The sequence below is a fragment of the Microvirga sp. KLBC 81 genome, assembly GCF_003075415.1.
Classification (GTDB): Bacteria; Pseudomonadota; Alphaproteobacteria; order Rhizobiales; family Beijerinckiaceae; genus Microvirga.
Window position 1 is genome coordinate 1 of record NZ_QDAH01000031.1, and the last position, 56,541, is coordinate 56,541.

General features: G+C 60.2%; 55 protein-coding genes, 1 tRNA gene and 3 pseudogenes. 35 read left to right on the forward strand and 24 right to left on the reverse strand.

Translation table 11 applies throughout. The features are described 5' to 3' along the window. Nucleotides 1-78: 78 nt before the first annotated feature. Both DC522_RS18210 and DC522_RS18215 read right to left on the reverse strand, forming a co-directional pair. Nucleotides 79-1,176: pseudogene (locus DC522_RS18210) on the reverse strand (carboxypeptidase M32); the annotation flags it as partial. Between the two features lie 123 nt (nt 1,177-1,299). Beyond that, on the reverse strand, nt 1,300-1,797 hold the full coding sequence (locus tag DC522_RS18215) for a cupin domain-containing protein (RefSeq protein ID WP_116530099.1): 498 nt from the start codon (nt 1,795-1,797) through the stop codon (nt 1,300-1,302). A gap of 535 nt (nt 1,798-2,332) precedes the next feature. Between DC522_RS18215 and DC522_RS18220 the strand changes: the two genes are divergently transcribed. The 4 genes from DC522_RS18220 (at nt 2,333) to DC522_RS18240 (ending at nt 5,709) form a co-directional block, all read left to right on the forward strand. Then, a complete protein-coding gene (locus DC522_RS18220; protein ID WP_116530100.1) occupies nt 2,333-2,815 on the forward strand; it encodes a sigma factor-like helix-turn-helix DNA-binding protein in 483 nt (160 codons plus the stop codon). A 1,006-nt stretch (nt 2,816-3,821) separates the two neighbouring features. Further along, nucleotides 3,822-4,976, forward strand: coding sequence for a plasmid replication protein RepC (gene repC / locus DC522_RS18230; protein ID WP_116530102.1), 1,155 nt, complete (start codon nt 3,822-3,824; stop codon nt 4,974-4,976). An 86-nt stretch (nt 4,977-5,062) separates the two neighbouring features. Beyond that, nucleotides 5,063-5,287, forward strand: a complete 225-nt coding sequence (locus DC522_RS18235) for a hypothetical protein (protein ID WP_116530103.1) — start codon at nt 5,063-5,065, stop codon at nt 5,285-5,287. Nucleotides 5,288-5,457: 170 nt separating this feature from the next. Continuing rightward, nucleotides 5,458-5,709 carry a WGR domain-containing protein gene (locus tag DC522_RS18240; RefSeq protein WP_116530104.1) on the forward strand — a complete coding sequence of 84 codons (252 nt, stop codon included), beginning with the start codon at nt 5,458-5,460 and terminating at the stop codon, nt 5,707-5,709. 114 nt (nt 5,710-5,823) lie between these two features. On the opposite strand, the gene DC522_RS18245 is transcribed toward DC522_RS18240, so the two are convergent. The 3 genes from DC522_RS18245 to DC522_RS18255 form a co-directional block, all read right to left on the reverse strand. Further along, entirely contained in the window at nt 5,824-6,021 is a 198-nt protein-coding gene (locus DC522_RS18245; RefSeq protein WP_116530105.1) for a general stress protein, read from the reverse strand. Nucleotides 6,022-6,321: 300 nt separating this feature from the next. Beyond that, the gene (locus DC522_RS18250; protein WP_116530106.1) at nt 6,322-6,510 is read right to left on the reverse strand and encodes a hypothetical protein; all 189 of its coding nucleotides are present in this window, start codon (nt 6,508-6,510) and stop codon (nt 6,322-6,324) included. A gap of 21 nt (nt 6,511-6,531) precedes the next feature. After that, complete coding sequence (locus tag DC522_RS18255; protein ID WP_133239300.1) at nt 6,532-7,422, reverse strand: hypothetical protein; 891 nt, start codon at nt 7,420-7,422, stop codon at nt 6,532-6,534. Nucleotides 7,423-8,363: 941 nt separating this feature from the next. Here DC522_RS18255 and DC522_RS18260 point away from each other — a divergent pair. Further along, nucleotides 8,364-9,329 (forward strand): IS5 family transposase, encoded by a 966-nt coding sequence (locus tag DC522_RS18260; RefSeq protein ID WP_116530152.1) that lies wholly within the window; start codon nt 8,364-8,366, stop codon nt 9,327-9,329. Nucleotides 9,330-9,983: 654 nt separating this feature from the next. On the opposite strand, the gene DC522_RS18265 is transcribed toward DC522_RS18260, so the two are convergent. Beyond that, nucleotides 9,984-12,140 (reverse strand): hybrid sensor histidine kinase/response regulator, encoded by a 2,157-nt coding sequence (locus DC522_RS18265; RefSeq protein ID WP_116530108.1) that lies wholly within the window; start codon nt 12,138-12,140, stop codon nt 9,984-9,986. A gap of 406 nt (nt 12,141-12,546) precedes the next feature. Further along, nucleotides 12,547-12,963: a CHRD domain-containing protein gene (locus DC522_RS18270; protein WP_116530109.1), complete on the reverse strand. Its 417-nt coding sequence runs from the start codon at nt 12,961-12,963 to the stop codon at nt 12,547-12,549. 428 nt (nt 12,964-13,391) lie between these two features. Here DC522_RS18270 and DC522_RS34930 point away from each other — a divergent pair. Together DC522_RS34930 and DC522_RS18275 are read left to right on the forward strand one after the other, a co-directional pair. Then, a tRNA-Thr gene (locus DC522_RS34930) sits at nt 13,392-13,467 on the forward strand. Nucleotides 13,468-13,900: 433 nt separating this feature from the next. After that, the gene (locus DC522_RS18275; protein ID WP_116530110.1) at nt 13,901-14,236 is read left to right on the forward strand and encodes a hypothetical protein; all 336 of its coding nucleotides are present in this window, start codon (nt 13,901-13,903) and stop codon (nt 14,234-14,236) included. 350 nt (nt 14,237-14,586) lie between these two features. Here the strand turns inward: DC522_RS18275 and DC522_RS18280 are convergent, their stop codons facing one another. From DC522_RS18280 to DC522_RS18295, 4 genes are all read right to left on the reverse strand, one after another. Then, nucleotides 14,587-15,270, reverse strand: a complete 684-nt coding sequence (locus DC522_RS18280) for a hypothetical protein (RefSeq protein ID WP_116530111.1) — start codon at nt 15,268-15,270, stop codon at nt 14,587-14,589. 9 nt (nt 15,271-15,279) lie between these two features. Continuing rightward, complete coding sequence (locus DC522_RS18285; protein ID WP_116530112.1) at nt 15,280-16,002, reverse strand: DUF6602 domain-containing protein; 723 nt, start codon at nt 16,000-16,002, stop codon at nt 15,280-15,282. Further along, a complete protein-coding gene (locus tag DC522_RS18290; RefSeq protein ID WP_116530113.1) occupies nt 15,999-16,763 on the reverse strand; it encodes a nucleotidyltransferase in 765 nt (254 codons plus the stop codon). The genes DC522_RS18285 and DC522_RS18290 overlap by 4 nt, the downstream gene beginning before the upstream one ends. A gap of 140 nt (nt 16,764-16,903) precedes the next feature. Beyond that, nucleotides 16,904-17,140 carry a hypothetical protein gene (locus DC522_RS18295; protein ID WP_116530114.1) on the reverse strand — a complete coding sequence of 79 codons (237 nt, stop codon included), beginning with the start codon at nt 17,138-17,140 and terminating at the stop codon, nt 16,904-16,906. 186 nt (nt 17,141-17,326) lie between these two features. On the opposite strand from DC522_RS18295, the gene DC522_RS18300 reads away from it, so the two are divergent. Together DC522_RS18300 and DC522_RS18305 are read left to right on the forward strand one after the other, a co-directional pair. Further along, on the forward strand, nt 17,327-17,800 hold the full coding sequence (locus DC522_RS18300) for a hypothetical protein (RefSeq protein WP_116530115.1): 474 nt from the start codon (nt 17,327-17,329) through the stop codon (nt 17,798-17,800). 37 nt (nt 17,801-17,837) lie between these two features. Beyond that, nucleotides 17,838-18,464, forward strand: a complete 627-nt coding sequence (locus DC522_RS18305) for a DUF4405 domain-containing protein (RefSeq protein WP_245444283.1) — start codon at nt 17,838-17,840, stop codon at nt 18,462-18,464. Between the two features lie 136 nt (nt 18,465-18,600). Here DC522_RS18305 and DC522_RS18310 read toward each other — a convergent pair whose 3' ends face one another. Then, nucleotides 18,601-19,494 carry a LysR family transcriptional regulator gene (locus DC522_RS18310; RefSeq protein ID WP_116530116.1) on the reverse strand — a complete coding sequence of 298 codons (894 nt, stop codon included), beginning with the start codon at nt 19,492-19,494 and terminating at the stop codon, nt 18,601-18,603. Nucleotides 19,495-19,639: 145 nt separating this feature from the next. Here DC522_RS18310 and DC522_RS34935 point away from each other — a divergent pair, with 145 nt between their 5' ends. Continuing rightward, nucleotides 19,640-19,777, forward strand: a complete 138-nt coding sequence (locus tag DC522_RS34935) for a hypothetical protein (RefSeq protein ID WP_165820203.1) — start codon at nt 19,640-19,642, stop codon at nt 19,775-19,777. A 256-nt stretch (nt 19,778-20,033) separates the two neighbouring features. Here the strand turns inward: DC522_RS34935 and DC522_RS18315 are convergent, their stop codons facing one another. The 5 genes from DC522_RS18315 to DC522_RS18330 form a co-directional block, all read right to left on the reverse strand. Continuing rightward, nucleotides 20,034-21,161, reverse strand: coding sequence for an alpha/beta hydrolase (locus tag DC522_RS18315; protein ID WP_371679929.1), 1,128 nt, complete (start codon nt 21,159-21,161; stop codon nt 20,034-20,036). 666 nt (nt 21,162-21,827) lie between these two features. Then, nucleotides 21,828-22,148, reverse strand: a complete 321-nt coding sequence (locus DC522_RS36020; protein ID WP_371679931.1) for a dihydrofolate reductase family protein — start codon at nt 22,146-22,148, stop codon at nt 21,828-21,830. A gap of 18 nt (nt 22,149-22,166) precedes the next feature. Beyond that, nucleotides 22,167-22,556, reverse strand: coding sequence for a hypothetical protein (locus tag DC522_RS36025; RefSeq protein ID WP_245444285.1), 390 nt, complete (start codon nt 22,554-22,556; stop codon nt 22,167-22,169). Nucleotides 22,557-23,130: 574 nt separating this feature from the next. Next, nucleotides 23,131-23,928, reverse strand: a complete 798-nt coding sequence (locus DC522_RS18325; RefSeq protein WP_116530117.1) for an IclR family transcriptional regulator — start codon at nt 23,926-23,928, stop codon at nt 23,131-23,133. A gap of 324 nt (nt 23,929-24,252) precedes the next feature. Beyond that, the gene (locus DC522_RS18330) at nt 24,253-24,687 is read right to left on the reverse strand and encodes a VOC family protein (protein ID WP_116530118.1); all 435 of its coding nucleotides are present in this window, start codon (nt 24,685-24,687) and stop codon (nt 24,253-24,255) included. 345 nt (nt 24,688-25,032) lie between these two features. Here DC522_RS18330 and DC522_RS18335 point away from each other — a divergent pair, with 345 nt between their 5' ends. After that, on the forward strand, nt 25,033-25,839 hold the full coding sequence (locus DC522_RS18335; protein WP_116530119.1) for an HpcH/HpaI aldolase/citrate lyase family protein: 807 nt from the start codon (nt 25,033-25,035) through the stop codon (nt 25,837-25,839). Between the two features lie 62 nt (nt 25,840-25,901). On the opposite strand, the gene DC522_RS18340 is transcribed toward DC522_RS18335, so the two are convergent. Next, on the reverse strand, nt 25,902-26,723 hold the full coding sequence (locus DC522_RS18340) for an amidohydrolase (RefSeq protein ID WP_116530120.1): 822 nt from the start codon (nt 26,721-26,723) through the stop codon (nt 25,902-25,904). A gap of 256 nt (nt 26,724-26,979) precedes the next feature. Between DC522_RS18340 and DC522_RS18345 the strand changes: the two genes are divergently transcribed. From DC522_RS18345 to DC522_RS18355, 3 genes are all read left to right on the forward strand, one after another. After that, nucleotides 26,980-27,390, forward strand: coding sequence for a VOC family protein (locus tag DC522_RS18345; protein ID WP_116530121.1), 411 nt, complete (start codon nt 26,980-26,982; stop codon nt 27,388-27,390). 200 nt (nt 27,391-27,590) lie between these two features. Continuing rightward, nucleotides 27,591-28,673, forward strand: a complete 1,083-nt coding sequence (locus DC522_RS18350; RefSeq protein WP_116530122.1) for an extracellular solute-binding protein — start codon at nt 27,591-27,593, stop codon at nt 28,671-28,673. A gap of 179 nt (nt 28,674-28,852) precedes the next feature. Then, nucleotides 28,853-29,809, forward strand: a complete 957-nt coding sequence (locus tag DC522_RS18355; RefSeq protein ID WP_116530123.1) for an aldo/keto reductase — start codon at nt 28,853-28,855, stop codon at nt 29,807-29,809. Between the two features lie 328 nt (nt 29,810-30,137). On the opposite strand, the gene DC522_RS34305 is transcribed toward DC522_RS18355, so the two are convergent. The 3 genes from DC522_RS34305 to DC522_RS18365 form a co-directional block, all read right to left on the reverse strand. Beyond that, on the reverse strand, nt 30,138-30,365 hold the full coding sequence (locus DC522_RS34305; protein ID WP_133239301.1) for a hypothetical protein: 228 nt from the start codon (nt 30,363-30,365) through the stop codon (nt 30,138-30,140). A gap of 81 nt (nt 30,366-30,446) precedes the next feature. Beyond that, nucleotides 30,447-30,590, reverse strand: coding sequence for a hypothetical protein (locus DC522_RS34940; RefSeq protein ID WP_165820205.1), 144 nt, complete (start codon nt 30,588-30,590; stop codon nt 30,447-30,449). Between the two features lie 808 nt (nt 30,591-31,398). Next, nucleotides 31,399-32,277 (reverse strand): CoA ester lyase, encoded by an 879-nt coding sequence (locus DC522_RS18365; RefSeq protein ID WP_165820206.1) that lies wholly within the window; start codon nt 32,275-32,277, stop codon nt 31,399-31,401. 222 nt (nt 32,278-32,499) lie between these two features. Between DC522_RS18365 and DC522_RS18370 the strand changes: the two genes are divergently transcribed. Then, entirely contained in the window at nt 32,500-33,477 is a 978-nt protein-coding gene (locus DC522_RS18370) for an LLM class flavin-dependent oxidoreductase (protein WP_116530125.1), read from the forward strand. Nucleotides 33,478-33,799: 322 nt separating this feature from the next. On the opposite strand, the gene DC522_RS18375 is transcribed toward DC522_RS18370, so the two are convergent. The 3 genes from DC522_RS18375 to DC522_RS18385 are packed head-to-tail and all read right to left on the reverse strand — an operon-like array spanning nt 33,800 to nt 36,563. Further along, nucleotides 33,800-34,990 (reverse strand): NAD(P)/FAD-dependent oxidoreductase, encoded by a 1,191-nt coding sequence (locus DC522_RS18375; protein WP_165820207.1) that lies wholly within the window; start codon nt 34,988-34,990, stop codon nt 33,800-33,802. A 27-nt stretch (nt 34,991-35,017) separates the two neighbouring features. Next, entirely contained in the window at nt 35,018-35,257 is a 240-nt protein-coding gene (locus tag DC522_RS18380; protein ID WP_116530127.1) for a ferredoxin, read from the reverse strand. A 37-nt stretch (nt 35,258-35,294) separates the two neighbouring features. Continuing rightward, nucleotides 35,295-36,563, reverse strand: coding sequence for a cytochrome P450 (locus tag DC522_RS18385; RefSeq protein WP_133239302.1), 1,269 nt, complete (start codon nt 36,561-36,563; stop codon nt 35,295-35,297). A 311-nt stretch (nt 36,564-36,874) separates the two neighbouring features. Between DC522_RS18385 and DC522_RS18390 the strand changes: the two genes are divergently transcribed. The 20 genes and pseudogenes from DC522_RS18390 to DC522_RS18485 all read left to right on the forward strand — a co-directional run bounded on the left by DC522_RS18390 (nt 36,875) and on the right by DC522_RS18485 (nt 55,990). Next, entirely contained in the window at nt 36,875-37,531 is a 657-nt protein-coding gene (locus DC522_RS18390) for a TetR/AcrR family transcriptional regulator (protein ID WP_116530129.1), read from the forward strand. Between the two features lie 233 nt (nt 37,532-37,764). After that, complete coding sequence (locus DC522_RS18395; protein ID WP_116530130.1) at nt 37,765-38,172, forward strand: VOC family protein; 408 nt, start codon at nt 37,765-37,767, stop codon at nt 38,170-38,172. After that, nucleotides 38,172-38,945, forward strand: coding sequence for an SDR family NAD(P)-dependent oxidoreductase (locus DC522_RS18400; protein ID WP_116530131.1), 774 nt, complete (start codon nt 38,172-38,174; stop codon nt 38,943-38,945). Before DC522_RS18395 ends, DC522_RS18400 begins: the two co-directional genes overlap by 1 nt. A 54-nt stretch (nt 38,946-38,999) precedes the next feature. Next, nucleotides 39,000-39,437: a VOC family protein gene (locus DC522_RS18405; protein WP_116530132.1), complete on the forward strand. Its 438-nt coding sequence runs from the start codon at nt 39,000-39,002 to the stop codon at nt 39,435-39,437. 128 nt (nt 39,438-39,565) lie between these two features. Further along, nucleotides 39,566-40,699, forward strand: coding sequence for an ABC transporter ATP-binding protein (locus DC522_RS18410; protein WP_116530133.1), 1,134 nt, complete (start codon nt 39,566-39,568; stop codon nt 40,697-40,699). Then, a complete protein-coding gene (locus DC522_RS18415; protein WP_116530134.1) occupies nt 40,699-41,613 on the forward strand; it encodes an ABC transporter permease in 915 nt (304 codons plus the stop codon). The genes DC522_RS18410 and DC522_RS18415 overlap by 1 nt, the downstream gene beginning before the upstream one ends. Before the next feature lie 97 nt (nt 41,614-41,710). Beyond that, complete coding sequence (locus DC522_RS18420; RefSeq protein ID WP_165820208.1) at nt 41,711-42,457, forward strand: ABC transporter permease; 747 nt, start codon at nt 41,711-41,713, stop codon at nt 42,455-42,457. A gap of 131 nt (nt 42,458-42,588) precedes the next feature. Beyond that, nucleotides 42,589-44,175, forward strand: coding sequence for a GMC family oxidoreductase (locus DC522_RS18425; protein WP_116530136.1), 1,587 nt, complete (start codon nt 42,589-42,591; stop codon nt 44,173-44,175). Between the two features lie 197 nt (nt 44,176-44,372). Then, nucleotides 44,373-44,504: a hypothetical protein gene (locus tag DC522_RS36900; protein ID WP_256369871.1), complete on the forward strand. Its 132-nt coding sequence runs from the start codon at nt 44,373-44,375 to the stop codon at nt 44,502-44,504. 12 nt (nt 44,505-44,516) lie between these two features. Continuing rightward, nucleotides 44,517-47,954 (forward strand): pyruvate carboxylase, encoded by a 3,438-nt coding sequence (locus DC522_RS18435; protein ID WP_116530138.1) that lies wholly within the window; start codon nt 44,517-44,519, stop codon nt 47,952-47,954. A gap of 230 nt (nt 47,955-48,184) precedes the next feature. Beyond that, complete coding sequence (locus DC522_RS18440) at nt 48,185-48,784, forward strand: VOC family protein (RefSeq protein WP_116530139.1); 600 nt, start codon at nt 48,185-48,187, stop codon at nt 48,782-48,784. Nucleotides 48,785-48,852: 68 nt separating this feature from the next. Continuing rightward, nucleotides 48,853-49,101 (forward strand): annotated as a pseudogene (locus DC522_RS18445) (IS6 family transposase); the annotation flags it as partial. After that, a pseudogene (locus DC522_RS18450) lies at nt 49,101-49,208 on the forward strand (3-hydroxyacyl-CoA dehydrogenase family protein); the annotation flags it as partial. The pseudogenes DC522_RS18445 and DC522_RS18450, both read left to right, overlap by 1 nt. Nucleotides 49,209-49,313: 105 nt before the next feature. Next, complete coding sequence (locus tag DC522_RS18455) at nt 49,314-49,646, forward strand: hypothetical protein (protein WP_133239304.1); 333 nt, start codon at nt 49,314-49,316, stop codon at nt 49,644-49,646. Between the two features lie 291 nt (nt 49,647-49,937). Continuing rightward, a complete protein-coding gene (locus tag DC522_RS18460) occupies nt 49,938-51,509 on the forward strand; it encodes a Re/Si-specific NAD(P)(+) transhydrogenase subunit alpha (protein ID WP_116530141.1) in 1,572 nt (523 codons plus the stop codon). 10 nt (nt 51,510-51,519) lie between these two features. Then, nucleotides 51,520-52,950: an NAD(P)(+) transhydrogenase (Re/Si-specific) subunit beta gene (locus DC522_RS18465; RefSeq protein ID WP_116530142.1), complete on the forward strand. Its 1,431-nt coding sequence runs from the start codon at nt 51,520-51,522 to the stop codon at nt 52,948-52,950. Between the two features lie 70 nt (nt 52,951-53,020). Next, the gene (gene panB, locus DC522_RS18470) at nt 53,021-53,911 is read left to right on the forward strand and encodes a 3-methyl-2-oxobutanoate hydroxymethyltransferase (protein WP_116530143.1); all 891 of its coding nucleotides are present in this window, start codon (nt 53,021-53,023) and stop codon (nt 53,909-53,911) included. Continuing rightward, nucleotides 53,911-54,837, forward strand: a complete 927-nt coding sequence (panC, locus tag DC522_RS18475; RefSeq protein WP_116530154.1) for a pantoate--beta-alanine ligase — start codon at nt 53,911-53,913, stop codon at nt 54,835-54,837. Before panB ends, panC begins: the two co-directional genes overlap by 1 nt. A gap of 5 nt (nt 54,838-54,842) precedes the next feature. Continuing rightward, nucleotides 54,843-55,535: a hypothetical protein gene (locus tag DC522_RS18480; protein ID WP_133239305.1), complete on the forward strand. Its 693-nt coding sequence runs from the start codon at nt 54,843-54,845 to the stop codon at nt 55,533-55,535. 173 nt (nt 55,536-55,708) lie between these two features. Continuing rightward, a complete protein-coding gene (locus DC522_RS18485) occupies nt 55,709-55,990 on the forward strand; it encodes a hypothetical protein (protein WP_205769675.1) in 282 nt (93 codons plus the stop codon). Nucleotides 55,991-56,541: the final 551 nt, after the last annotated feature.

A 56,541-nucleotide genomic window follows, 5' to 3' on the forward strand; every position in this document is an offset into this window, starting at 1 on the left:
CTTGAACACGCTACCCTCCTTCGCTGAGCTCAAGGAGGATTAGCTGAAACTCTGAAACAAATTGTTGCGACAGATCCTCTCGAGCTTGTACCGGACCAGGATGTGAGCTGGATAGGTGATCTCGTCCGCCTCCACCCGGATGAAGCCCGGCTCCACCTGGGTCAGGATCCGGTGGAGATTCTCCGGGCTCCAGGCCGGCCCCTCTCCCTGGAAAGCCTCCCGTACGAGGGGAGCGAGATAGGTGACGAACTCCCGGCTCTGGCAGGCCTGCATCTCGATGAGCAGCGATTGGCTTTCATGCAGGCTCATGCTGCGCGCCAGCCCGACCGGCTGACGGCGCCACGCCTCCGGGCGGCCCTGCTCGTAGAGCGCGTGACCGGTCTCATGCAGCACTCCCATGAGCGCGCTCATGAAGTTTGCCTCGCTGTAGCGGGTGGTGATCCGGACGTCGCCCGTGGATCCGCCGCAGAACGGATGCAAGCTCACATCAAACCGCCCCCGGTTGAAATCGAACCCGACCGCCTTCATCAACTGCTCGCCGATGCGCCGCTGATCATCGACAGGGAAGGGGCCGTCGAGAGGCAGGATGGCAGGACGGCCCTTCTGGCGCTCCTGCGCCTCGTGGATCAGGGCCGGCAGTTCGGCGCCGAGTTCGGCAAAGAGAGGGTCGATGGTGGTCTGGCGCAGACCGGGGTCGTAGCTGTCGAGGAGAGCGTCGTAAGGGGACAGCCCCAACGCCTCGCCCTTGGCCTGGCCGATCTGCCGCTGAAGCGTGAGGACCTGTGTCAGGTGCGGGAGGAGCAGGGCGAAATCGCCGTTCTGCCGGGCTTCGCGCCACACCAGCTCCGCCCGGGAGACGGCTCTGGAACTAGCCTCGACGAGGTCCGCCGGAACCGCGGCGGCATGGACATAGATCCGGCGCATCTCACGCAGGTTGGCGCGCTGCCACTCGTCGAGATGGCCGCTGTCCTGATCCGCTTGGTCCAGGAGGTCGCCCGTGTCACGTGCGGTAAGCAGCTCATGGGCAATGCCCTTGAGGGTTGCGAGCTGGTCGGAGCGACTGTCGGCGGCACCCTCCGGCATCAGGGTTTCGGCATCCCATTGCAGAATGCCGATCGCGTCCTCGATCGAGCTGATGCGGGCAAATCGTGCTTCCAGCGTCTTGTAGGCTTGCATGTGGGCGTGAATTCCGTCCTCGGGTTGATCTTGCGGGCTACCGGGCCGGCAGCGTGAACCCACAGCCGGTCCGATAGGGCATCGCACTGCTGTTGAGCCTGTCTCTGGGGCGCTGTCCTGCCTCTATTCGGGCTGCTTGTGGATCGGGTCGACCCAGTAAACCTCCTCCGGCTGTTCGACCGGATCCACGTCGGTGATGTTCACCACGACGGCTTCATTGTCGCTGCGCACCAGGACGCATTCGAGGGGCTCGTCGGGACTGGGGTTGATCTCCTGATGGGGCACGAAGGGCGGCACATAGATGAAGTCCCCGGGTCCAGCCTCTGCGACGAACTCCAGCCGCTCGCCCCAGCGCATGCGGGCCTTGCCTCGCACGACATAGATGACGCTCTCCAGCTCACCATGGTGGTGTACCCCGGTCTTGGCGTTCGGCTGGATCGAAACCGTGCCCGCCCAGATCTTCTGCGCGCCCACCCGCGCATGATTGATCGCGGCCTGGCGAAACATGCCCGGGGTCTGGGCCGTGTTCGGATCGAGACGGTCGCCCTTGATCACCTGGACGCCATGGTGCTTCCAGTGCTCGTGCTGATCGTGGGCGTTGTCCTGGTTGTGGTCTGTCATGGTGCTCTCCGCCACGGTTTTGATGTGTGTCCTTACTGAAGATCATGAGCAAGGAGACTAGGGGTGAAGAAGGTGGGCGCAAGCCTTCAGTGTGCCGCTGTACTGCTCGCCAGTCACATGCTCGATCTGGCGACGTGGGATCCGTCTCGCCATAGACTTCTTGTCAAAATTCTTATTCAACGAAATTCGCGCTCTGTAGGCCTATAATTATTCACCCTGCGGGAGGACATCGCACGGCATCTCAGGGTTTGGCTGATCAGTCATTGCCTGCAGCTCGACGCTGCAACGATCTCGGCGAGCCATCCCGAGACGAAACCCAAGCGTGATCGGTGCAGGCTGGAACAAATCAACAACGAAGATGATAGGCCCGGCTTGCACCAGCGGATTTCGTGACCCTATTCTGTCCTTTATTCCTCTGACACTGGAAGTCAGAGGCGGGTGCGCTCAGGCTGGAGGTCGTCGGTTATTGGTGCCGTCTTCACCGCCACCTGTGCCGACTACTCGGTGCTGATCTGGTTTTCGAGGAGAATGCCCATTGACCACTCTCAAGGAGTTTGAGGCCGCCCTGCGGGAGCAGGGCATGATCATGGCTCTTGCGATCTTGGAGAAACTCAAAGAACGCGACCAGGCTACCCGCACGATCAGGGCGGGGCGGCGGATCGCCGGCAAGAAGATGACCCCTGAGCTGGCGCGACAGATCATCGAACTCAACCAGACGACTGAGATGACTCAGCAGGAGATTGCGTTTCAGCTCGGGGTCAATCAGGGGCGGGTCAATGAGGTGCTCAAACACGGCAAGTGGCTGACCGAGGATCCGAAGTCTGAGGAAGCCGTGGCGCGGGACCAAGCCAAGGCTCGGATGAAGAAGGCGAAGGCGGAGAGTGTTGCAGTACGCCAACGGAAGACCATCGCTGTGCCGGAGGAGACGCCTGGCCGCCCCAAGCCAAAGTCCCGGAACTCGGGACAGCTTTCAATTGACGATTATCTGAACGCGACTGCGCCCTCAGACCGGCAATAAAAGCATCGCAATGACCTATCCTGGCTCGGGTGCTTGAGCGAGTACGCCGCTTGGGGACTGTTGCGGGAAGCAAGGAAGGCAAAGGGGCAAATCAGAGCTGCGTTAAGGGCCTCGATACCGATCATAAGATCCCGCTAGCCTCCTTGAGCTTACAGGGGAGCATCATCCCAATTCTTTGGGTGTGCGCCAGACTGACCTGCCTATATCCGGCCCGGCAGGAATGCGATGCGGCATGAATAGGAGACGGCTCTCCCCGGCGAAGACAGATTGCCAGTTGGCTGCGGAAATCGCGCCAGAGTCGATCCCAAATATTGAAGGCGGGCATTCCTCTCCACTGTAGATTTCACCGCCCCACGAAGAGGCTGGTAGAGTCAAACGCTTAAACGCGAGTCGGAGAACCGGCTTTAGAACTGCAAGTGCAGAATCGAGTGCGTAACTTTGAGCGATGCGGAACCTGATTTTTACCTGCGAATTGATTCGGCCGTTCCGTCTAACTGATTCAGCCCAAAGAAGTTTTCCAATGGAGAATCCAGTTAGTGTGAATGGATTCTTGCGCTCCGACTCCACAGCCAACTCAGAATCGGGCATTTCTCGAAATGCTACGAGTGTGACAGGTGAGCGCCATGCCAGCTGTGAAGGGAACCGATGCCGTACAACGTCTCCGAAAAGCCCGCCGTGAGCGGGGCGATCGGGAAATGAACGTATGGGTTTCCCAGATGATCGGGGCCGCGATCGATGAAGCTGTCGAGAGTGGTCGCTTCCGGTCTCGACAGGAGGCGATCAACCACGCCCTCGCAGCCACCTTTGTTCGGAAGGAGCCAAACACGGTGACGTAACCAGGCAAAGCAAAAGGCCCCGAAGCTGGTAACTTCGAGGCCTTTGGAGTCCACCGAGGGGTGGGCATCTGGAATGTCTTGCAGCTTCCTTATGCCATCCCGAAAAGCTGTGTGTCAAGAGCATCGGTTTCGGTGAACGTTCCTGCTTTGCCCTCAATATGGAGGGTACGATGCAACTTGCATCGTCTGGAGGCCGGCGGCTGAGACATGCCGCTTTGGCCGCAAGGAAGCTTGCGCTCGACACCGGGCGCACAGTGACACGAAAAGAACTCTCAGCCGCCGCCCGGGAGGCCGGCAAGGCGCTCGACCTCAGACCAGCCCAGCGGGCGGTCCTCTCGGAGCTGGTGGCCTGCTGGGGCGAGCAGGAATGGGAGCGGCTGCTGGTGTGGCCGTCCAACGACTACCTGATGAGCCGCACCGGCCTGACCGAGCGGGCGATCCGGCGCATCCTGCGCCAGCTGATCGACCTGCAGCTGCTTGCCCCCAAGGACTCGCCCAACGGCAAGCGCTATGCGGTCAAGGACCTCGCCGGGCAGGTGGTGGATGCCTTCGGGTTTGATCTGACCCCGATCTACGCCCGCCGGGGCGACTGGGCCGTGATGCTCATGGAGCAGAAGCAGCTGCGCGAGGTACAGAAGCGGGCCTTTGATGAGGTCACCATCTGCCGGCGGGCCGCGGAAGAAGCTCTGGCGGCCCTGGCGGAGCATTTCCCCAAGGCCGATCGCAGTGAGTTCGAAGGTGAGCTGAAGGCCTTGCAGGCTCGTACGCCCGCCCGGTCCCATGTCACCCTGCCGGCCGACCTCCTGGACGCCTGGCAGCTGTTGAGAACCCGGGTTGAGGAAGCCTTCTATGAAGCGGGCAATGCCGGACTCGGAGTCCGTCACACTAATAACAACAACGGATCTCCTAGTGAGCCTTGTAACAAGGGCTTTCCGAGGAAAGCTGAGGCGGTTCGTTCAACCGAACAAACCTCGGAGCACCTATCACCGGAATTGATCCTTGAGGCTTGCCCCACCATTGGCGATTACGGTCAACCGGTGCGGGACCTAGCTGACATCGTCTCAGCCGGCCGGTACCTGCGGGCCGCGCTCGGGGCTCATGAAAGCGCCTGGGCCGAGGCGGTGGAAGACATCGGCACCGTCAGGGCGGCCATCGCCGTGATCTACGTCCTGCAACTCTACGAGGACGACGCAGCCAAGAACGGCGGCGAGAGCCGGATCAAGAACCCGGGTGGTTACTTCCGCGCCCTCACGCGCATGGTCAAAGCCGGCAAGATCGACCTCGCCGTCGAACTCCTCGCCATGAGGAGGCGAAGAATGTCGTAGGGGAGGAACCTTGCGCGTCGAGATGACGACTGGCAAGCGTGCCGGGTGTCACAGAGGGCGGGAATGGAGAACGAGGAGTGAAAAGTATGGTGTTGATTTCAACCGTCGTGGGCGGGATCTTCCTCTACGTGATCTTCGAGCGGTATCTGAAGAAGGCTCTGCATCGGACGCATGACCAGCGCAAAGCCATCGAGATTGGCACGCTGGCAATCGCGATCGCTGCCGTGGTGCTGGCGGCGATCGACGCTCTTGAGGAGCGTGTCATGGCACTTGAGAAGGCTTCGCAGAGTCTCCCTCAGGGAAGACAATAGCTGACGCTGTGAGAGTAGGGGGAGAAGCAGGTCTCGACGAGCGGTTAGGGCTTGTGAGTTGCTAAACCGACATGTCGAAGGCGGAGTGCATCACTGTTGTGAATCGTTGAGGCTTGATGGATTCAAGACTTTGATTGGACCTCAGCACATGGCTTGATCAACATGAAGGCATGTCCCAAGACACGATCCAGTACCTGGTCCTCGACAGGCTCGATGCGAGTTGCAACATGGCTCGCTACTATGTGCTGTCGATCGAACCCAGCCTGTTCGGTGACGCCACTTTGATCCGCGAGTGGGGCCGCATCGGCCAGCCGGGGCAGAGGAGGATCGAGCTCTACGAAAACCAATCACGTGCTGTGAAAGCCCTCGAAACCTGGCTCCGGCGCAAGCGTCGACGCGGATATCTGCTCAGAGGCGTGTAGGAACATGAGCAAAGGTGAACCCGGATTGTTCTCAGGCAGGATCCTGTTCTTCGACGGTTTCAGCTTCTTTGATGCTGCCTATCAGGAGATTGCCCACTAGCTTGGCCTAAGGTCCTACTTTTGACGATCCTTCCTGCGGCCCGGGGAGTTCTGGCCTCCCTTACGGCCGGCTTCGGAGGCAAATGCAGTGTTCTGAGCGAAATACCGCTTTTCAGCCGGCACGCTCTTGCCGCCTTTGCTTGCAATCTCGCGACGCCGTTCCTCACTCATTGAAGCAAAGCCGCGTTTTGGCGAACTCTCATCAGGGCCCATAACCGTTCTCCGAAAACCTGATCCTAGGCCGAGAACAGCTGGCTCAGGTAGAAGTTCGGGCGCTGCACAAACTAATCTGGATGCGCCACAATCGGCCGCCGCTCGGCTAAGATCGCGCTATTCGTGCTGTGGGGCGTTTGGTTCATCAAACAGGATCCTGATAAGGCGCCACAGTTCGCGGTGCCCGGCGGTCTGCCCGCCCTGGAGCATATACTCAGATATCTCGACTGCTGCCGAGCCAGGCAGGCGGCGGGAGTGCGACCCCGGTCGGGCCACGAGGCCTGGCAGATGGCGAGGGGCTCACGCGAACCCATCGCCCTCAAACCCACGCACCAGGCGCAGCACCCCTTCACGGTCGCCAGCCTTCAGCGCCTCCAGTAGCGTCCGGCCTGCTAGGATCGTGTCAGGGGCGAGGAGGAAGTCCAGGGCCACCCCGGCAAACTCGGCGGTGAAACCGGCCTCGGCCACCTCGTGCAATGCGCCGCGCATCAGCCCGTCACCTCGCCGTCTTTAGGGGCAGCCAGAGGTCGAGAAAGCGTCGGCCTCGTCAATCACCCGCTCGATGCGTTCCTGGAGGTAGTCATCGACCTCGTCATAAACCGTCTGCAGACGTTCGATGAAGCGGTCGACGGCACGATGCTTGTTCTGCACTGTCTCCAGGACCTGACGCATGACAGGCCAGAGCGGGCGAGACTGCAAGATCGCAGGCCGCTGTGCTTCCACATGAGGGGTGTCAAACCGCCACTGGTCCTGTTCATCGGCAGGGGGGTGGATGGCTTTCAAGTTCGGATCTGACAGAACCTCGACCGCCGCCTTGAAGACATCTTTCTGCGCTTGGGCCAGCATTTTGGACTTGCGCTCCAGGTCCGCGGCAAGCTCTTCCACCCGCCTTTCCCGTTCGGTCAGTGCAGCTTCGCGAAGCTCGAGTTCTTCCTGCCTTTTCCGAAGGTCTTCCTCGGCCTTCAGATGGTCCTGCTCACGCTTGTACTCCGCCACGCTCAGGTGCTCCCGTTTGGTTTTCGTCTTCGGCTCGCCTCGCTGCAGCTCCGGATCCAGGTGTTCCTGCGCCCATGCGTGCCACGAGGTCTGGAGCGCCTCATAGGAGCACTCAGCCGTAACATCCGATTGAAGTTTGCTCAGGGCCTTGTTGACGCTGACGACCCGTTTGGTGGCACCGGACTTGTGCTTCTGCTCCGCGACCGGAGCGCAGAAGACGTCGACCACACCGCCACCAGCTTCATCGAGATCAAGGCGTGCACCAAAGACCGCGTCCTCGCCAGCCCAGGATTGCACCCATGTAACCGCCTTGTCGAGGAGCTGCTGATTGCGGGGGTTTTGGGGATCATGCAGCTCACCGGCAGCCATGATCCACGACGGCGAAACGCCAATGAGGAGTTGCATGCCAATTGCGGCTCCCTGCCGCTCTGAAAAACGGAGGCGTCTCTTCGAGGAGAGATAGAGGGCACGATAATCTTTTGGATCTCCTCCGACAGGCAGCTGAGGCGGGGACCAGACCAGAGCAGTTCCGGGCACCACACCCGGTCGGACTTCGCTCGTTGTGTCTGTGCGGTGTGCGTGACGCCGCTGCTTTGTGAGATATTGCGTGTTTTTGATCTTCAGGGATCGAACGTGAGCCTTTGCCATTTTTGCCATGAGAGATCCTCCTCATGGCAGAGGCTATGGATAACGATGCAAGCAACAACGATGAACGCGTCAATCTCTAACCCACTAGAGGTTGGCGCAACGGATTGAGGCGTGCTCCTTCTGAAATCTGCCTCGAAGACGCTGCAAATCAAATCGACCTGCTTCACATCCGGTGAGAGCCTCGCATTCGTAGTAGACAGAGTTTGGATACGCGTCCGGCGGACGCTTGGCTCACAAGACTGGATCCCTCAACATCTAGGCCGCGAAGCGCTCAATGAATGGCAACCTATGTCTTTCTAACGCGCGACATGGTCCGAGTGAATGAAGTATGTGTACAACCTTGTAGATCATTTTGATCTACTGGCGACCTGTCGGCAACCTACCCACGACCTGCCGACAGGTTAATTTGACCTGTCGGCAGGTCATCATGATCTACACAGGGTGGCACAAGCTCTCTTTTTGTCGCACTTAGGACGCAAAATTTGGTGACATGTGTCAGCGATGGAAATCGAAGGCTCTGATTTCCTCGCTTGGCCGCCTTGAGATTCACCTCAACTCTTGTTCCACTCAGATCCGGCTTTGTGCGCTCTCTCTCACATCTCCTCCAGCGACGCGCCGCCTTGTTGCACGAATAGGTGAGTTGGTAACCGAAACTGGCTGACATAGGAGGCCTGTGCCTTTCATGTCGGATGTCTCCCGTGCCGTTCAAAGCCAATGCCGCTCGCCGGCACCGTATTCCCAAGCAGCGGCATAGGGTGACGAACTGGGCCGAGTACGACGCCAGCCTGCGTCAGCGGGGCAGTCTCACGGTCTGGTTGACTGAAGAGGCGATTGCCGCCTGGCGGGCCGAGCCCCGCACCACTCGAGGCGGTCAGCCCCACTATTCTGCCCTCGCCATCGCAACGGCCTTGACGCTGCGGTCAGTGTTCCGGCTGGCGCTGCGCCAAACCGAAGGTCTGATCGGCTCGATCCTGAGGCTCCTGGGGCGGGATCTTGCCGTACCAGATCACTCGACCCTGAGCCGCCGCGCCGAAACGCTGGAGGTCCCACGGTTGCAGTCCCGCACCGGGCCCATTCACCTGCTGGTGGACAGCACAGGCTTGCGGCTGTGCGGGCCCGGCGAGTGGCTGATCGAAAAGCATGGCACCCAAAGGCGCCGCGCTTGGCGAAAGCTGCACATTGGCGTCGATGCCGAGACTGGAGAGATCCTTACCTCGGAGCTGACCAGGAGCGATGTTGATGATGGCTCGCAGGTCGAGCCCTTGCTCGACCAGATCACAGACCCACTTGCCTCCTTCATCGGTGACGGAGCCTATGATCAAGCCGACATCTATCGCACTGTCGCCGAGCGCCATCCTGATGCTGACGTGATCATCCCACCCCGATCAACGGCAGTGCTGAGCGAGATGGCAGAGAGCGCTCCGACCCAGCGTGATCGGCACCTCCAAAGCATGGCCGAGCATGGGCGCGTGGGCTGGCAGAAGAGGTCCGGGTACACGCGTCGGGCTCTGGTGGAGTCAGTTATCAGCCGCTTCAAACGAGTGATTGGAGATGCGCTGCGCTCGCGAACGGCCCGGCGTCGCACGACCGAGGTCGCCATCGCCGTTCATGCCTTGAACCGCATGCTTGAGCTTGGATGCCCGAAGTCCGTCCGCATCGCTTAAGCAGAGGCTTGGGGTGGGCTCAGTACGTCCACTAACCGATCCGTGCAACACAGCCGTCTGTATCCGGAAGGACACAGAGCCCTCCATAGTTCTTGCCCATCGCGGGCTGTCGTGTTCCGTCAGTCACGTGGTCGACGAGCCCATGTATGCGCGGTACGCACCACCTGGTGAGACGGATCTCAGTGGTGGCGATGAAGCGTCATTCTGTGAATGGAAAAAGCTGCCGTAGCGAGTGGCATTGTCGAGCAACCTGACGGGCCTACATCCACAATGTGCGTCATTCCCTTGGCACACGAGCGCCCTGGTTGAGGTCTGGATAGTGCCTCGGCCGGGGCGCTTCCTGTCAGGGCCCGGCCTGTCGAGCCGTGCGCCACGCTGCCGCGCCTCGTTTGAGCCGCTTGTCACCTCCGGCAAATCAGCTCAATCTCACCTCAGCTGCCTCTCAACGACAGCTGTCGACGAGCCCCGGGAGAGGCACGGATGGACTGCCTTCCCGGGCTCCTCGTCGGATCTCACCGCATGAACGCCTCACAAAACTCCTGCTACTCTCTCGTCCCTACTCCGGATTTGCGACGGAGCCATTCGAACCTTCCGCTTGCGGAGCAGTTCGAGCGGCTCGCCGCATGAAGCAGAGTGACGTTCGTTTCCATCTCTTCAACCCCGGTCCAGATTTGCGACAGAACCAGCCTTGAAGCCTTGCTGCTCAGTGTCGTGCTTTCTGGCTCCACCAGTTTCAGGATACGGTGCTGTGCACGGCTTTATTGCCTCTTTTCCCGAAAATGCCTCCAGCGCCCGACATAATGCGGCCCTTAGCTCATATGGCGAGAACGGCTTGAGCAGGAGCTCGCTGTCGATCCTTTCACCGCTCTCCAATCTCTCACTGTAACCGGTCATCAGAACGACGGCCAGCTTCGGTGCAGCAGCTTTCGCGGCCTTCACCAAGGCGATCCCATCCATTTCTCCGGGCATGACGATATCCGTCAGCAGAACGTCGAATGAGGCTTCGCGCAGAATTTCCATCGCTTCCGCAGCTGAGGGTGCCTGTCGGGTCATGCAGCCCTGTTCCTCAAGAGCTGCCGTAGTCAAAGCTGCTATCTCGGGATTGTCGTCCACGACGAGGACGCGCAGTCCTGCAGGCGTCTGTGGCAGGGTTTCATCCTTAGCGGCTGAGAGTTCCAGCGGGTCATGTGAGCGTGGGAAAAGAAGCGATATCGATGTGCCATGCCCAGGAGTGCTATCAAGGGCCAGCCTGCCTCCCAGCTGGAGCATAAAGCCGTGGACTTGCGCGAGGCCAAGCCCAGTTCCTTTGCCCACTTCCTTTGTGGTGAAGAAGGGTTCAAATACCCTCGCTGCCACATCCGGGCTCATGCCAGCGCCGGTGTCGCTGACGGTCAGGCAAACCTCGTCAGTGGAGGGAATGTTGTGACTCTGGATGCGCAGCACACCGCCATTGGGCATCGCGTCCCGAGCGTTCACCGCAAGATTGATGAGCGCGATTTGGAGCTGGTCGGTATCAACTTTCACTGGCCAAAGCTGAGGGGCGAGATCGAACTCCACGACAATGTTCTCGCGCAGCGAGTGGGTAAGCATTCCTCCCATCTCGATAATCAGGCGGTTTAGGTCTGAGACAGTAGGGGAGAGGGTCTGACGACGGCTGAAGGCGAGGAGCTGCTGGGTAAGCGCCTTGGCGCGCTCAGCCGCGAACAGGGCGTTATCGATGTAGCGCGCCCGCCGATCCTCCTTGGCCCGACGCAACATATCGAGACTGCCCATGACGATCATGAGCAGGTTGTTGAAGTCGTGAGCGATGCCTCCGGTGAGCCTGCCCAGCGCCTCGAGGCGTTGCGTGTGATAGAGGCGCGCTGCGGCCGCTGTTTCACGACCCACCACCCAGACGGCTCCAGCCACAGCGAGGGTCAACACAAGCGCCAAGCCGAGCAAAGAGGCAATGATGGGCAGTTGTAGGGGCGCAAGCCGGCGATCCAGGTAGGCTTGGTCGAAGGCTACTAACGAAAAAAATGGGTAGCGATCTGATGTTGTGAAGAAGCCAACGCGCGCAACTCGGTCGACAACGCTTTCGCCGTCGAACCGGCCGGTGCGATTCGCAACAATCTGATGGAACCGCGGCGAGGCCGAGATGTCCTGTCCGTGGCCAACTTCCGCAGCGCTGCGAACGCGCACAATTCCATCAAGGCCGGTTAGTGCGGTCATTCCCTGGTTGCTGATGTTAAGGCCACTGTAGAATGAAACAAAGTCTCTCAGGTCATAGGAGGCCACTAGAATTGCTCGGAGCTTGCCTTCGCTGTTGCGAACCGCCCGCGTGAATTGAATCGTCCAGAGATTCGAGAGCCGGCCGAAAATAGGAACGCTGATGTAGAGACCATCCACGCGGTTCTCCCGATGCACCCGAATGTGCATACGGTCGGAGACATCAACTCGCTCTGCATCAAGACCGACACTGCTCACAAACGTTCGTCCGTCGGGGCCGACTACCGCTAGCTGAACGATTGAACTTGGTAGGTTGAGGCTTTGGATCTGCTCAAAAAGCTCGCCTCGCGTCCACTCGGAGGAGAATCCCGCAGCGAAATTTGTCAGGAAGCCGTCAATTGCGTCCGCAGTGCGCTCGAAGTTAGCGATTAGTAGACGGGATACTCGTTCGGCGTTTGCCACCGCATCGTTGGCGGCCTGCCTCTCGAGTTGACGCAGAGTATTTGCTCCAACTAAGGTGATTCCGATACAAAGTATCACCCAGGCGCAAACAATCCAAAGAATGGCACGCCTTCCGCTCAGGATCTTTGCGAAGTTGCGCAACTTGAAGTGCCCCTGGGTCGTGCTTGCTAAACAGTATTCTTGGATGCCGGCAGGATAGGAGCGATCGCTATAGTGAACTCCGGCTCACATCCTGGAGCTTCTAGCTTTAGAGTTTAGACGTGAGTTGCCAAAAGATGATAGCAGAATCGAGGCGAGCGCAAGAAGGTTCTGTCGCAAACTCGCTTTGTACTTGCCAATACCAACCGCCCCCCGACCGGCTCCTGCAGAATCAAGGGGTTAATGCCCCTGCCATCGCCGCGACGTGGCGCGGAAAATCCCTATACTTCGAATTTGCGACAGAACCTCCGGATGTTCCGCTTTCAGAGCTTCGCCTTCGACTAGGTACGCGCTTCCGCTATTAGCTTCAGGGCTTGTGGGCTTCCGGCAAGCCCTGAAGCCGCTCGGCTTACTTCGTGACTTGGCCGCGCACTTCACCTTGCGGGTTCGCGGCGGTGTGAATGTTGAAATAGGTCTGCCCAGCCATGAGAGCCTTGGCCTGGTCATCGGTCAAAGTGGCCGAGCCCTCGAAGGCGCCGGTCTTCACGCCCGGTGCTGGCACCAACACGCCCGCATTCTTGCCAGGCTCGGCCGGACCATGGAAGTGCGCCGCTGTGGCATCACCGGTCAGGCCGGACACCGTCCCTTTCCAGGAGAGCCTCTTAGAGGCCGTATCATAGGTGGCGGTTAGACTGCCCTTGCCAGGGGTGTTCACCGCCGGTACCTCGCTGGCGCCGGTCAGGTCAGCCTTCATGTTGATTGTCTCAGCGAACGCAGGCGAGCCGATCAGAGCGGCGGCTACCGCAAACAGAGTGCATTTGTTCATCCAACATCCTCCACAATGCGACCTGCTCTCTGGTGAGCGAGCTTGGAGCACAGGCGTGCTCCAAGCCAAGAGACACTTTTGGACGAGTGTTTATTCCATAGCTCTGGCAAAATTCTTGATCGGCAGTCCAAGCCCTCGCGCAGGTGATATCTGCCCTAGAGGTGGAGCAGACGTTCTTCAGTCGCGAATCGCCACTTGGCCTGAGAGTTCCCACACGAGCAATTGAAGTCGTTTGGACGATCTTGCAGGCGCGGGATCTTTGAGCAGAAGGTGGTTCAAGCCCTGGGCAGAGTGTGGGAGCTAAAGACGCTCTGACTTTTCATCAGAGGGTCCTGGGTTCGAGTCCCAGCGCGCTCACCAACTTTGTCAAAGGGTTACCGGCATCTGCCCTTTGAATCGCTCTGCCCCGTGCGCACCACGTGCGCACCGGTGAAATGGCTCAACTATCAGAGCAGAGGAATCGTCATCCTTGTGTCGGGGGTTCAAATCCCTCCTCCGCTACCATAGGCCCAAGGCGTTTTAGGCACTTTCCCCGCGTTTCCGACCAGAGCCGGTACCAAGCTGGTACCAACTGGCTCGCCACGAACGGCCGAAAATTCCCCTGGCTGAACACCGCCCCGAAGGATTGGGCACTCAATTCCTGTTCGGGTGATTCTCAATTCTTTCGGCGAGCTTGGCTGGTAGCAAAGGATCAGCCCCGAAATCCATGATCAGCCTTTGCATCCAAGCTGCTGTACCTATTCCCTGTTCCTGACGTCGTTTCGCGGCGCCTAATCCTTCCGGCTGGTGCTTCGGCCGATCTCCAGCACCTCCCGATCCTACGATACGAAGGTTTGCCACGCGTTCGTGAGTATTGTGCCCTCCTTCCTTTGTGCTCACCTGGCATCTCTTCTGCGGGGCTTGAAACTGCTAAACACTGCCGATGTAGACCTCTGTCATGCGTGAGGGCATTCGGACCTTTGTTCCGCCGCATCCGGCTCCGGCCCCGGAGAGCCTTTCGCCGCGTCAGCTCGCTTCGCTGATGCGCACTAATAACCTGCGGGTCTGGTCGCAGTGGGCCTATGAGGAGGAGGTCGTCATCCGCCGCTTCTTCGGACGCTCCTCGCTCTTATTCAATGCCCCTGAAGCAATCCGCCATGTTCTGGTCGATCATCCGAAGGCCTATGGCCGAACCCGGGCTACCCTCCGGATCCTCAAACCGCTGCTCGGGGAGGACCTGTTCACCAGCGAGGGACCTGCAATGGATGCCGCAATCTCTGGCAAACCCTCTTGAGGGGTGGCTCGATCATACTTGTGGAGTCGACGATAGGAGATCCAGGGAGTCCGACACCACGTTCCAGGAGGTCAAAACCGGCCAGTTATAGGAGTTAGGTTTTTTCGACATACCAATATGTACGGGAAAATAAATTCGGGAAATTTCTCTCGCACGCGCGATAGTAGGGCCCAAAACGTAACTTAGCTAACTGAGCACCCCAGTCACGCCCTTTTGTGCATCACCCCCCTGGAGGGAAGCTAACAAAGCTAACTTCCGAGGGTGTTGTGGCTGCCCGCCGCCTGGGAAAACTAACAACGCTAACCGGGAGTTCGGGTTTGATGTGGGCGCCTGGGTGCATCATCTAAAACCTAACCGAAGACCTCGTGGAAGGTGATCGCCGCGAAGATCAGCGGGACTATAACCGCGAAGATCCAGAGTGCGATTGACACGATGAACGTCGCGACGATGTCGTAGGTGGCGTACCCGTAGCCACGGAAGATGCCGGCCGCCCGTTGCGCCTTGTACTCCTGTATCCGGCCGATTGGCGCGAGGACTGGGCTGACGGCGACATACCCCCAACGCTGGAAGAAGGTCTTCAGACCCGAGGCGAGCGCGCCGGGGATCGAGCGGTAGTGCTTCTTCAGTCCGCTCCAAGCGTAGAGGACCAGGAAAAGCGGCATGAGGACGTACCAGACCTGGCCGGCCACTTCGGTGTACTCGCGGATGTCGGCCATGCCCCACTTGTGGAGCAGCATGCCGGCGACCCACGCCATGCCGAACGGTAGCCCGACACCGAGGACCGCGCCGGCGAGCCAGGGCCCGCCCTGGGCCTTCTCCTTCTTAATGTCGGAGATGTATTCCGCAGGGACGTCGTAGAAGAAAGCCTTCCCGAACGCCCAGGCGATCCAGCCCACCACAAACAGGGCACCAAGGCCGAGGACGACCCAGAAGCCGCCCTGCAGCGAGCTCATGACGGCGTCGCGGCCGAACAGGAGGACCAGGAGGATGCCTCCCAGGAGGAACTTGATGATGTTGGCGTCTCTAGATGACATCTCAGGTCCTCAGTCCGCCAGCCACTTGGCATAGGCGCGCATGTCGATCATCGGGACGGTCGCGCTCGCCTGGAGCCGGGCGATCAGCTCGAACAGGAACGCCGTTGCCGGCTTGCCCTCGTACGTGATGGCGTAGGTGCCATCCTGGTTGCGCGCGTAGTGGCCCTTCGCCGCCACGCACCCCAGGTCGAGCACTCCGTCAGCGTCCCCTGCGGCGAGCGCCTTGGTCAGGGAGTCCCCAAAAGCCGGGCTCCAGTCGCTCTCGAACGTCAGCAGGCCCCCGAGGATGTGAGGCGGCTTCTTCGGCTCGGCCGTGCCGCTAACGTGGGGGACGGGCAGGCTGGTCCGATGGAGCTTGCGGACGCTGGCGACCTTCGTCTGCGCGTAGGCGACCTGGCCAGCGTTGATGGACTGCTTGGCCTCGAAGACGGCGTAGACGCTCTCGGCCGGGATCACCTTCTCCCCCTGCATCGTGAGGATGAAGGGGCTGTACTGCCGGTCGAACACCACGACGTCGATCTGCTGGCTGAAGTTTCCGAGGCTGTCCACCACGGTCGCCTTATCGGCGCTGTACCGCTTGGGCAGGTAGTTCCCCAGGAGCTCGAGCCAGACGGATTCGGAGACATCGCCCTTGGAGACCGGATGGCCGAACAGCGACCGCGCGTGATCGAGCTTCCGCTGGATGTCGTTCTGAAGTCCAGCCAGGAGGTTTGACAGGTTCCACTCGGTCATCGGACGACCTGGCTCCAGGAGGAAGCGGAGAGGGCTTCTTTGGCGGCCCTCTGGATCATAGCCTTTTGCATAGTGCCGAGCTCGTCTGAAAGGATGTTGTTGGTGTTGGCGGGATCGACGACCCGGGCGATTGGGAAGCGGTCGCGCAAGTACGTCAGGCAGGTCACCACGTTGCCGCTGAGACCGATGCTGTAGGTGTTTCTGAGAGCCTCGATGGCGGTGAGCTCGAGGTAGAAGGATGGAAAATCGAGCTGCTTCTGGTTCCGCCAGAGCTTGAGGATCCGGATCTCGTCCCGGCGGCCGCAGTTGGCCACGATGTCGATGTGGCGGGCCACGTTGGTCTTCGTCCAGGTGTCGGCCTTGCTCCGGTAGAGGCTGTGATCCTGGCTGTAGGTGTCCTGGCGCTTGGCCGGCACGACGTCGACGTCGAAGCCATTGACCTTGATGCCGAGAGACACGTTCTGGCGGCGCGGCTTGAAGCCCTTCTGGACCAGGCGGGCGTGCAGCTTGTTATAGACCTCTTTCAGCGGCTCTCGGGTGTCCGATCTCAGGGACACGAAGATGTCGATGTCGGTCCCGCTGTTGTTGGCCGTTCCCTTGGCCCACGAACCGCTCGGCGTGATGTCGGCCAGGAATTCGCCCGCCCATTCCTTCAGGATAGGCACGAGCGTCGTCCGGCAGGCGTTGAGCGGGGTGTAGAGACCGGTGGAGACGGCCTCTCGGATCAGGATGTTACGAAGATACTCGTCAGGGGAAATCATTGGGAAAATAAGGCAGGAAGGAGGCCCAAAGCTACCTGAGACCGTGCCGCTTTCAAGAGCGACATCTTGGTTGTCCCCGCCTAGGGCATGGAAAAGGCCACTCGCGGCGGCCTTTCCGGTCTTGATCCTTCAGTTTCCCCTCAGCCGATGAAGTCGTCCAGGTCGTCGACCTGCGGGACCTCCACCTTCTTCGGCTCCGCCGGCTTAGCCACTTCGTCGAAATAGCTCGTGGCCTTCTGGGCGTTATTGGCCGCCAGCAGCTTGAGGCCGCGGAAGGTGATGACGTTCCCTGGGGCGTACCGGCTGATGCCGGGCATCGCCTCGAGTTCGTCGAAGAAGGTGTTCTTGCCCCACTTGCCGCCCTCTGCGGCCTTCAACCTGGTCGTCGATGCCCTGCGCCATCGGAGCTGACGCGATGGTGGCCCATCGTTCAACTTCAGGTGAGATTGATGAGCTGAGCTCATAGCGGCATGCGGCGCAGCTCCGCTAATCGCCTGCTTTCGCACTTGCTACTGTCCAATCGGGGTCGGCATCGGCCTGAGCGGGAAAGGACATGGATCGGTATGAAGAGCAGGGTTTTGCGTCTTGGGCTATCATCAGTGGCCGTGGTAACGGCTGCGGTTTGTGCTCTCCTGGTGCTACCTGAGGGCAGAGGGCCGGCGCCAGCCCATGCCGAAGTCAACGCGGTTACGTTCCCGCCGCTCGACCAACTCGAGCATTACACGACGGTCCGGCGTGGCGTGACCCGGGAGCACATGCTCACCAGCCGCGCGGCCCTCGACGCCATCCAGGCGGGCCAGCCGGTGCCGACGGGAACACATGTCGTCCTCGTGGACTACCAGAGCGACGTCCTGCATCGCTACCTCGTCGCCCAAAAGATGGGAGAAGGCATTGACGACTGGCAGTACCAGTGGTTCTGGCCCGACCGCTCGGTCAAGGCCGACGAGAACACGGCGCGATGCTACTCGTGTCACCAGCGCTCCCGGCGCGAACGGCAGTTCATGTTCACCTTCACCGACGCACTCAGCTTCAAGTGATGACGCCCCAATTCCCCTCGAAAGCAGGCTGGCGATCATGAAAGCCATCGTTCTCAAGCGTCTTGGGTTGCCCGCCGCGATGGCGATCCTCTTGCTGCTCGCGCTCGCCTACTGGTGGTCCGAGAACCTGCCGCACGAGATCTTCGGCACGGCGCTGTTCGCGTTGCTTGGCTGGCACATCGCCGTAAACCGGATCTGGTTCGCCAACCTGTCCCGGGGATACTACGATGCGCGCCGAACCTTTACGCTCGTGCTCCATCTGCTGCTGATCGCCAACATGGCGGCTCTGCTCGTGACGAGCATCGTCATCTCGCAGTCGGTGTTCGCGCTCCTTCCCATCCTGGACAGCATCTACCTGCGTGATGTGCACTGGTTCGCGGCCTACTGGATCATGATCATCGTCGGCGTCCATCTCGGCCTGCACTGGATGCGCGTTATGGCGATGGTGCGCACGACCCTGAGCCTCACGCCGGGGAACCCGGCGAGAGCGTTGGCGCTTCGCGTCGCTGCGGTGGTCCTGGCAGGCTTCGGCCTGTGGGGCTGCTTCGTTCTGGGCGTATGGGGCAAGCTGACCTTCACCTACAGCTTGGACTTCTGGGACTTCAACGCCTCGGTCACGCCGTTCTTCGGCCATTGGGCAGGGGTCGTCTGCCTGCGGTTGTGACCCACTACATCATGGTGTGGTGGCGGGGCCGGTGTACTGTGACCGTCGCCGGGCAGCAAACCCGGGTCGTGAGCAACGCGTCTGAGGATGCGGCCCGTGCGTGAGCAGGTGCGCCCGGCCGTCGGACGGCCCGGGCTCACCCCCGATGGCGCAGCGCCTCCACCACGGCGACGAAGGCGGGTGACGCCTGTCGGCGGGACGGATAATAGAGGTAATAAGGATCCCAGTAGGGACAGTACTCCTCGAGGACGCGCACGAGCCGTCCCTGCTCAAGGTATGGTCGGACGATCTCCTCCGCCATGTAGGACAGTCCGAAGCCATCGAGTGTCGCTTCCAGGACATCGAAGCTGTTGGTGAAGGCCAGTTGACCCTCGACGCGGATTCTCATCTCGCGGCCATTCTGCTCGAATTCCCACGCGTACAATGCGCCGGATGTCTGAAGGCGGAAGTTGATGCACTGATGGCCGACGAGGTCCTTGGGGTGAAGCGGTGTTGGATGGTTGGCCAAGTAGGATGGTGCGCCGACGACCGCCATGCGGAAGTCCGGACTGATCCGCGCGGAGATCATGTCTTTGGCGAGATGCTCGCCCATGCGTACGCCGGCATCGAAACGCCCAGTGACAATGTCGGTCAGCCCATTGTCCTGAACGAGCTCGATCTTGATGTCCGGGTAGTTCGGGAGGAACTTCCGCAACTTCGGCCAGAGGACGTACCTGATCGCATAATCGGACGCGGCAATGCGGATGGTCCCGGCGGGTTTGTCGCGCAACTCGCTGAGGGCTTCCACCTGAGCCTCGATTTCATCGAAGTGTGGCCCGATGCTCTCGAGCAGGCGTGCGCCGGCCTCGGTGACGGAGACCGCGCGAGTCGTGCGTGTGAGGAGGCGGATGCCGAGCCGGGCCTCGAGAAGGCGGATGGTATGGCTCAAGGCCGACTGGGAAACGCCCATCTTGGCCGCAGCCCGCGTGAAGCTGCGCTCTCGGGCGACGGCTAGGAAGGCGAGCAGGTCATTCACGTTGTCGCGCGGCACGCATGGATCCTTCTCTCGTAGGGCATGACGATCATAGGACCTCCTCGCACCTGGACATAGGAGCGGCCGCTCGTGTCCGGCGGTGGAAGAGCCTGTCCAGAGCGAGCGCGGCACCAACATGATCCGTGGCCACAGAGGAAGGTCGATGACCGAGGCCTTGTGGGCGGGAATACCGCCTGTCCTGCAACTCCCAACGGTGTTTCGCTTCGCTATCGGACGCGAGATGCTCCGGACGAAGGCCGACCCGATCGACCTCCTCTCGAAAGTAGCTGTCTTCGGTTGATAATGCCGGTGCTAGTTTGGGAGCAGTTCCTGTACCGGCTCCAACGTCAACCCGGCTCAGTTCGAGAGGCTGACCAGATAGCTACCAAACCGATCTCGCCAAAAGTGGAGCAAGACCATTGCTTACTTGATCTCTCATGAAATGCTCTGTCGTTCCATGCCGGGAGGCTCACGGAAATGGCCGCACCCGTCTGGCTGGATGGGTGTGGCCAAGAAATAGGCGCTCGATTGAAGTCAGGCCATCAGATGGCGCACACTCAAGCCAGATGCTGTTTGAAGAACGACGTCAGCTTATCAAACGGAATCTTGTCCATTTGGTCATAAAGATCAACGTGGTCTGCATTTGGCACAATCACCAATTCCTTAGGATCGGAAGCCACCTTGTAGACATCTTCAGAGTAATAGCGTGAGTGGGCGTTTTCTCCCGCCAGCAGCAGAATCGGGCGCGGGGAAATCATTTCGATGTTTGCATACATCGGAAAGCTGAAGAACGACATGGGGGTCGTGGCGGTCCACGCCGTTGTCGAGTTGATGCCCCTTGGATGGAATCCGCGCGGAGTTCTGTAGTAGTTAAAGAAAGCGGCCAGAACCGGGTCAGGATTGGCGGGCAAGCTTTCAGGAAGTACACGCTGCCCTTTTACGATTTGGCCCTTCTCGTCGAACGGGACCTCGTGATAACCCAGCGCATATTTGCCGCTTTCCGCATCGATCCAGCGCTGCTGGCTGATGTAGTCAATGACCTTGTGGCGCTGCTCCATCGTATAACTGTCTTTATGGCTGCGGCTCATGCTGCGGGACATGTCATACATGGAAGCCGTGGCGACCGCCTTGATGCGCGAATCGCCCGTGGCGGCAGTCAGTGCCATGCCGCTGAAACCACAAATGCCAATGGCACCGATGCTGTCGCGGTCAACGTTCGGCTGGAGGCCAAGAAAGTCCACAGCGGCGCTGAAATCCTCGGTGTTGACGTCCGGCGAAGCCATGTTGCGCGTTTCGCCACTGCTTTCCCCGGTGTAGGAAGGATCGAACGCCAGCGTGACGAAGCCCCGCTCGGCCATGGTTTGCGCATAAAGGCCCGAGGCTTGTTCTTTCACCGCACCAAAGGGGCCGCTGACAGCAATCGCCGCCAGCTTGCCGCTGGCGTTCTTCGGCTGGTACAGGTCTGCCGCCAGGATGATGCCGAAGCGGTTCTTGAAGGTGACTTTCCTGTGGTCAACCTTATCGCTTTTGGCAAAGGTCTTGTCCCACGTGTCATTGAGTTTCGCTGGTGACTGCGCGATGGCTTGACCCGAGGCAGCCATCCCAACGCTCAAGGCGGCCATACCGGTCCCCGTCATCTTTAGGAGGTTACGCCGGTCGAGGGCGAAGCCCACATGCTCGTCCACCGCACGTTCATCCGCATTCTGCCTATTCATTACCGTGCCTCCGTACATGCCCTGGGGTTTCCCCGCGGGATAAGTTCTTCATGGCGGGAAACTAGATGATACGAAGCGTCAACATTAGATCGGATGTTTCGCATGTGGTTATGAACTTGGCTCATCAATGGAGCGGGTCGGCGCGTATCGCTCCGAATGATTCAGGGCTCATGACACATGCAGCCTTGGGCAATGTTACATTAACCTTGGCGGTATCGAGAGGGTGGCTATATGAGGAGCCTCCTGTTGCATCTGTTCCGCGCCGCCCCTTTCCAGTTGAGATCATCCTGCTGTGCATGCGCTCACTGCATCACTTCCTGGTATCGGAGGGAGCCGCCTAAGTCCTCGGTCAGAACATCTGCGTCGATGGCGGCGTGACGCGGGCGGTGTAACCCCAATGAAGAAGACGCCCTTGAGTGCTGACGCGTAATAGAAGCCGCCCGACGCTGCATTGGCGCGTGCGGTCGCGCCAAGCAAGGGAAGCGATCCCAGGGTTTGAATAGGGCGTCTGCGGGATAACAAGGTCGCTCCTGGATCGATCCGGCAGAGAGGAAAAGCTAGGCCATTGGCAGGCCTGCGCAATCAAGATGCATCGTCTCCACGCGATCATGACGAGCGCCTACGTTCCTCGTCCAACTAGGATGCGGGGCGCGCCTCCACCCGGTAGTGCAGCCAGACCATGCCGCCTTCCAGGGTTTCGGTGGTGAGATGACGAAGGGATTGGCCAGCCGCTGGCTTCTCCCTGACTTCGCCGGAATACTCGAAAATGCTCGGCACCCCGGCCAATCCATCGATGCCTGGATACATGAGGACGCTGATCTCGTCGATCAGCCCGGCCTTCAGGAAGGCACCGTTGATCGTGCCGCCGCCCTCGAGGAGGAGTGTCTTGACGCCGAAACTCTCGGCGAGGGTTTCTATCGCGCGGTGCAGGTCATGCCCATCCGAACCCGCGAACAGGTAGGAGACGCCGTCCTCTCACAGTTCGGCCAGGTACTCGTCCGCCACCTGCTCCCCGAGAACTGCCACGATGTGGTCGCCGCCGGCATCGTCCCGTCCATAGTGCAACCGTCCGTGCGGGTCGACAGCGACAGCAACATCGCGGCCCCTGCGGTCGGCGACATGTGGCGCACGAAGATCGTCCGGAATGGTTCCCGGAATACGCGCTCTGCCCTTGGCATCCCCCTCGTAGCCCTCCATGGACTTGCGGCCCACAACCCAACCGTCGGCCATGAACCGCGCCGCCAATCGATCATAGGTTTCATGGACAATGGTCGGGTCGGTCCCAGAGGCAGGGGGTGTCCACCGCTCGACGAGGAGACGCCCGTCGATCGAGCTGATCATGTGACAGATGATTCTGGGACGCATGCGGGTTCCTTCCCTTGGTCGGCGTCGATACAGCCAACCGAGTTTGGGTCGATCCGCTGCCTTCCGGTAATGGTGTCTCAGGTGTGGAAATGTTCGGCTGCGGGCCTACCGCGCTGAGGCACTGCGTGACGTTGCACGTCGCTGACTTTTCCCATCCAGTCTACGACTCTTTCCTTGTGCGACGCCTAGATGGCGATGTGAGTCATGGCCGTAGTGGCAGTGTCGGTGCGCCAGTGCTTCCCGCTGGGCTGTAACCATACTATGCGCCAAGCTGGATCTCCTCGATTGGCCTACCCTCACGCCGAGCCCAGCCGAAGCTGATAGAACGATTAGCGTCTGATCAAGAGGGTGCGCGTGCTATTGCAGTGCCTGCATCCGGCTCGAATGTTACGCTCTCCGTGATGAGTGCCGGCTCGCCTGTCTAGAGCAGAGCAAGGGCGATCTGCTCTTCCGAAAACGGCCTTCCGTATGGCCCGACCCTCCTCAGGGGGGCAGAACTATTCATTGAACGATAATGTGGGCGGACCACTCGCGTTGAGCAGGTCAGCTTCGACACAGTTCCGGGTTCGAAGCTTTATTGCGATGCTCTCCTCGCCTTCCTCTTGTCAGTACTGATGTACCCGATGCGTTCTGAAATGCCTTTGGCTGCTTCCAATACCAAAGCGCCCATCTTCACAGCTTCCTTATCGCCAATTCTGGTAACAGGACCGGAGAGAGCAATTGCACCGACTTCTATGCCATTCGCGTCGCGGATAGGAGCTGCGACCGACTGGACTCCCTCGCGGTAGCGTCCGTAATCCCGCGCGTAGCCTTGCTTGATAGCATTAGTAATTTCGTCTGACAGCTTTGCGGGGTAGGCGTTCGAGCCGAGGCGGGCATATCTAGCTGCCAGGATAGCCGTTCCCACGGCACTACCGACTAGAGGCCAAGAGTCACCCATCTCTGTCCATACTCTTAGCGTTCGGTCCGCCACCCGTCGGCCCACGCAAACGACTCTGTCATCGCGCAACTCCCCCAGAAACACAGACTCGCCTGTTTCCTTGGCAAGCTCGTTCAAGAACGGCTGTGCATGCTCAGCAAGGTCAAGCTTTTGGATATAGATTGCACCAAGTCGTATGACGCGTGCCGATAAAGAGTAGGAACCGTCGTCTCCCACGGGCATCAGCCACCCGTCTTCGACCATCGCGCTAATCATGCGATGCGTTTGTCCAGGATCCATCTGAACCGCAGCCGCAATCTCACGCAGCCGAGCACCTCGCGGGTTCATCGCCAGATACTCTGCAATCTGAAGTCCCGTGACAGCTGTCGGCTTTCGCTGTCGATCCTTCAAATCGCTGACCGAGGCGTCGATTTTGGCCTTTGTACTTTTCATCTGTTAACTTCGTGTCCTTGATCACAAGCGCGGTGACATCAACTGATTGCAGATGCCCCCTCCGGCCGGCATTCCGATCGGTGCCACCGGATTCCCCCTGCGCATCAAGGGGCGTCTTCGGCGGCATCAGCCCTATCTAACATTGCCCCAAATAGCATTCCAGCGCCAGCCAGCAGATGGCTGAAGATCTCGTATTGTGCAATCTCCGCAGCTAGCATGAAGCAGTTTGGATACCATCTTCTCAAACGCGACGCTTAGGCGAATTGAGCCACTGTCAGAAGACTGGGGAGCTTGAGCAAGGCCGCTGGCCATCCCGAACGGAGATCATGAACCTCTGGGCACGTTGCGAGGAATAGCGCTAACAAGCGTGCCGTTCGGAGACCGGAACATTGCAACCATCCGCTTGCCGAGCTCGCCGAGCTGACCCTCGTACGGACCTCTGAAGGGCGTGATCCCCTGTCGATCAAGGTGGGCGAGAAGTTTGTCGAGATCCTCGACCATGAAGGAAACGTGACCGATACCTCCAGGATGCGGCTTAGGCAGATAATTGTCGTAGGATAGCGCTGGAAAAAGAAAAAATTTGACACCGCCAATCTCGACCGCATCGATCTCTTTCGGGCCAAACTGAACTTTGTAGACCTTGTCAGGGTTGAAAGCGGAGAGGAACCTCAACTCTTCCTCAACGTTCGGGGCCTTTACTCCGATATTAAAGAGCGCATCTAGGCGTGGCTCGCCTTCCCGTTGCATCGTTTTTTCCATCGTTATCGTTCCTTTGTAGAAGTGTCATGAGCCGCTTTGCCCGCGAGTGCATACTCGTGTTGCGGAAAGTTCCGGGCACCAGGGACTGTAAGTGACGACTTGGCAAATCCTACATCACCAGCTTGGGCTAAGTCAATGCCGATGACTTATCTTGCATGTTCTGCGTAATCTGCGAAACTCTGGACGTACCGGAATGGGTAAATCCAAACGCAGTGGCTTCATCGCTATCGTGCTGGGCGTTTCGAGGTGCCTATCCGCAGTTGCGTAGTCGCGCGCCGAGCTGGGGCCACGGACCAACACTGATCCAGGTCAAGCTCTCGCATATCGTCATCTAAGGGCAATTCAATGTTCACGAACAAGCTAAGAAGAGTCTGGGCCAATGGCCGTCCCGTGTTGAACGGCTGGCTCTCCATCGGCAATTCGTTCACTGCTGAGATTATGGCAACTCAAGGCTATGACGCGATCACGATCGATCTGCAGCATGGAGCGCTTGATTTCGCCGCAGCGCTGCCAATGCTACAGGCAATGCGCGGCTACGACGTTACCCCAATGGTGCGCGTCCCCTGGCGAGAGCCCGGTATCATTATGAAGTCGCTGGATGCCGGCGCCCAGGGCATCATTTGCCCGATGGTCAACTCCGCGAGCGAGGCGGCCGAGTTCGTCAAATACATGCACTACCCGCCGAAGGGGGAACGGAGCTATGGTCCGACACGTGCGGCCTTCGCCTACGGCGGCTACGACCTCAAAGCAAATGACGAAGTCCTTGCTTTCGCAATGATCGAAACTCGCGAAGGAGTAGACAATTTAGAAGCGATTGCCGCCACTGATGGGCTTGCCGGCATCTATATAGGGCCGTCGGATCTGACCCTTGGAACGCAGCAAGGGCAGTTACCCCCCGGCTTCGACCGCGAAGAACCTGAGATGATTGAGCTCATCCGCCGCGTTCTTGCAGTGTGCAAGGAACGCGGCATTCGCGTCTGCCTGCATTGCGGCACGGCGGAATACGCCGCGCGCGCGGTTGGCTGGGGGTTCGACCTGACAACAGTTTCGGGGGATTCCCGCCTTCTGGCGGCGGCGGCGTCGGCATCCATCGGCAAATGGCGTGAGCTCGTTGGCTCGGAAGCCTCAAAGGGCAGTGTAGCGACCTATTGACTGGGGCTGCCCGTCAGATAGGGCGTGCTAACCGCCGCCGATTCCCGCGTACGTTGCAAACGTCACGACGGACGCGGGAATCGGTACAATTCCAATGCATTGACGTCGATTTGCTGACGGATGCCTTCGTCTGGAACCCACTCCGCGAGCCAATCCACCGCCTGGCTATAACGGAGGTGGCCATTGAGTTTGACGAATGGCCAGTCGCTACCCCAAAGCAGCCGCGTCGAGCCGGCTTCCGCAAGGAACCGGGACGTGAGCTCGCGATGGTCAAGACTGTCAGACAAGTAAGGTCCTGACAATTTCACCCAGGTCCGGCCATTCTTCATAGTGGAAAGAATCGCCCTGAAGCTCTCGGAATCGATGCCGGACTGGTTGTCGCGAGCGCCGAAGTGATCGACGACAATTTTCACGCCCGATGTGTCGAGTGCCGAAAGTAGTTCCGGTAGGTGCTCGCGCCGCCCATAGACGTGCACATGCCAATCCAGATCGGCGATGGCCCGCAACAGCTTCTTGTACTCAGCTGAACGAAGGTCCGGAGGCGCTGCCATGTTGCCTGTTGCGAAGCGGATCCCAATGATGCCGGCGCGGTCCAGTTCGCGCAGGTGGGCTTGGCTGACATCGGGGTCGACGACAACAGTAGCGCGCAGTCGGCTGTGCCGTTCGAGCGCGGATAGCGTATAGTCATGGTAGGTGCCCAGAAAGCTTGCCGCCGCGACCACGCCGTAACGGACGCCTGCGGCGTCGAGCTCGGCCAGATAGTCTTCTGTCGTGAAGTCGCGCTTGAAGTCCTGGCGGACGCCCGGAATGAAAGGCAAGTCGCGCCGGAATATGTGAGCGTGCGTGTCCACGACCGGCGTTAAGATTCGGTCAGTTCGTTCCATCGGGTCCTCCCAATCCAGCGACCGTTTGCACGGCTGCCCTTATCTCCGGCGCCTCACTTCGAGTGGCCGATCGACGTGCGAATAATTCGGTCTCCACCATACTTCGCTCCTTCGGCCACATTCGTCCGATCCTTCACGGCTTCCCAAGTTTCGACCAACCGTTGTAAGTCAATGCCATTGACATAAGTCTAGAGTTGGGTCAATCTCTTGGTAATGCGGTGGGTTCCGCAAGATCATCAGGGAGGCTCTTCGCCCAATGAAACTCAAGATCCAACATGTTGCCGTTATGGCAGACGACGCCAAGGAACTTTCGAAGTTCTATCGCGAGGTCCTCGAACTTGAGCCGATGCATACGCCTGCCGCCACCGAGATCGACGTCGACACCTACAGGTGGTTGAAAGCCGGTGACAGCGAGATCCACATCGTGCAGCGTGATGACACCGTAGCTCCGCGCCTTGGCCTCAGCATCGACCCGATGAAGGCGCACTATGCCTTCGAATGTGAAAGCGTCGAGCAGATCCGAGAGATCACCGAGCGCCTGACCAAAGCCGGGGTCAAGTGGATGGACTGGTCGCCGCACGGCATCCCCGGCAAGCACCAGGTGTTCATGATCGATCCAGGTGGCAATCTGGTTGAGTTCCAACTCGGAGGATCTTACGCGTCATGACGCGTCGCGCCGCCTTCATCATCGGCGGTGCGACGGCGGACTGGACGGTTTCCCCGTCTATTCCCTACATTCTTCGCCGCACGCGATGTCTGACTGGCACGAGCCGAAGGCTCCGCGAGCGCAAGTTCAACTTTAGCATTCAGCATACGGGCGGTTCTGAAACTATATCGCCAACGCCAAAATAGGTTGGAGGGAAGTACATGAAGACGAAGCTCAAGACACGGTTTATGACTTGGCTGCTCGCAGCGGGCGTCACAGGAATTATGGCGACCTCGTTGCCGTCGAACGCGCAGGCGCAGGAAGCGGTTCGCGATTTCAAGGGAGAGGAACTGGTTGTCCAGACCCTGACCGGCACCGCCGGCAAGTTCTTCCGCGACATCGCCAAGCCGTTCGAGAAGAAGTTCAACGCCAAGCTCGTCCATATCGAGAGCCTGTCGTCGGATACGGTCGCCAAGATGCGCGCCAATGCCGGTAACCAGGAATCCGATGTCTGGATGGTCGCCGAGAGCTGGGCGACGGTCCTCGAGAAGGAAGGCCTCCTGGAACCGCTGACAGTCAAGGGCGTGCCTGCGCTCGAGACGCTGATGCCGACAGGCCGGCGCAAAAATGACGCGTTCATGCTCATGTCGCTCGCGGCCATGAACATCACCTACAACAAGAATAAGCTCTCGGAAGCCGATCTTCCGAAGTCTTGGGCTGATCTCGCCAATCCCAAGTACAAGGGCCGCCTTATCCTGCCGGCTGCGAACAGCACCTTCGCCGTGATGCTAATCCAGCAGCTGAATAAGGCGGGCGGAGGCACCGTCACCAATATTGACCCGGCGATTGCTGAATTGAAAAAGATCGCCCCCAACGTCATGACCTACTGGACGAGCTTCGACCAGAACTTCAACCTGATGAACACCGGTCAGGCTTGGCTCGCGGTTTCCTCGTCCGATCGCACGGTCGACCAGGCGCTGAAGGGCGCGCCGGTCAGCGCGACCTATCCGGAAAGCGGCACCGTCCTCATCGGAAACGCAGTCGGCGTCAGCAAGGGAACTCAGCACAAGGACCTCGCCGAAGCCTACGTCAACTACCTCTTGTCCAAGGAAGTGCAGAAGCTGACGGCCGATCAGATCGGCCAGATCCCGACTGTCAAAGACGTCGATGTCTCGCCAGCCGTGCAGGCGCTCCTGCCGCAGGGCGAGGCGATGAAGAACTCGGAGTCGCCGGACTGGGGTGAGATCGCCGCGAACCAAGCCCAGTGGATCGAGCGCTACACAAAAGAGATCGTGAGCAGGTAGCTCGGCCCAGTACCTCTCAGTGTCCGGCGGCAGTGCCTGCTGCCGGACATTTTCATTGTAGGTGACGTCCATTTCGGGGAGCGCCGGAATCCAGTCCGGTAGAGCCACGAGCATGCAGTCGCCGCGCTCCCAGTCGTCTCGTTCATGGTCATTACTCAAATTGCAGCACGGAGGTCTCCTTGGAAAGACGCACTCTCGGCAGGACCGGCCTGAAAATTTCTCCGCTGGTGTTCGGCGGAAACGTCCTCGGCTGGACCGTCGATCAGAAAACCAGCTTCGATATTCTCGACGCTTTCCTCGATCATGGCTTCAACGCCATTGACACGGCGGACGTCTATACGGCCTGGGTGCCCGGCAATCGGGGCGGCGAGTCCGAGACGATCATCGGCAACTGGCTGAAGGCGCGGCCTGCTGCGCGCGACAAGGTTGTCATCTTCACCAAGGTGGGCTCCGCCCCTGACGGGACACCACAGAAGGGTGGGCTTTCGCAGAAATGGATCTTGGAGGCGGCAGACCGCTCGCTTGCCCGGCTCGGCGTAGATGCCATCGACGTCTATTTTTCGCACTGGCCTGACGACTCGGTGCCGGTTTCCGAAACGCTTGGGGCGTACGAGATTCTGCTGAAGGCGGGCAAGATCAGGTCAATCGGTGCCTCCAACGTAAATGCGGAGCAGCTGACCTCGGCGCTTGCGACGGCAAGGAACGAGAACCTGCCTGGCTACCAAGTGGTGCAGCCGGAATACAATCTCTACAGCCGGGCGACTTATGAGGGTCCACTGCGCGACCTCTGCATTGCAGAGAGCTTGGGCGTCGTGACCTATTACAGCCTCGCCGCGGGCTTCCTGTCGGGCAAATACCGGTCGAACAACGATTTCGGGCAGTCGGTACGCGGCACAAGGATGGGACGGTATCTCAATCCCCGTGGTACAGCGATCCTGGAGGCGCTCGACCGCGTCGCGGAGGCGCACTCCGCAACGCCCGCCGAAATCGCGCTCGCCTGGCTCATAGCGAAGGAAGGCGTGACTGCGCCGATCGCCAGCGCGACGCGGGTCGCGCAGGTCGAGAGCTTTGCGAAAGCCGCTGGCATGAAGCTGACGCCAGATGAAATGGCCGTATTGGACGCGGCCGGCGCTTAACCTGATCTCGGACTGGGCGCGCGTGAAGGCGCGAGGGCGCCTCCACTTCCTGTAAGAGGCTCTGGGCATGCTGACGATACCCACGCCTAGACCGCTGAAGCCATCGGCTCTGTACAAAACAACGGCCGCGAATTGCTGGCCTCGGGTGGGCTTATCGTCATACCTCCAGTTGTGACGAGCCTGATTGAACTATCTCTCTCGCGCTCACAGAGATACGTGCGGCTCGCTGCGAGTGAGCTGAACACAACGCCTGCTGGGTTCCTACCTGCACAACGGAGGTGCTGTCGCAAGCCGCGATGTAGGTCAATCAGAAACCGGATGAGGGCTCCTAAGTCGAGCTAGCCCATAAAAGGAGGATGCTTGGAGAGCGTTCTGGTTTCGGATCAATAAGACCTTCCTGTTCGAGCAGCTCTCGCACTTCCTTGTCATCAACATAGTCCCCCGTGTTTTCAGAATAAGCGAAATGTCTCAAGACGCTAAGCGCGCGCGCCACCAAACCAGCTGTATGATCTAAAACTTGCCCAAGAAATCCCTCGGGATGAGAGAGAACAGCCATTATCGCCTCCATATTTTTGTTATGGAAGCATGGCAACTAGGTTTGATCGTTGCTCTGGCGCAAGCTGAAGCGATCGTGGTCTTAGTGAGAGGCATAACCGGCGTGCCTCATCCAGCCGCGGGCATCCTGCTCGGTGATGGTGTCGAGGGCGGGCTTGAGTTGTGCGTCCAAGACCTCCGACCTGCGCACGGCTTTGGCCTTGAGCCACTCTTTCGTCTTGGACAAGATGGGCTTGATCGGGCTGAACTCGGGCGATCCTGTGCTTCGTCAGCGTGTTCGTCTGGACCAAGTGAATGTCATCGCGCTCTAGGCCCATGGAGCAAATCAGTCTGCCGGGCCGGTGACACACCATCGTGGACGAGACGGCGGAGGTGAATGTCAAAAGACGGCATCAGGTGGATGTACGCACTCCCAAAGGGAACGGGAGCCCTACGGTTACCACCGGATCCATGTTCTGCCCTCGATCGGCAAGCAGAAACGCTATCCGGCTCTGACCCGGACAGTGATCCACGCGCAGGAGCGCCACAATCTACACGACTGGGTGCGGATTGATTGGAAGCTGGTCACGGATCTTCCGACGCAACCCAGATGCTCAACTGGTATGCCATGCGTTGGAAGGCGGAGCTGTTCCACAAGACCCTGAAATCCGGCTGCCGGGCGGAGGCAACCAAACTCAGAACAGCCGAACGGTCATGTAGAGGGGACTATCGCGCCTGTTGGATCTCGAAATTGGCGCCAGGATTAGAGCGCCAATCTATGAGTAATAGCAAGTCTCAGTACCCTCTTGTCGTAGCTCAGCCAGGGCAAGCTTCAAAGCTGCAACAGAACCCAACGGGGTGCAGATGATCCTATCGCGCAGAATGGCCGCGCCACCTTGAGCGATTTGTCAGAGGCCGATGATCCATCGTGCGTGCCATCCTGGGCACACAGAGTTTATTTAGAATCTCGACAGCGAAGCGCATCGACAACGAACGAAACGGGGTTGAGGGCTGGAGGCTCGGGTAGCAGAGGGAGCATAGGGCTCCGGGCGAGTTCAGCCAGCCCTGGCGATCAGAGTCTCTGCCCGCAAGATGTCGAACGCTTCAATGGGATCGCCATCGATGAGCCTGAGCGACACGTCCTCGTGCGCTGCCGCCGCGAGCACCTCACGCGCCCAGGTGAGCTCTTTGGGAGTCGGCACGAAGGCGCGATGAATTCCGGGGATCTGATCGGCCGAGAGCGCATTCTTGCCGGTGAAGCCCATCCGCGCGCTGAACTGCGCGTCCGCATCGCTGCTCTCGATGTCATTGCGGTTCATGAATGCAGCGTCGATAATGTCGATCTTCGCCAGCCGGCCGGCCAGTACCATCCTGCTCCGGATATACAGGGTTTCATGATCGACCCCGACGATCCCCGTCCGTCGATAGCCGAAGTCCAGCGACATGTCGTTTGCGCCAAACATAATGGCGCCCATACGGGGGCTGGCCGCGGCGATGGCCTCGACATTGCTGAGCGCCTCGATCCGCTCGATGACTGCGCCGATTTGAGTCGAGCCCGGTTCTATGCCGTTCTCGTCCTCGCCGCGCGACACGGCCTCGTCGAGACGCAGGATGTCGTCGACCGACTTCACCTTTGCGCAGTAGACTAAGTGGGGCCGCCCGCCGAGCACGTAGGCAAGATGGGTCTTTGTCTCGGGCGCGTCGATGTGGGGAAATCTGACCCAGGCTTCCTTGCCCGACCAGTCCATCTCGGTGAGGGCCATGCGCGTGGTTTCGACCGCAGCAGCCCGGGCCTCGGGCGGGAAACCCGACTCGAGCTCGATGTGAACGATATCGGCCGCCGAAGCGTTGGCTGCCGCGATGGCCTTCCACGTTCCTCCCTTGGCCACCAGCTTCGATCGCCTGAGACCGCGTTTGCGGATCGCCGTGGTCATAAAAGTCTCTCCAAGTGTTGAGCCTGCCTCTTGCAGCGCAGATTGCCAGCCCCGGTCACCGCATGAGAACGAGAGAATGTTCAAGGGATTTGCACGCCACTGGCAGCTTGTCATGTCAACTTATGAGGCTCTCCTTAACAAGTCAACAGAATTGACTTGATAGTCGCTCCTCGTTCTGGCATCTGGATCCATGATCTAAACCGCATTCAACGGCAGGTTCGCATGGCTTTATTATCGATCCTCGACATCGTGCCGGTTCCGGAAGGCGCCACGCCTAAGGATGCGCTGCACAATTCGCTGAACCTTGCGCGCAGCGCGGAACGGTGGGGCTATCACCGGTATTGGATTGCGGAGCACCATAACATGGTCGGCGCGGCCGGCGCGGCCACCGGCACGGTGGTCGGCTTCATCGCAGCGGGAACGAGCACGATCCGCGTCGGCGCAGGCGGCATCATGCTACCCAACCACGCGCCACTGGTGGTCGCCGAGCAGTTCGGCACGCTTGAATGCCTGTATCCAGGGCGCATCGACCTGGGCCTCGGCCGCGCTCCCGGCACCGATCAGTTCACCGCGCGCGCGCTCAGGCGCGACGCGATGCGAGCACAGGAGTTCCCACAGGAGGTGATCGAGCTGCAGCACTTCTTCGCCCAGCCGCAGCCGCAGCAGATCGTGCAGGCTGTGCCGGGAGCGGGCCTCGATGTGCCGATCTGGGTTCTAGGCTCGGGCGAGACCGGCGCAAGTGTCGCGGCCTCCCTGGGCCTGCCCTTCGCGTTTGCATCCCACTTCGCGCCGTCGGCGCTGACGAACGCACTGGAAGTGTACCGAAGCGGCTTCTCGCCCTCCGCCCAGCTCGCCGCGCCCTATGTCATGCTCGGCGTCAACGTTGTCATCGCCGACACGCAGGAGGAGGCAGAGCGCATTTTCACTTCCGTGCAGCAGCGCTTCATCAACATCGTGCGGGGAGAGCCGCGAAAACTGCCGCCGCCGGTTGACAACATGGCTGGGCTTTGGTCGCCCGAGGAGAAGGCACGCGTCTCCAGCATGCTCACATATTCGTTCGTCGGCACGGCGGAGGTGGTGAAGGATGGGCTCGACGGTTTCCTGGAGATGACAAAGGCGGACGAGCTAATCGTTTCCGCCACCGTGTTCGACCCTGCAGCGCGGCTTCGTTCCTACGAACTTCTGGCCGACCTGTGGTGAAGCCAGCCGGTTACCGGCACTGCCGCTAACGGCTCCGCGTCAGGGTGCTGGCAGCTCTATCGACCCGGGCCTAAGGGGAACGGCTCTTTCGCTCCCATGGCGACGTAATGCGCCAATACCCGGCGCAGGTCACACCAGCGGTGTGGTCCGGTCAGACTGAAGGCGCAAGTGTCCGTCAGCAGGATGTCCTTCAGACCTAACCATTTGAGGCGAGATCTTCCGGTCTCCGTTTCGACCGTACCACCAGTGCGGTTATGCGCTCAAGTCATCGGCCTGGTCTCGGGCTGTCTTCGGCAGAACGATCTACCAGCCCTGAACTACTCTAAGCCGACGGCGCCACAGGGCCGAGCATTTCCGAGAGCGCCTCGGGAGATATCTTGCGCTCGGACCGAAGGATCTTTCTGGCCAGCATGTGATCCGTCGGCCGATTAACAGACTCGACGCTGACGAGGACCTGGTCGTGGAAATGGAAGATCGAGAAGGCGCCAGCCTGTAGATCGCCGCGCACGATGGTCGGGTCTGCAGTAGATGAGATGCCAGCAATCTGGAGCTTCATCCCGGCCTGCTCGGTCCAGAACCACGGCAAGCTGCGATAAGTTTGGGCTTCACCGACGACGCCGGACGCGACGCAGTTTGCCTGATCGACCGCGTTCTGCACTGATTCCAGGCGAACCGTTGCGCCGCAATACGGATTTGGATGTGCCGCACAGTCGCCAATGGCATATATCGAGGGATCTGTGGTGCGCAGATAGCCGTCGGTTAGAATGCCGTTTCCGGTTGAAAGGCCAGCCTCTGCGGCCAATTCGGTATTCGCAATTATGCCGATACAGGTTAGCACGAGATTCGTCTTGAGCAGTTGTCCGTCCGCCTCCACCCCGACGACCCGTCTGCCGTCCAGACGGAGCCCGAGCCCCGCAACGCCGAGCATAAAGCGCACGCCGCGCTCTTCGAGGCGCTGCTGGAACACCTGCGACACCGTCTCGGACACCCCACGCGCCATCAGTCGTGGCATCGCTTCGACGACGCACACGGACACGCCCAGGTCGGCGCAAACGGAAGCGACTTCAAGGCCGAGGAAGCCGCCGCCGACAATGACAATGTTGCCCTCGCTGAGCAGCCGCTCCCGCAGTTCCATTGCATCCGCCAGAGTCCGCAGCGACAGGACGCCCGCGACATCCTCGAAGCCGGACATCCGGCGGTTCCGCGCGCCGGTCGCGAGGACCAACCGATCGTATCCGAGCTCAGCATTCGAGGCGAGCCGGATGGTCCGGCGCGCCGGATCGATCGCGACGGCTCGATCTTCGATGACGTCAATTGATTCGTCGCGGTAAAACTCGGCCGTCGCGAAGGACAACTCGTCGGCGAAAACCTCGCCGCTCAGAAACGCCTTGGAGAGTGGAGGGCGTTGATAAGGCAGGCTGGGTTCGTCGCAGACCAGCCGGACCGCGCCGTCGAATCCATGCGCACGCAGCGAACTCACGAGTTGGAACCCGGCTTGCCCGCCACCGACCACCACAATTTCCGAGCAAATGGACATTGGTTAATCCCCGTCCTTCGTCTGCGTCGCCGTCTCGGGGACCGCTGTTGATTTTGCTTCAAGTATGGCTCGGGCCGGGCAAAGCCGGATCGCAGAGCGAACGCTTGCCGCCTTCTCAGCCGGCGGCGTCTCGTCCAGCAGGACCACCATTCCATCGTCCTCGTTCTGAGCGAAAACCGTCGGTGCGGCGTTCACGCACTGTCCCGCGCCAATGCACTTCTCGACATCAACCTTGATACGCATTTCACTTCCTCCCTATTCTTGCTGCGCTACGTCGCAGCTACCATTCAACCAAAAAGGAATGAGGTCCGTAGGCCAAACTGAATGTCATGAACTCGATATCGCTCAACGGCTGGGCAAGCCGCAGGTTGGGAAAGCGTTTCAAGAGCGTGGCGAACACGATTTGGAGCTCAAGCCTGGCGAGCGACTGCCCGAGGCACTGATGTATCCCGAACGAAAAGGCGAGGTGATGCGCGGCGTCTCGATCAATATCAAACTTGTCCGGATCGGGAAATTCCTTGGGATCGCGGTTTGCGCCATGCAGCAGCGCGAGTACGCCTTCTCCCGCCTTGATGAGCTGCCCCCCAATCTCCACGTCTTCCTTGGCGGCCCGTGACGAGTGGAACTGAAGCACCGTCGCGTATCGCAGGATCTCGTGCACGGCATTCTCGACCTTTGAAGGGTCGGACCTCAGCTTCTCGAACTGGTCAGGATTCTGGAGCAATGCCAGCGTTCCTATCGCGATTGTGCTCGCCGTCGTGTCGAAGCCGGCGACCAGCAGCTGGTTAATGACGAGAAGCGCTTCGTCACGGGTGAATTTGCCGGGCACGATCGCATCGACGACCAGACGGGTGATAACCTCGTCTCCGTCGCCGGGATTGCGCTCCTGCTGCGCCAGCAGATCATCCAGATAGTTCCACAGCGCCTCGCCCGAGTTGTGCGACAGACTGGGGTCGGCGCTGAGATCGAAGCGATCCTTTCCGGCTTGGAGGAAGAGTTCCTGGCCCTCAGGCGGTATGCCGACGAGATTGGCCAGCACCCTCACCGGCACCTCAAGCGCGAAGCTGTTGACGAAGTCCGCGGGCGGGCCCTTCTCCTCCATGTCGTCGAGCAGATCGTCGACGATCTTCTGAATGAACGGCCGCTCTCGCGAGAACCGCTCAACAGTGAACATACGCGCGAGTGTGCGACGGAACTTCGTGTGCTCGGGCGGGTCCATGAAGGTGAAGTTCGGCCGCCCGTTGATCAGAATGTCCTGCCGCTGGGCACTGACGAAAGGATAGCCCTTTCTTGTGGTCACAGTGCTGAAGGCCGGGTTGCCGAGAATCTCGCGGACGTCCTCGTAATGCGTCGCTACCCAGGTTTCGGAGCCGTCCCACAGCCTGACCTTGGATGGGCCGGGTCTTTCGCGCAGCTCTTTCAGCTGCTCGGGCGGGTTCAGGGGATGCTCGCGCACAATTGCAAAGTCTGGCGCGGTCGCTTCCTGAGTGTTCGTGTGCGAGTGGAATGGACAGCCTCGCAGGTCGTCAGATTTCAAGTCATTAGACATGGTCCAGCTTTCGATAATTGGCGCGAAAGTTTGGCCGGGCTCATAGGCGGCATCCGGCACGATCCAGCGGTCGCCATCATGCGTCCGACTAATTACGATACTAACAGTACCATAAATTATTGCAAGCTGGTTTTCTGCTGCTAAGCTGCCAAATATTGTTGAGGGAATGGCAAGGTACGCCTGAATGTCCGAGCAAGTGGCACCTCATGGTGCGCAACGGGCGATTGGTCTCGTCGCAGCCGTCGCCTTTGCGCCTACCTTAGCGATCCCTCATAGGGCGACGACCCCGCAGAATCAGGATTTGCCGAACAATGCCTACCAGTAGCGCGCCCAAAAAATCTCTTGAAACAAAGCTGCCAGAAGGGGGAGGCGACCAGAGGCGTCGTGGAAGGCCACGCTCGAGCCGCTCCCATGAAGCTATCCTGGCGGCTGTCGGCCGACTGCTGAGGAAGCACGGATTACCCGGTCTAACAGTGGATGCCGTGGTCGCGGATGCACGCGTCAGCAAGGGCACCGTTTATCGCTGGTGGGTGTCGAAGCACTCCGTCGCAATGGATGCGATCCTGCGGATCTTCAACTCCGAGCTGAAGGTACCGGACACTGGCTCGACAATTGAGGATCTCCGATCGCTGATGAAACAGTTCGCCACTGTCCTTCAGAACGGCGGCCTCGGATACACCTATGTCACACTGCTTGTCGAAGCGCAGCAGAACCAGCGAATCGAGGAATTTCACCAACGCTTCTTCGTCGAGCGGCGGGAGGTACTCTACGAGATTATCCGCAAGGGCATCAAGAAGGGGGAAATAACTGCGCAGGCTGACCCCGACCTGATCGTGGATGTCTTGTTTGGCCCAATCATCTTCCGGCTTCTCACCGGGTTGCGTACAATAGATGATCGTATGATCAACGATATCCTTGCCACAGCATTCCACGGTCTGACGCCGTCGGCGCGCGATCCAGGCAAATGAGCCTGAGCGGAGATCGCTTGCATCCGTCCAGGCGACTGAATCTCTCTGGGGCGGGATAGTGGCCGCTGCGTCCGACGCAAATTCCAGCTGAGCTTTCGACTCCATTGCAGGATAGCCCGCAGTTCTTTTGTCGTTCCTCAATAAGTCAACGGCATTGACATAGGTCCGAAAATGCGTAAATCTCCTGGCAATGCGGTGGGTTCCGCAAGATCATCAGGGAGGCTCTTCGCCCAATGAAACTCAAGATCCAACATGTTGCCGTTATGGCAGACGACGCCAAGGAACTTTCGAAGTTCTATCGCGAGGTCCTCGAACTTGAGCCGATGCATACGCCTGCCGCCACCGAGATCGACGTCGACACCTACAGGTGGTTGAAAGCCGGTGACAGCGAGATCCACATCGTGCAGCGTGATGACACCGTAGCTCCGCGCCTTGGCCTCAGCATCGACCCGATGAAGGCGCACTATGCCTTCGAATGTGAAAGCGTCGAGCAGATCCGAGAGATCACCGAGCGCCTGACCAAAGCCGGGGTCAAGTGGATGGACTGGTCGCCGCACGGCATCCCCGGCAAGCACCAGGTGTTCATGATCGATCCAGGTGGCAATCTGGTTGAGTTCCAACTCGGCGGAGGGAAGGCGTGATGGTTCGGCGGGTTGCCTTTATCACTGGCGGAGGCTCAGGCATCGGCCGGGCTAGCGCGCAAGCCCTTGCGCGAGCTGGTATGAATGTCGTTGTGGCAGACATTAACGAAGCGGCTGCACACACGGTCGCTGCCGAGGTAGCGGAACTCGGCACAGAGGGACTGCCGCTGCGCTGCGATGTAACCAATGAGGACTCCGTTCGTTCGGCCATCGAGCAGACCGAGGCCCGGTTCGGTCGGCTCGACGTGCTGGTCACTTCAGCTGGCGTCGATCTCCATAAGGAGCTTGGCGACATTGAGCTCGAGGACTGGCGGCGGGTGATGGATATCAACGTCACCGGGACCTTTCTGTGCATGAAGCACGCGCGGAGGCTGATGCTGCTCAACAGCTACGGTCGTATCATCTGCCTTGGATCTTCGTCGGGCATCTATGGCATGGGTTGGCCGGCCTACTCGGCAGCGAAGGCTGCGCTTAACGGCCTAGCGCTGTCGGCGGCGCGCGAACTCGCGCTCAACGGAATAACCGTCAACGTAGTCGCTCCGGGCCCTACCGAGACGCCGCTATCACTCGACCTTTGGGCCAACAATCCCGGCCGACGCGAACGACTGGAATCGACCGTGCCGGTAGGCCGTGTCGCAAAGCCGGAGGAGATCGCGGCCGCAATCGCCTATCTGGCATCCGAGGATTCAGGTTTCGTAACGGGTTCGACCCTGGTGATCGATGGCGGGCTGACCTCGCTCATGCGTCGGCCGTTGCCTCAAGCCATGCCTTGAGCAGTGCATACAAATTCATTCTGCCCGCAGGGCAGGTTCGCAACAGGATACAACATGACAGAGATTGCTCAACGCACGGGGGAACCCCGGCTCAAGGAAATCTTCAACTTGGGTGTCAAGGCGCCCAACGTGGAGGCGGAGAAGGATTTTTTCGCGGCCTTCAATCCGGACCGTACCTTCATAATGGACCGATCCAATTCCCCGTCCGGCCCGATGCAGGTCCCGGCCGTTGAAATCGGCGGTGTCAAGTTCTTCTTTTTCTCGACCCTTGCCTATGATGGTGAGCTGGCCGAGCCGCATCCGGGTGGCATCAGCCACGTCTCTTTCATGGTCGACGATCTTGACGAATTAGTTGCCAACCTTTCGCAGCAGGGAATTGAGCCATTCAGAGGCCCCTACGAAGTAGATGTCGGTGACCTCGGTCGCCGCAAGGTCGTGTTTTACCGATCTCCGAACGGTACAATTCTCGAACCGCAGGAACTCTTGGAGTAAAATACCTCAGGCCCACGCATGGGGCACAGCGTGGTACAAACTTACCCAGGAAAGCCGGCGTAAATCAACGGAAAGGGGTCCGAATAGAAGGCCCCCATCCATCAATTGCATGAGGGAGGAGACTTAAAGTGCATGACCATTCCAAATTCCAGCATAACAATACAGTCCTGCAACTCTCAGGAGTTCAGAAGTATTTCGGCACGGTTCCCGCCGTCGAGAATGTCGACCTGACCGTCGGGAAAAATCAGCTCGTTACGCTTCTTGGGCCTAGCGGGTGCGGAAAAACAACGACTTTGCGTATGATCGCCGGCTTTGAGTTTCCGACAAGTGGGCAAATCATCATCGATGGCAAGGACGTTACATACCTGGCGCCGAACAAGCGCGAGATTGGCATTGTATTCCAGAGCTACAGCCTCTTTCCCCACCTGCGAGTATCCGACAACGTCGCTTACGGGCTGAAACGCCGGGGCGTTGAGAAGGAAGAGCGCATGCAAAGGGTTCGCGAGGCTCTAGAGCTTGTCGATCTTGGCAAGTACGGCGACCGTTTCCCGAGCGAATTGTCCGGTGGGCAGCAGCAACGCGTCGCGCTTGCTCGTGCGATCGTCATTCGTCCGAAAATCCTCCTGCTCGATGAACCGCTTTCCGCGCTCGATGCAAAGCTGCGCCAGCGAATGCGGTTCGAGATTAGGCACCTTCAGCGCCAAATTGGGATGACCACGGTGCTCGTAACGCACGACCAGGAAGAAGCCTTGTCGATGTCCGACCATATCGTCGTCATGAACAAGGGGAATGTCGAGCAGGAGGGAACGCCCGCAAGTATCTATCAGAAGCCGAGAACGTCTTTTGTCGCGAGTTTCATCGGTGAGACGAACCTCTTTCATGGGCATATTCACAAGCCCGCCCATGCCGAGGGATTCATGTTGTTCAAAGCCGACTGCGGGTTCGAAGCATGCATCCGTAATAACGACAGGCTGGAGCCTGGCCGGAGGGTTCTGCTCAGCTTGCGCCCTGAAACACTTTCGATTTCGGCGAGGGAGGCAATCCGACCCGACGCGCCGAACGTCCTTGGAGGGACGATTCTGGGCATAAACTATCTCGGTGCGCGAACGGTCTTCGAGATCAAGACGGCCACGGGCGAGCTTCTCGTTTCCGTCCAGAACGATGCCGGTTCCGCCCGTGAGGTACACAACACCTTCACCGAAGGGCAGGAAATCAACCTGTCGTGGACGCCGGATTCGTGCCAAATCGTCGAGGCTGACTGATGGTCAATCGAGTTGAAGCTATTGCCAGTCCATCATCGCTGACTCCGCCGGCTACGGCCGCTGCTCCGAGAAAGCCACCAAAAACCCGCTACGGCATTCTGCTGATGCCGAGCATTGGAACGCTCCTTGCGTTCTTCATCGTTCCGCTGACGATCATGCTCGCCTACAGCTTCCGGAAGTTCACCGGACCCGCGCAGGTTGGGCAGGTCCAGTATGTATTCGAGAACTATACAAAGTTCTTTGCCGATTTATTTTACTGGGAAGTTCTCGGGCGGACTTTGATCGTTGCGGCAATCGTCGCGACGATATCCGTCATCATCGCCTACCCTGTGGCATACACGCTTGCCCGGTCGAAGTCCCGGTGGAAGGGACTGATGATTGTCATTGTCGTTCTTCCGCTTATTACCAATCTCGTCGTGAGAAACTACGGCTGGATGGTGATCCTTTCGGACAATGGCCTTCTCAACACGTTTCTTTCATCGATTGGCCTGCCGACATTCACTCTGATGTTCACAACGACCGGTGTCATCATCGCCCTAACACAGGTGCTGACTCCGTTCGCGGTGTTTTCGCTGTACGGCGTCATCCAGCAGATCAATCCTCAGCTCGAAGAAAGTGTGCGGGGATTGGGTGGCACGAGCTGGCACGTCGTCAAGGATGTCCTGATACCGCTGAGCTGGGCCGGGCTGCTGGCTGGATGGCTTCTCATCTTCGTACAGGCGGTGGCTGCCTTCGCAACGCCGTTGTTGATCGGCGGTGGTGGAAAAGCGGGCCAGCTCCTCGCAACTCTCGTGTTCACCGACGCGACATCGACGCTAAACTGGCCTTTCGCTGCCGCAACCAGCTTCATTATCACCGCGATCGTCCTGATGCTGATCGCTGTACAGGGATGGATGCTCCGTGGAAAACGTTAACAAACCGACACGTTCGCCCGCTGCAATTCCAGCACGGAGTTCGCGGCCGATCTTCCACACTGGCCAACTGCTCATGTTGGCAAATGTGATCGTCTGTATGTTCCTTCTGGCGCCGATCCTGATCGTGATCATCACGTCGTTCAGCGCTGACCAGTTCATGCAGTTCCCGCCGAGCGGGTGGTCCCTGCGCTGGTACGTCACCTTCTTCGAGGACGAGAGATTGATGAACGGTCTGCTGCTCAGCACCGGTCTGGCGCTGGTGACAGCTGCCGTGGCAGGCACTGTTGGGAGCATGGCGGCCTTCGCTTTGACCAGGATGAAATCCCGGTACGGCGAGCTGATCCGCTCCCTGCACACAGCGCCTTTGATCACGCCGGGCGTGGTCACGGGGTTAGCGATGTTAATTTTCTTCAGCACGCTGGGATTGCGCGGCTCGTTCCTCGCGCTCGTGGTCGGCCACGTCGTCCTATCAATTCCCTTCGTTGTGCTGATCGTCGTGGCGGGGCTGCAATCTTTCGACAAATCGATCGAGGAGGCTGCCGTGAGTCTTGGTGCGAGCAGGCCGGTCGCCTTCATCACGGTAACCATTCCCGCAGTGAAGACTTCAGTGATCAGCGCTGCCGTCTTCGCGTTCCTCAACTCGTTCGACGAAGTGGTGGTCACGCTGTTCCTTCCCGGCCCTCGCACGAAGACTCTTCCCGTGGCGATGTTCGAATATATCCAGCACAATCTCGATCCCCTGCCGGCGGCTATATCGACCGTGCTTATCGGCATCGCGATGCTGGTCGTTTTCGCCACGGCCCGCTTCGGGACGATCGGACGACTCATGGGGCAGCGTGTATAGCCCGGTTCGCGCTCGCTCAACTCGGGTGAGGGTTGTCGCGTCTGCGACGTGCCTCACTCGAGAGCGCGCTCGTTCAGCTATCCTACATATCTCAGTGTCGACGGCAGGTTGTTACGTGTGAGTTCCACGACATGATAGAAGATGCGGGCGAATACGATTTTATTGTAGTTGGCGCCGGCTCCGCAGGTTGCGTTGTCGCCGCGCGCCTCAGCGAGTCTGGTCGTCACAAGGTCTTGTTAGTCGAGGCCGGACCCGAGGACAAGCATTTCTGGATCCATGTTCCACTCGGCTACGCCAATGTCTTTGCCGATCCGCGGATCAACTGGATGTTTGAAAGTGAGCCGGAGCCGGCGCTTTATAATCGGACGATGTACCAGCCTCGTGGCAAGGTCCTAGGAGGTACGAGTTCGATAAACGGTATGATCTACATTCGCGGCAATCGCGAGGACTACAATGGCTGGCGCGCGAGTGGGTGCGACGGGTGGGGATGGGACGATGTCCTGCCCTACTTCAAGAAAGCGGAAGGTTCTGATGGATTGAAGGTCGCGCCGAACCCCGTCAAGCACGAACTCGCCGAAGCGGTGCTACGTGCCGCACAGCACGCTGGATTGCCATACACTCCCGACTTCAACGGCGATCAACAGGAGGGGGTTGGTTACTACCGCTTCAATATCTTCAAGGGTCGCCGGTGGAGCACCGCCAAGGCCTATCTGGAGCCGGCGCGCACGCGAAAGAACCTGCGTATAGTCACCGGCGCTCATGTTTCTCGCGTATCGGCGCACGAAGGCAGGGCAACCGGCGTCGTGTACGACAAGGACGGAGTGACCTTCGAAGCCAAGGCGAAAGCGGAGGTCATCGTGTCCAGTGGCGCCTTCGGCTCGCCGAAGCTGCTGGAGCTTTCCGGGATTGGAGATGCCAGGCGTCTCAGCAGCCTCGGCATCGAGCCGAAGCTCGACCTTCCGTCAGTGGGCGAAAACCTGCAGGACCATTTCTACACGCAGCTGATGTTCAGGTGCACAAAGCCAATAACAATCAACGACTTTGCCAATAGCTGGCCTCAGAAGATTATTGAAGGTGTGAAGTACCTAGTATCGAGGAGAGGAAAGCTAGCCTCAAATCACCTCTACGTCGGCGGCTTCACGCGAAGCACCTCGGGACTGGATAAGCCAGACATACAGTTCAACATGACCGCCTGGAGCGTGGCTGAACGGACTGCTGCGGGCGCGAAGCCCCATCCATTCTCCGGCTTTTCGTTAAGTCCCGTTCATATTAACCCGGATGCTCGCGGCGCCGTGCACATCTCGACTTCGGACTCGCGCAGACCGGCCTCAATCCGGTTTAACTTCCTGGAGAGCGAATACGATATGCAAGCAATGATCTACGGCGTCCGGCTGATGCGAACCATAGCCGAGCAAGCCGAACTGCGGCCCTATGTGGCGGAGGAGATCCAGCCTGGTCCGAGCGTGAAAACTGACGAGGAGATCGTCGAGTTCCTGCGCCGCAAGGCAGTATCTAATCTCCATGCAGTCGGGTCATGTCGAATGGGACCGGACAGGATCAACAGCGTGGTCGATCCGCAGTTGCGTGTGCACGGCATTGAAGGTTTGCGGGTAGTGGACGGTTCGATCATGCCCCGCATCGTGTGCGGCAACACGCATGCAGCGACTGTCATGATCGCGGAGAAGGCCTCGGACATGATCCTTTCTGCGGTTAGGTAGCCCAAGTGCTCGGAGGACGGTGGCCAGCAGCGATGCGGAACTGCTGCGCGATGGCGCGCCGCGTCCGCGCTCTCGGCCTTTGGGGCAAGTTATGCGTTCTTTCGAAACAGATGAAGCATGCGCTCGCAAGTTTCTGCCCTAACGCGGACGAGGTTGCCTGGGCGCGAAAGGTCTTGGCCAGCGGAGAGGTGGCGGCCATGGTCGAAGATGCCACGGTGGATGAGCCAGTGCGCCTGCCGGCGCTGCAGATCACGGGGCTAGCCACAGGGGAAATTTGCCTGATCCCAAATGTGCCTGATGCCAAATGGCGTCAGGTCCTTTCAGCCTAACAGAGAAGAGCCATGACCGAGTTCAGGAAGATCCTCGTCGCGAACCGTGGGGAGATCGCGATCCGCGTGATGCGGGCGGCAAACGAACTGGGCAAGAAGACCGTCGCCGTCTATGCCGAGGAGGACAAGCTGGGCTTGCACCGCTTCAAGGCAGATGAGGCCTATCGTATCGGTGCTGGGCTTTCTCCCGTGGGTGCTTATCTCTCGATCCCCGAGGTCATCCGGGTAGCGAAGATGTCAGGGGCGGACGCGATCCATCCCGGCTATGGGCTTCTGTCGGAAAATCCCGAATTCGTTGAGGCCTGCAATGCGGCCGGAATCGCCTTTATCGGTCCGAAGGTCGAGACGATGCGGGCGCTCGGCGACAAGGCATCGGCGCGACGCGTCGCCATCGCGGCGGGCGTGCCGGTGATCCCGGCGACCGAGGTCTTGGGCGATGATTTCGACGCGATCCGGAAAGAGGCGGCGGAGATCGGCTATCCGCTGATGCTGAAGGCCAGCTGGGGCGGTGGCGGGAGGGGCATGCGCCCGATCTACGGGCCGGACGAGCTCGAAGCCAAGGTGCGCGAGGGGCGGCGCGAAGCGGAAGCCGCCTTCGGCAATGGCGAGGGCTATCTGGAAAAGATGATCCAGCGCGCCCGTCACGTCGAGGTGCAGATCCTGGGCGACAGGCACGGCCACATCTATCACCTGTTTGAGCGCGACTGCACCGTCCAGCGCCGCAACCAGAAGGTCGTCGAGCGCGCCCCGGCCCCGTATCTGTCGCCCGAGCAGCGCGCCGAAGTCTGCGAGATGGGCAAGCGCATCTGTGCCCATGTCAATTACGAGTGCGCCGGCACCGTCGAGTTCCTGATGGATATGGATACGGGGCAATTCTACTTCATTGAGGTGAATCCCCGCGTGCAGGTCGAGCATACCGTGACCGAGGAGGTCACCGGCATCGACATCGTTCAGACGCAGATCAGGATTGCGGAGGGTGCGACGCTGGCCGAGGCAACGGGCGCGGTACGCCAGGAGGACATCACGCTTTCCGGCCACGCACTGCAATGCCGCATCACGACGGAGGACCCGCAGAACAACTTCATTCCCGACTACGGGCGCATCACCGCCTACCGCTCGGCCACCGGCATGGGCATCCGGCTCGACGGCGGCACCGCCTATTCGGGGTCGGTCGTGACGCGCTATTACGACTCGCTCTTGGTGAAGGTCACCGCCTGGGCGCCGACACCGGACCAGGCCATCGCGCGGATGGACCGGGCGCTGCGGGAGTTCCGCATCCGGGGCGTCAGCACGAACATCGACTTCGTGATCAACCTGCTGAAACACCCGACCTTCCTCGACAACACCTACACCACCAAATTCATCGACACGACGCCCGACCTGTTCCAGTTCCAGAGGCGCCAGGACCGGGCGACGAAGATCCTGACCTATGTCGCCGACATCACCGTGAACGGGCACCCCGAAACGGCGGGGCGACCGAAACCCGCAGCGGAGGTGAAGACGCCGAAGGCCCCTGCGCCGAAGGGCGAGGTCCAGCCTGGGACCCGGCAGCTTCTGGACGAGAAGGGGCCAAAGGCCGTCGCCGACTGGATGAAGGCGCAGAAGCGGTTGCTGATCACCGACACGACAATGCGCGACGGGCACCAGTCGCTGCTGGCGACGCGCATGCGATCCATCGACATGGTCCGCGTCGCGCCGACCTATGCGGCGGATATGTCGGGCCTCTTCTCGGTGGAATGCTGGGGCGGAGCCACCTTCGACGTAGCCTACCGCTTCCTTCAGGAATGCCCATGGCAGCGTCTGCGCAGCATCCGCGCGGCAATGCCGAACATCATGACGCAGATGTTGCTGCGTGGTTCGAACGCTGTGGGCTACACGAACTATCCCGACAACGTGGTGCAGGCCTTCGTCGCTCAGGCCGCGAAGTCGGGGGTGGACGTGTTCCGCGTCTTCGACTCGCTGAACTGGGTCGAGAACATGCGCGTCGCCATGGATGCGGTGATCGAGGCGAATAAGGTCTGCGAGGCGGCGATCTGTTATACTGGCGATTTACTGGATCCCGCGCGCGCCAAGTATGACCTCAAATACTATGTCGGCATGGCGAAGGAACTGGAGAGAGCCGGTGCCCATGTGCTCGGACTCAAGGACATGGCGGGCCTTCTGAAGGTGCCCGCCGCCAAGGCCCTGTTCAAGGCGCTGAAGGAAGAGGTCGGGCTGCCGATCCATTTCCACACCCACGATACGTCGGGCGCGGCGGCGGCGACGGTGCTGGCGGCGGCCGAGGCCGGGGTGGATGCGGTGGACGCGGCGATGGACGCCTTCGCGGGCGGCACCTCACAGCCCGCTCTTGGGTCGATTGTTGAGGCGCTCCGCTTCACCGAGCGGGATACCGGGCTCGACATGGCGACCATCCGCCAGATTTCCATCTACTGGGAGCATGTGCGCGCGCAATATGCAGCGTTCGAAAGTGGCCTTCAGGCCCCCGCGTCCGAGGTTTACCTGCACGAGATGCCGGGCGGGCAGTTCACTAACCTCAAGGCGCAGGCCCGCAGCCTCGGGCTGGAAGAACGGTGGCACGAGGTGGCTCAGGCCTATGCCGATGCGAACCGGATGTTCGGTGACATCGTGAAGGTCACGCCGTCCTCGAAGGTCGTGGGCGACATGGCGCTGATGATGGTCGCGCAGGGACTGACCCGCGAACAGGTCGAGGACCCGAATGTCGAGGTTGCCTTTCCCGAGTCGGTCGTGGACATGATGAAAGGCAACCTCGGCCAGCCCCCGGGCGGATGGCCGGAGGGGATCCTGAAAAAGGTGCTGAAGGGCGAAGTGCCCTCAACCGCACGGCCGGGCAAGGACCTGCCACCCGTCGATCTGGAAGCGGCGCGCAAGAAGGCCGCCGACGTCACGGGGACCGAGATCGATGACGAGGACCTGAACGGCTATCTGATGTATCCCAAGGTCTTCACCGACTATGCCAGCCGCCACAGGACGTATGGCCCGGTCCGCGCCCTGCCCACGAAGACCTTCTTCTACGGGATGGAACCGGGCGAGGAGATCTCGGTCGAGATCACCCCAGGCAAGACGCTGGAAGTGCGTCTGTTGACGGTGGGCGAGACCACCGACGAGGGCGACGTAAAAGTCTTCTTCGAGCTGAACGGGCAGCCGCGGGTCATCCGCGTGCCCAACCGTCTGGCCAAGGCCAAGACTGCCGCCCGGCCCAAGGCGCAGGAGGGCAATCCCGCCCATGTCGGCGCGCCAATGCCGGGCTCCATCGCCTCGGTCGCCGTGACTACAGGTCAGAAGGTCAATGCAGGCGATTTGCTGCTGACCATCGAGGCTATGAAAATGGAAACCGGCCTCCATGCCGACCGCGCCGCGACCGTCAAGGCAATCCACGTCACACCCGGCGCGCAAGTCGACGCAAAGGACCTGCTCATCGAATTGAAGTGAAGATACGTAAGAGCTGAGAGCACAGAGAAAAGTTCATGGACAACAAGGATCTGTGCCATCAAGTACCGCGAGCTGCACGGCATTCCGGCCAGTTGGGGCACGGCTGCGAGGGCTCCAGCGGGCGCCTCGGAACGTTCATGTCGGATTCGACAGAGCGCCCGTCATTGTCACAACGGCGAGCGAGCCGTCCCATTCGCTAAGTCCGTCAGCACAGATATTGGAGAAGTGATATGTTACCTGCGTCAGGCTCTTCGCTGGAGTTCAGTTTTCTCGGTCAGCGCATGCAGATGGGATTTGTCGTCAAAGACCTGGACGCCGCGCTTCGATACTGGACAGAAGTGCTCAACGTGGGGCCTTTTGTCGTAATCGGGAATGCGATCGCAGGACGCCGGGTTGTCTACCGCGGAAGCGAGACGAACATGGAGTTGACGCTCGCGTTTGCCTATATGGGAGACGTGCAGATCGAACTGGTCTATCCTAGCAACGATGCCGCCTCCCAGTACAAGGAGTACATCGAGAGCGGTCGTGAGGGACTTCATCACGTCGCCTACTGGCCAGAAAGGTTTGAGAGCGTTTGCTCCCGACTTGAGGCGTCTGGCTTCTCGGAGGTTTGCTCAGTTTATGGAGCAGATGGTAAGCGCGCCGTCGTGCATTATGATCCTCCGGGTCACATTGGGGTAATGATCGAACTGGTTCCGTCATCGCCAGCCAGGCTCGCGTATTTCTCACGAATGCAACGCTTGGCGGCCGAATGGGATGGAGCTCGCCCGATTCGGCGATACGACAGCCTAGATGCCTTTCTCGCTTCCGGCGAGGGCGCCGACGGATGATATCCGGATCTGTCGCAAACCCATCTGTAACTGGACTCGGCACACGCCTCGAAGGCTTGGGGTGCGTAATGTTCAAGGGTCGGCATTTTGATCAATCAGCGATCTTGCTCTGTGTCCGCTGGTATCTGGACTACAATCTGAGCCAGAGGAATCTTGAAGAGATGGTGGCCGAGCGCGGCATCTCGGTCGATCACGGGGCCGTCCATAGATGGAGCATCCGCTACTCGCCCAAACTCCTTGAAAGGTTCAACCGCGAAAGGTTCAACCGCTGCAAACGCACTTTCACCGGCAGGTGGCCCGTGATGGAACGTATAATCGCCCCTGTCCGCTTCACGTGAAATATGTGGAGGCCGGCTGGCTCGGCCGGAAGACACAGCGCGGCTTCTACGATTATCGCGGCGAGCACCCGGTTCCAACCCGATAGGACGTGGGGAGGGATGAATAACATCGCAAAGCTGTCGCTACACCGATGCGGCGCCTCTTTGCACAATTCACGCAGGTTTCTGTACGAGTGGAATTGGAGATTCGAGTGCTGGGTCTTCATGTGGTGGCGAAATCGAACGAGAAGATCAGCCGGGCTGTGCCAAAACAATGGATCTCAGGGCCTACTGAACGGGGAGATCTGTCCATGCTGTCGTCGCCTATAAAGGCATCCGCCTTGCCGCCCGAGCTGCCCTTGGCTCACGACCAGAAGCACTGTCTATTTCAGATCACGAGAGTTGAGAAATGCAGGCAAAAGAACTGTGCCGCCATCCGTCATATGATCAACGAACACGATCTCTATTTGGCTAACGCGGAAGCACTGTTTTTTGTCCATGGAATAGCAAGATCTTCTATCACTGAGCAGAAATATGGAAATTAGAACTCTTGCAAGAGCCGTTCCCGTTCAGCTAAGCAACAGTGCAATCACAGATGCTTCATTTCGGATATTTGAGCGCTGTTTGGAAGTGCATTGTAGCCGCGGTCGCGTGCGATGCAGCCCTTGTTCAGGCGTGAGGAGAAGAATTGTGATCAACTCGCTCCGCCACGCCATCAAGACTCATGACGTCCTGCTGCCGGTTCTGAAGAACGTACGAGCCTTGAAGAAGGTGTCCCACGTTCAGGCAAGGCCGGATTGATGCCTAGGTCCTGCTGATCGAACTGGAGTAGTACAATGAAAATCGGAGCGCCAAAGGAGATCTTCGAAGGTGAAGCACGCGTTGCAATGACGCCGGAATCTGCGCTGCAGCTGCAAAAAAACGGGCACGAGTGCTTTGTCGAATCCGGAGCCGGTCTTGCGGCCGGTTTTTCCGATGCAGCCTATGAAGCAGCCGGCGTGACACTCATTAATTCCGCAGCCGAACTGTTCGATACGGTCGACGTCGTCACCAAAGTGCGCCCGCCGACGGAGGACGAGGTCAGCCGCCTGTGCCCGGGGCAGACGCTGATCTCCTTCTTCTGGCCGGCCCAGAACCCGGAGCTCCTCGAGCTCTGCCGGGACAAGGGCGCCACTGTCATCGCGATGGACATGGTGCCGCGCATCTCGCGGGCCCAGAAGATGGACGCGCTCTCGTCCATGGCCAACATCGCCGGCTACCGCGCCGTGATCGAGGCTGGCAACGCCTTCGGTCGCTTCTTCACCGGCCAGGTCACCGCCGCCGGCAAGGTGCCGCCGGCCAAGGTCCTGGTGGTGGGCGCAGGGGTGGCAGGCCTCGCCGCCATCGGCACCGCCACCAGCCTTGGCGCGGTCACCTATGCCTTCGATGTCCGGCCGGAGGTGGCCGAGCAGATCGAGTCCATGGGGGCCCAGTTCGTCTTCCTCGAGTTCGATCAGACCCAGGACGGCGCCGCCACCGGCGGCTATGCCGCGCCGTCCAGCCCGGAGTTCCGCGAGAAGCAGCTCGCCAAGTTCCGGGAACTGGCCCCGGAGATGGACATCGTCATCACGACCGCCCTGATCCCAGGCCGGCCCGCGCCGAAGCTGTGGACGGACGACATGGTGCAGGCGATGAAGCCGGGCTCCGTGATCGTCGATCTCGCGGCCGAACGGGGCGGCAACTGCGAGCTGACGGTGCCGGACCAGACGATCGTGACGGAGAACGGCGTCACCATCATCGGCACCACCGACTTCCCCAGCCGCATGGCCGCCCAGGCCTCGACGCTGTACGCCAACAACATCCGCCACTTCCTGGCCGACCTGACCCCCAACAAGGATGGCGTCATCCACCACAACATGGAGGATGATGTCATCCGCGGCGCCACCGTCACGCACCAGAGCGCGATCACCTATCCGCCACCGCCGCCGAAGGTGCAGGCGATCGCCGCGGCCAAACCGAAGGAGAAGCCGAAGGAGCTGACGCCGGAGGAGAAGCGGGCGCAGGAGGCGGCTGCCTTCAAGGCCCAGACCCGCACGCAGGTGGGGCTGCTCGTGGCCGGCGGCGTGCTGATCGCCCTGGTGGGTGCCTCTGCACCGGCCAGCTTCATGGCTCACTTCATCGTCTTTGCCTTGGCGTGCTTCGTCGGCTTCCAGGTGATCTGGAGTGTCAGCCACTCGCTGCACACGCCGCTCATGGCGGTGACCAACGCCATCTCCGGCATCGTGGTGCTGGGCGCCCTGCTGCAGGTCGGCTCCGGCCATAGGCTGATGGTGGCCCTCGCCTCGCTCTCCTTCCTGATCGCCACCATCAACATCGTCGGCGGCTTCCTGGTCACGCGCCGGATGCTGGCCATGTTCCAGAAGTCGTGAGGATCCCCCGATGAGCTTTGGTCTTGTCTCTGCCGCCTATGTGGCGGCCGCCATCCTGTTCATCCTGTCGCTGGGTGGCCTCTCCGGCCAGGAGAGCGCCAAGCGCGCTGTCTGGTACGGCATTGCCGGCATGGTGCTCGCCGTGGGTGCCACCGTGTTTGGCCCCGGCGTCGGCAACTACGCGGTGATTGCCGCCATGCTGGTGATCGGCTCCGCCATCGGCTGGTATGTGGCGAAAAAGGTCGCGATGACCGCGATGCCGCAGCTGGTGGCGGCGCTGCACTCGTTCGTGGGTCTCGCGGCGGTGTTCATCGGCTTCAATGCCGATCTCGAGCTCACCCGCGTGCTGGCCCTGGACGAGGCGTCGCGGAGTGCGCTCACCGGCTTTGCCGGGGTGCTGGCGCACAAGAGCGGCGTGGAGATCGCGATCCTGAAGGTCGAGGTCTTCCTCGGGGTGTTCATCGGCGCGGTGACGTTTACCGGCTCGGTGATCGCCTTCGGCAAGCTGGCCGGCAAGGTCGATGGCAAGGCCAGGAAGCTGCCGGGCGGGCACGCCCTCAATGCCGGGGCGGCGCTGCTCTCGCTCGTCCTCCTGGTGCTGTACGTGCAGGGGGCGGGGATCTGGGCGCTGGTGGCGATGACGCTCTTGGCGTTCTTCATCGGCTACCACCTGATCTTAGGGATCGGCGGCGCGGACATGCCCGTGGTGGTCTCCATGCTCAACTCCTACTCGGGCTGGGCGGCCGCGGCGATCGGCTTCACGCTCGGCAACGACCTCCTGATCGTCACCGGCGCGCTGGTCGGCTCCTCGGGTGCGATCCTCAGCTACATCATGTGCCAGGCGATGAACCGGAGCTTCATCAGCGTGATCCTCGGCGGGTTTGGCACCAGCACAGGCCCGGTGATGGCGATTGCCGGCGAGCAGGTCGCCATCGATGCCGATGGGGTCGCCACAGCCCTGGAGGAGGCGGACAGCATCGTGATCGTGCCGGGCTACGGCATGGCGGTGGCGCAGGCGCAGCAGTCGGTGTCGGAGCTGACCCGTCGCCTGCGGGCCAAGGGCAAGGACGTGCGCTTTGCCATCCACCCCGTTGCAGGCCGCCTGCCGGGGCACATGAACGTGCTGCTGGCCGAGGCGAAGGTGCCGTACGACATCGTGCTGGAGATGGACGAGATCAACGAGGACTTTGCCGACACCGACGTGGTGATCGTCATCGGCTCGAACGACATCGTCAACCCAGCCGCGCAGGAGGATCCGAACAGCCCGATCGCCGGCATGCCGGTGCTGGAGGTGTGGAGGGCCAAGCAGGTGTTCGTCTCCAAGCGGGGTCAAGGCACCGGCTATTCCGGGATCGAGAACCCGCTGTTCTACAAGGAGAACACCCGCATGTTCTACGGCGATGCCAAAGCCAGCATCGATCTGCTCGTGCAGGCGATCTGAAGCGGCTGACGCGGAGCATTCGACTGAGCACTTTTCCGCCTCTTGCACCACATGGAACGAGAGAACTGCCATGAGCCATTTGCCTCCGCCTGACAGGCCAGCCACCACCATCCCGTTGCTTCAGCAGTGGGCCCGGGACAGCCGGCGGCTGGTGATGACCACAGCCTATGATGCGGTCACGGCCCGCTTGGCTGATCCCATCGTCGACATGATCCTGGTGGGCGACAGCGTCGGCAATGTGTGCCTCGGCTTCGACAACACGCTGCCGGTCAGCATGGCGATGATGAACCATCACCTTGAGGCGGTAGCCCGCACCAGGCCCCGCGCCCTGCTCGTCGCCGACATGCCGTATCTCAGCTATCACCTCAGCCCCGAAGAGACCCTGCGCAACGCGGGCGGCTTTCTCCAGCGCGGGGCGGCGGCGGTGAAGCTGGAGGGCGGCGCCAAGCGTCTGGCGATCGTTCGCGCGCTCATCGATTGCGAGATCCCGGTGATGGGTCATCTCGGCCTGACGCCGCAGAGCGTGCACGCCATGGGCGGCTTCAAGGTGCAGGGCAGGGGAACCCACGACGCGGTCCAGATCCTGGAGGACGCCCATCGGCTCCAGGAGGCCGGCTGCTTTGCGCTCGTGCTCGAGGGCATCCCCTCCGAGCTCGCGGCAAAGATCACCCAGACCCTGAGCATCCCCACCATCGGCATTGGGGCCGGCCCGCACTGCTCCGGCCAGGTGCTGGTCCTGCACGACGTGCTCGGGCTGACACAGGGGCATCGGCCCAAGTTCGTGCGCACCTATGTCGATGGCTTTGACCTGCTGCAGCAGGCCCTCTCACACTGGGCCGAGGACGTGCGCCGCAGCGTGTTCCCGTCAGCCGCAGAGTCCTATTCGCTGCCTGCTGCCTCCCAGAAGGCAGTCTGCACCTGGGTGAAGCCGCAATCCGGCGACCAGTCAGAGGCCAGATGATGCAAACCTTCCGCACGATCAAGTCCCTGACCCAGTGCCTGAAAGCCTACCGCGCCTCAGGCCTGCGGGTCGGCTTTGTGCCCACCATGGGTTTCCTGCACGAGGGCCATCGCGCGCTCATCCAGGAGAGCGTCGCGTGCTGCGACATCACCGTGGTGAGCATCTTCGTCAATCCGACCCAGTTCGGCCCTAACGAGGACCTCGACCGCTATCCCCGAGCGCTGGAGCGGGATCACGAACTCTGCCGCACCGCCGGCGTGAGCCTGATCTTCGCCCCCGACGCCGGCGAGATCTACCCGCCCGGCTTCCAGACCTCTGTCGAGCCTGGGCCTGTGGCCGAACCGCTGTGCGGCGCCGTCCGACCGGGACATTTTCGGGGTGTGGCCACCGTGGTCACCAAGCTGTTCCACATCGTCCAGCCGGATGTGGCGTTCTTCGGCCAGAAGGACTTTCAGCAATGCGCCGTGATCCGGCAGCTGGTGCAAGACCTGAACCTGCCGGTGGAGATCGTGACGGTGCCCACCGTGCGCGAGGCCGACGGGCTGGCGCTCAGCAGCCGCAACAGCTATCTGAGCCCTGCCGATCGCGAGCGTGCCCGCTGCCTCAGCCAGGGCCTGTTCGCCGCTCAGGCGGCCTTCCAGGCCGGAGAGCGCGATAGCCAGAGGCTGGTCGAGACGGCCCGGGCCCACCTGACGGAAGTCGACCAGCTGCAGTACCTTGAGCTGCGGGATGCCAACACGCTGGAATCCATCCAAGGCTCGGTGGAACAACCCGCCGCGCTGTGTGTCGCCGCCTATATCGGATCCACGCGCCTGATCGACAACGTGCTCCTGACCCCTCCGCCGACAGCTCTGTCCGATCACGAGCTAGAGTTGGTCTCGCATGCAATCAATCGGCAGGACACGGTCGCCGCGGAAGGACTGTGACCGTCATGACGGCACGATCTCAGACCGATGCTCTCATTCAGGACCTGAGCACCCGTCTGATTGCTGGAGCGACGGCCACCGAAACACTCCTGGCTTGGTGCGATGAGCATGGCCTCTCGCAGGGACCGATCAGCGTCGCGTGCCGTCAGCGGCACGTGCTTGCAGCCGTGCCGGACGATGTCCGTGCAGCTTTGAGACCCGCCGCAGGCGAAACGGTCCATTTCCGGCAGGTTCAGATCATGCGTGGCCCTCTGCCGCTCGCGACGGCGGAGAACTGGTTCGTGCCCCAACGCCTGACGGCCGGCATGAACGATGTTCTGCAAACGACCGATGTGCCGTTTGGGACCGTTGTTGCTCCACTCCGTCCCTCGCGTCGCACCCTCGCTGCCCGTGCTCAGCCTCCCGCTGTTGATCCGTCTGAGGATCCGTCGCGGCTCAGCGCCTCAGCGCACCCGTCCCAACCTGCTATCATCCTGGAGCATAAAGCGCTGATCTGCAGCGGGACCGGGACGGCACTGGCGCTCGTGAAGGAGAAGTTTTTCGCCGAACTCGTCTCATTGGCGGCCGCAAAGCCATTTTTGAGCCGAGATCTCGATGGGAGAGCGCGAGCCGGATCAGCGCCGCAGCATGTGAGGCTGAGCGATGACAACCCAACCGGACCTGACGTTTCACGCCTTCCAGGATCCTGGCACGATTGAGGAGATCCAGGAGCTGGATCACCGGATCCGGTTTGGACCGACGCACACCGGGTGGGTGTCCTTTGTGGCGCGTCGAGGCCAACGTCCGGCCATCGTTCTCGCGACTGATCGCGAAACCCTGCTCGCGCAGTCGCACAAGCTGGTCGAGCAACGGATTGAGAGGAGGAGGTGAGGTGAAGGGCTATCATCTTCGGCAGCTGGCGTCCGGCAGCTATGACCTTTTTCTGGGAGAGGAGATCATCGGCAGCGTTGTCCGCTGCGGCACGAACGGCAAGAACACCACATGGATTGTTGAGCTTCTGGATGACAGCCCGTCGGCTCCGCGTCCCTCTCCCTTTACAGCGGTCGAGGAGGAATTCGAAACCTCGGACGAGGTGTGCCGGTGGCTGGGAGGCGCTTCGGTCCGGCCTCTCCGCAAAGGCGATGAAGTGTCGGCACTGCCCGTTCAGCGATGAGATCACCATCGCATCTCATCGGCCCGTCTCGAATGGCTGCGCCTTAGGCGAAGGGGACTTAAACTGTGCTGGAGGTCATCGTAGCTACAAGCTGTGCTTGCAAGAGTGCGCACGAGATGTGGAGCGACATCCAAGTCGCGCCGCATGCTAGCACTTGCTAGCTGGGCGATAGGCTCCCCCGAGAGGGCGTCCACTTAGCCTTTATGTTTTGAACGATGTCATGTTGAGCCACATTGTGAAAGATCGATCCGGAACGATCATTGATCTTCTTCTCGTGGTCTCTGCCTCTTCATCTGCGCTCACTGTCGTCTACTTATGCTCTCAACTGCCATAGGTATCACCGGAGCAGGCTAGCATCTCATGTCAGAGGCATGAGGTGGGGTGGGGCAGCGGCGTTTCGTCAGCCGGCGCATGAAATGGCCGTGCTGGTGCTGTAGCATGTGCAGCGTCTGACAAGGCTCCCGTGTAGCCAGATGCTGCCGAGCACTGGGGTCCAATAGGACTCTGACGCCGTCATGCTTCGTGACAGATGAGAATGTGCGTCACCGCCA

Coding starts and splice junctions, on each gene's coding strand:
- DC522_RS18215 (WP_116530099.1), bottom strand. CDS start 1,797: ATGACAGACCACAACCAGGACAACGCCCACGATCAGCACGAGCACTGG.
- repC (WP_116530102.1), top strand. CDS start 3,822: ATGCAACTTGCATCGTCTGGAGGCCGGCGGCTGAGACATGCCGCTTTG.
- DC522_RS18235 (WP_116530103.1), top strand. CDS start 5,063: ATGGTGTTGATTTCAACCGTCGTGGGCGGGATCTTCCTCTACGTGATC.
- DC522_RS18240 (WP_116530104.1), top strand. CDS start 5,458: ATGTCCCAAGACACGATCCAGTACCTGGTCCTCGACAGGCTCGATGCG.
- DC522_RS18245 (WP_116530105.1), bottom strand. CDS start 6,021: ATGGGCCCTGATGAGAGTTCGCCAAAACGCGGCTTTGCTTCAATGAGT.
- DC522_RS18250 (WP_116530106.1), bottom strand. CDS start 6,510: ATGCGCGGCGCATTGCACGAGGTGGCCGAGGCCGGTTTCACCGCCGAG.
- DC522_RS18255 (WP_133239300.1), bottom strand. CDS start 7,422: ATGCAACTCCTCATTGGCGTTTCGCCGTCGTGGATCATGGCTGCCGGT.
- DC522_RS18270 (WP_116530109.1), bottom strand. CDS start 12,963: ATGAACAAATGCACTCTGTTTGCGGTAGCCGCCGCTCTGATCGGCTCG.
- DC522_RS18275 (WP_116530110.1), top strand. CDS start 13,901: ATGCGTGAGGGCATTCGGACCTTTGTTCCGCCGCATCCGGCTCCGGCC.
- DC522_RS18280 (WP_116530111.1), bottom strand. CDS start 15,270: ATGTCATCTAGAGACGCCAACATCATCAAGTTCCTCCTGGGAGGCATC.
- DC522_RS18285 (WP_116530112.1), bottom strand. CDS start 16,002: ATGACCGAGTGGAACCTGTCAAACCTCCTGGCTGGACTTCAGAACGAC.
- DC522_RS18290 (WP_116530113.1), bottom strand. CDS start 16,763: ATGATTTCCCCTGACGAGTATCTTCGTAACATCCTGATCCGAGAGGCC.
- DC522_RS18300 (WP_116530115.1), top strand. CDS start 17,327: ATGAAGAGCAGGGTTTTGCGTCTTGGGCTATCATCAGTGGCCGTGGTA.
- DC522_RS18305 (WP_245444283.1), top strand. CDS start 17,838: ATGAAAGCCATCGTTCTCAAGCGTCTTGGGTTGCCCGCCGCGATGGCG.
- DC522_RS34935 (WP_165820203.1), top strand. CDS start 19,640: ATGACCGAGGCCTTGTGGGCGGGAATACCGCCTGTCCTGCAACTCCCA.
- DC522_RS36025 (WP_245444285.1), bottom strand. CDS start 22,556: ATGCGTCCCAGAATCATCTGTCACATGATCAGCTCGATCGACGGGCGT.
- DC522_RS18325 (WP_116530117.1), bottom strand. CDS start 23,928: ATGAAAAGTACAAAGGCCAAAATCGACGCCTCGGTCAGCGATTTGAAG.
- DC522_RS18330 (WP_116530118.1), bottom strand. CDS start 24,687: ATGGAAAAAACGATGCAACGGGAAGGCGAGCCACGCCTAGATGCGCTC.
- DC522_RS18335 (WP_116530119.1), top strand. CDS start 25,033: ATGTTCACGAACAAGCTAAGAAGAGTCTGGGCCAATGGCCGTCCCGTG.
- DC522_RS18340 (WP_116530120.1), bottom strand. CDS start 26,723: ATGGAACGAACTGACCGAATCTTAACGCCGGTCGTGGACACGCACGCT.
- DC522_RS18345 (WP_116530121.1), top strand. CDS start 26,980: ATGAAACTCAAGATCCAACATGTTGCCGTTATGGCAGACGACGCCAAG.
- DC522_RS18350 (WP_116530122.1), top strand. CDS start 27,591: ATGAAGACGAAGCTCAAGACACGGTTTATGACTTGGCTGCTCGCAGCG.
- DC522_RS34305 (WP_133239301.1), bottom strand. CDS start 30,365: ATGGCTGTTCTCTCTCATCCCGAGGGATTTCTTGGGCAAGTTTTAGAT.
- DC522_RS18365 (WP_165820206.1), bottom strand. CDS start 32,277: ATGACCACGGCGATCCGCAAACGCGGTCTCAGGCGATCGAAGCTGGTG.
- DC522_RS18370 (WP_116530125.1), top strand. CDS start 32,500: ATGGCTTTATTATCGATCCTCGACATCGTGCCGGTTCCGGAAGGCGCC.
- DC522_RS18380 (WP_116530127.1), bottom strand. CDS start 35,257: ATGCGTATCAAGGTTGATGTCGAGAAGTGCATTGGCGCGGGACAGTGC.
- DC522_RS18385 (WP_133239302.1), bottom strand. CDS start 36,563: ATGTCTAATGACTTGAAATCTGACGACCTGCGAGGCTGTCCATTCCAC.
- DC522_RS18390 (WP_116530129.1), top strand. CDS start 36,875: ATGCCTACCAGTAGCGCGCCCAAAAAATCTCTTGAAACAAAGCTGCCA.
- DC522_RS18395 (WP_116530130.1), top strand. CDS start 37,765: ATGAAACTCAAGATCCAACATGTTGCCGTTATGGCAGACGACGCCAAG.
- DC522_RS18400 (WP_116530131.1), top strand. CDS start 38,172: ATGGTTCGGCGGGTTGCCTTTATCACTGGCGGAGGCTCAGGCATCGGC.
- DC522_RS18405 (WP_116530132.1), top strand. CDS start 39,000: ATGACAGAGATTGCTCAACGCACGGGGGAACCCCGGCTCAAGGAAATC.
- DC522_RS18415 (WP_116530134.1), top strand. CDS start 40,699: ATGGTCAATCGAGTTGAAGCTATTGCCAGTCCATCATCGCTGACTCCG.
- DC522_RS18420 (WP_165820208.1), top strand. CDS start 41,711: ATGTTCCTTCTGGCGCCGATCCTGATCGTGATCATCACGTCGTTCAGC.
- DC522_RS18425 (WP_116530136.1), top strand. CDS start 42,589: ATGATAGAAGATGCGGGCGAATACGATTTTATTGTAGTTGGCGCCGGC.
- DC522_RS36900 (WP_256369871.1), top strand. CDS start 44,373: ATGGTCGAAGATGCCACGGTGGATGAGCCAGTGCGCCTGCCGGCGCTG.
- DC522_RS18435 (WP_116530138.1), top strand. CDS start 44,517: ATGACCGAGTTCAGGAAGATCCTCGTCGCGAACCGTGGGGAGATCGCG.
- DC522_RS18440 (WP_116530139.1), top strand. CDS start 48,185: ATGTTACCTGCGTCAGGCTCTTCGCTGGAGTTCAGTTTTCTCGGTCAG.
- DC522_RS18460 (WP_116530141.1), top strand. CDS start 49,938: ATGAAAATCGGAGCGCCAAAGGAGATCTTCGAAGGTGAAGCACGCGTT.
- DC522_RS18465 (WP_116530142.1), top strand. CDS start 51,520: ATGAGCTTTGGTCTTGTCTCTGCCGCCTATGTGGCGGCCGCCATCCTG.
- panB (WP_116530143.1), top strand. CDS start 53,021: ATGAGCCATTTGCCTCCGCCTGACAGGCCAGCCACCACCATCCCGTTG.
- panC (WP_116530154.1), top strand. CDS start 53,911: ATGCAAACCTTCCGCACGATCAAGTCCCTGACCCAGTGCCTGAAAGCC.
- DC522_RS18480 (WP_133239305.1), top strand. CDS start 54,843: ATGACGGCACGATCTCAGACCGATGCTCTCATTCAGGACCTGAGCACC.